Raw genomic sequence first — 54,082 nt, 5'->3', positions numbered from 1 at the left:
GCACGAACCGCGCCTCGGGAAAAAGCCGGTGGATCGCCGCCGCCTGATTGGTATGGAGCGGCTGCTTGTCGACGATGACCATGCCCGGCGTCAGCCTGGTATGCGCGGCAACGCGTTCGAAGTAGCGCGCGCGCGCCGCCGCCAGTACCGCGGCGTCCGCCTGCGCCATACCGGCAAGCCCGCCCAGTTCCTGCTCGATTTCCACAATGAAGGGCTGCTCTTCCAGCACCACTGTCGTGGGGTCGGTCATCAGCATCGTATCAAGCAGCGTGGTGCCGGAACGCGGGAATCCGCCAAGGAAGATCGGCGCGGGATAATCACCGGGCTCGGGATCGAACGGCGTCCAGGTGCGGACCCAATCCGCCGTCACGATCGCCGTGTTGGCGGCAACGCCGCCGCGGTATTTCGCCGCACGGCCGGTGGGATCGCTGGGATCGTCGCGCCAGAAGGCGTTCATTGCCTCGAACGCCTCGAACGCCTCGTCATAACGGCCCAGGCGGTCCAGCATCAGCCCGCGCAAATGCTCGCGCCAGGCACCGGAAACGACATCGCCGGCGCGCTCCAGCGCAACCAGCGCATCGTCGTTGCGGCCCGCGCGCTTCAGGCGCAGCGCGTCGATGAAATCGATGGGCGGACCGTCGATCCCCACCGCGATCGCGCGCGCGCGTAGCGGTTCCAGATCGGCCTCGCGATTGACGCGCTCGTATACCGAGGCAAGCCCTACATAAGCCGGGGCGTGTCCGTTATCGATCGCTATGGACGTTTCGTAGGCGCGTTCCGCATCCTCGTAGCGATTGATCCGGGCGGCCTCCAGCCCGAATTCGCTTTGCAGCGCCGCATCCTGCGGCGCACGACCGGCGGCATCGCGCAAGGCCTCGAACGCGGCGGTGTCATATCCGGCGCGCCGATAGAGGCCGTGCAGCGCCAGCAGCGGCGCGGGATCCTCAGGCACCGCCAGCGCGGCATCCCGCAACAGGGTTTCAGCCTCGTTGACCTCGCCCACCTCCATCAACGAATTGCCCAGGTTTACCCGTATCGGCTGGGAATCCGGCGCAAGAGCCAGCGCCTTTTTCAACGCCGCCGTCGCCGCGTGATGATCACCGACGTCGGACAGCGCATTGCCGAGGTTGTTCCAGGTGCTCCAGTCTTCGGGCTGTTCGGCGACGACGATCCTGTACAGCTCGATCGCGCGCGGCGCATCGCCGGCTTCCTGGGCAAGCGCGCCACCCAGACGCGCAAGCCGCAGCGAGCGATCGGCCCGCGCGGATTGAGCATCGCACAACTGCAGCGTTTCCGCGGTCCGGCCGGTACGGAAAAGGCATTCCGCAAGGTTTGCGCGTGCCGCGATATCATCCGGCCGCGCGCGCAACGCCGCGGTCAGATAGTCCGCCGCCCGTGCATATTGGCCACGGTGCATTTCGACGGCGCCGGCCAATCCCGCCAGAACCGGGTCTCCCGCATGGGCAACCCACGCGGATGCCGCCAGCGTAGCCGCGGCATCGAGGCGCCCCGCCCGCGCGTGCGCCGCGATCTGCTGCAATGTCTGGGGCGAAGCGGAAACTGCCATCAATCAAATCCTGCCGTCTTCAGGACACGCTGTCCATAAACGTAAAAAAGGTGGCGGCTTCCCGATGGAAGCCGCCACCCTCATCATTCGGATCGGAAACCGATCAGAAGTCCAGCGTGATGCCGGTGTAGATGTAGCGTCCGAGCGAGTCGTACACGCCCGGATAGGTGTTGCCGTTGCAGTACGTACCGCTGCAGGCGCTGGCGCCGAACGCACCCGAGCCCGAGGTAACCAGCGGCGGCTCCTTGTCGAACAGGTTCGTCGCACCCAGGCGCCACGTGTAGTGGTTGCCGATACGGGCGGTGAGCGACAGATCGAAGTAGCTCTGCGAACCGATATGCGAGTTGAAGTTGTAGTAGTTGCTGTTCAACGACGCGCTCGGGTTCTTGTACTCGACGTCGACGCCGCCGTAGAAGCGCCACTGGCCCGACAGCGTGATGCCGTTCGGCATCGCCCAGGTGAGGCGCGCCTTGTGGCGCCACTTGGGCTGCGGCACGCCGCAGGTCGGTCCATAGTAGCCCGCGCAATCATACAGCGCGGTGAGCCCGTTATCGACCTTGTAGCTCGTCAGCGCGGTGCCCACGAGGCTGGCCGAAACGCGACCCATCTTGCCCACTTCAAGCGCGTAGTTGAAGTTGAAGTCCCAGCCCTTGGTCTGAACGCCACCGATGTTGGTCGGCAGGTTCTGGACGAAGCCGTCCGAGGTCAGCCACAGCGAACCCGCGGCGTTGCGGTGGATAAGGCCGCAAGCAAACGCGTTCACGTCGTTGACGCACGAAGCCAGGATGGCGTCCGAACCGAAGCCCTGGATCGCGTCCTTCACCTTGATGTCATAGTAATCGACGCTCAGCGAAAGGTTGCGCACCCAGTGCGGCTGAATGACCACACCGGCCGTCTTCGTGGTGGCGATTTCCGGACGCAGGTTCGGGTTGCCGCCGATGAAGCCGTTGTACTGCGCCGCCGGGTTGGCGGTGACGCGCTGGCCAACGCGCAGGCCCTGCAGAAGGCAACCCACGTCGGCAGCGGTCAGCACCTTGCCCGCGCAAGGATCGGTCACGCCGTCAAGCGCCACGATCTGCGGACCGAACAGCTCCTGGATGTTCGGAGCGCGAACCGCGCGGTTGTAGGCGCCACGGAAGCGAATGTCCGAAATCGGTGCGAAGTCGACACCAAACTTGTAGGTGTTGGTGTTGTACTTGTTCCCGTTCGACACCGAGTAGTGCGAATAACGGTAACCGGCGCTCAGGCTCAAGTTGTAGAAGAAGCTGTCCTGAACCAGCGGAACTTCCGCTTCGGTGAAGAACTCGGACACCTTGTAGGAACCCGAAACCGGCAGCGTCGGCGCGCCCTGACCGGTGAGATCGCCGGTGCTGAAGGCGTTGTCGGTCTTCAGATCCAACGATTCCTTGCGGTATTCGGCACCGAGAACGATGCTCACACCCTGCGAAGCCCACGGCGCCTTGATGTTGTACTTGCCAAGATCGCCCGAGATATAGCCGCTGGCAACCTGTTCGGACGTGTAGCCCGACTGGAAGCCGGTGGAGCTGACGTAGTTGATCGACGCGGCCGACGGCGTGCCCGAGAACACGTTGTAGGGGACGCAGTTCGGATCGGCGCCAGTCTGCGCCGCACGGCAGACCGCCGTACCGCCAGGCCCGGCAACCGCGTCAAGTGCGCTGACGAGACGCGAGGTCGAGAACTCGTTGCTGTAGACCTGCGTATAGTTGGTGCGACCGTACTGGTAGTACACGTCATAGGACCACGCTTCGCCAAGATCACCCTTGGTGCCGATGACGCCACGGAACGACGTGTGGGTCAGGTCGTTGATGCGCGGACCGCCTTCGACGTTACGACGCAGAAGCTGGAAGAATCCCTTGTTGTAGGTCGCGCCCGTGGTCGGATCGATATAGTTGACCGCTCCGGGAGGCGTGGTGCCGTACACCGACTGATAGCTGGTCGCGGTCAGCGGATAGGTGCCGACGTTGCCAACGATCAGGTTGTCCTGCGCGCAGATGACAGAACGCTGCTGCGCGCTCATCAGCGGGTTGTCGCAGTTGATCGTCAGGGTGTTGCCGAAATCGCCCGACGGCGCGATCTGCGCCACGGTGCGGTCGTTCATGAACATGAATTCCATGTACGGATGAATCGACTGGTTGATTTCGTAGTCGGCGAAGACGCCGGCCGTGTAACGCTCGTCAGGGCGCTGGAAGTAGTTCAGCGGCGCGAAGTTGTACCGGTTGGCAGCGCCCGGCGTGACCGTGCCGTTGCCCAGCGACGCCAGGGTCGAGGTCAGGCCGCTGCCCGTGTCGGCGAAAAGAATCGCGTTGTTCGAGGTTGCCGAACCGCCGCACTGCAGGGGCGCAGCTGGATTCAGACGCGTCGGGTTGGTCAGGCGCGCACCGGTGTTCTGAATGGTGCACGCGCTGTAGTCGCGGTTGGCCTGGAGAACGGGGTTGACCTTGCGGTAGCCGAAGTAGGCCGTCATGTGGCCCTGATCGTCACCGAACTTGGTGCCGAAGGAAACCGTCGCGTCGAATTGCTGGCCATCGGCCGCATTGCCCTTGGGATCAGGGAAGTTGCGGGCGCCCAGCAGCGGCGAGATCAGCTGGTTGCCGTTGCTGTGCTGGTAGAGGCCGTAGTTCGTGTCGACGCGGAAGCCTTCGAAATCCGTATCGATGATGAAGTTGACGACGCCCGAAACAGCATCGGCACCGTAGGTGGACGAAGCACCGCCGGTCAGCACGTCGACGCGCTTCACCAGCGACGACGGAATGTTGTTAAGGTCGGCGGCCGAGCTGCGCGCGTTCGGATCGCCCGGCATGAGGCGGCGGCCGTTCACCAGCACCAGGGTGCGCGACGGCCCGAGGCCGCGAAGGTCGACCGTGGCGGTGCCGGTGGCGCCGTTCGAGAGAGTCGACGACTGCGAAGCGAACACCTGCGGCAGCGAGTTCAGCAGGTCTTCGGTCTTGGTCGTGCCGAGCGCCTTGAATTCATCCTGCGAAACCGCCGTGATCGGCGCGACGGAGGTGAGGTTGGGCGAAGCAATGCGCGAACCGGTGACGACGATCGGCTGGGCAGCCGCCGTATCATCCGCTCCGGCTTGCGGAGTGCCAGCTGCGACGTCCTGCGCCAGCGCCGGCGCGGCCACAAGCGCAAGGCTCAAGGCGGTCGGCGCAACGCCGGCCTTCAGCATCGAAAATGTTTTCATTCGGTTCAGCCCCTTAAACAAGGTTGACGGAACGTCGATCACGTCCGTCGCGTTTCAAAGCCGGTACCCCGAGCGTATCCCCACAGTGATCGCCCAAATTCACGGCCAGATGGTGCATGCGTGGCGCAACAGGCATGGCGAAGTAAAGCCAAGTGGCCGTTCAGTGTTTCAAATCTGTACCCGATGTAACCATTCTGCAACACCCCCTCACAGCATATATTGTTATATATCAGTATCTTATGATAATATGATTGCACAACGCAGCCGTGCGCTTCACGGTGGGCGCTCCACGGATCGGGGTTTGCAATCCATGCCGCTTTCATCAAGGCTCGCCCTGGCAGCGGCCACGGTCGCGCTTTTCGCTTGTCCGATTTCGCCCGTCACGGCCCGCGACGGAAAGCCCTCCGAAAGTGCGAAACCGGCAGCTTTCCAGCAATTGATGGACTGCCGCACGATAGAGGACAGCGCGAACAGGCTCGCCTGCTTTGACCGGCAGGTCGCGATTCTGCAGCAGGCGGAACAGACCAAGGAAATCGTGGTCGCCGACAAGAACGCGATCCAGGAGGCCAAGCGAGGCCTTTTCGGTTTCACGGCGCCGGTGGGGCGGTTGTTCGGACTTGGTGGCAGCGCTGATTCGCCTGAAGACGAACTCAAGCGCATCGATACGGAAGTCTCTTCGGTCAGCTATGGGCGCGGTGGCGTTCTCAGAATCGCCTTCGTCGAAGGCGGGGCCTGGGAACAGACCGACACCCGCAACTTCGCCATTTCCCCCCGTGCCGGTCAGAAAGCCTACATTCTGAAAGGTGCGCTCGGCAGCTTCTTTGTCAGCGTGAATGGCCAGCCGGGTATCCGGATGCGCCGGGTCCAGTAGTCCCCGAGGATCAGCGCGCGCCGCCCCCCGCCACGAACAGCAGCGGATCGAGCCGGCGGTCCTTCCACTTGATGCTCCAGTGAAGGTGCGGCCCCGTGGCGCGGCCGGTCATGCCGACGAGGCCTAGCACCTGTCCCTGACGCACCACGTCGCCCTGTTTCACCAGCAGACGGGCGCTGTGGAGGAAGGCGCTGTTGAGGCCCATGCCGTGATCGATCATCAGCAGGTTGCCTTCCAGCGTGAACGGCGCCTGCGCCGCGAGAATCACCACGCCATCGGCCGGGGCGACAAAGGGCACGCCGCCGCCCGGCGCGATGTCCAATCCGGAATGGTAGGCGCCCGGTTCTCCGCGATAGATGCGCTGCGAGCCGAACCGCCCGGAAATCCGCCCGCGCACCGGCCAGATGAAATCCTGCGTCCACCCTTGCGCGCCCGTGTCCATCGCGCGCGCGGTGTTGATCTGCGCCAGCTCCAGCGGCCGACGACGCTCGAACTCGGCGCTGGGCGCGGCGCCGGGCCGCTTGCCCACCGCGACATGCTCGATCTGCCAGGCGCGCGGCGCGATTGCCAGAGGCGCGGAAACCTGCCGGCCATCCGCCAGCGTCGCCGAAAGAACAGCGGATGCGCCGGCATCGCGATCGAACGCCGCCAGAAAGCGGCCGTCCGGCGAGAAGGCCAGCGGCTGCCCGTCCAGCGTGAGCGCGCGCGTTCCACGTGGAACGCTGCCCCGCAGCCAGCCGCCCTGCGTCAGTTCGCCGGCCAGCGTGAAGCCGTTGAGCATGAGACTGTTCGCGGCGGACCTGGCCGGTCCGACCGAAGCCGGAGGAGGAACGGCGGAAGTCGCGGGGAGGAGGGATGCGCGATCCTGCGCGTCGGCACCCCCGCAGACCGCAAGCGCACCAAGCGTACCCACGCCAGCCAGCGCGCGCAGCCGCGCGATTGCCCGCGCCATTACCCGCAAACGCCGCATTGGATGCGCCGTCTCAGCCCTCGCCCAGCAAGCGGCGCGTGGCGATTTCGGGCGTGGCATAGGCTTCCTGGCGCTCGACGCTCCAGTAGCGCAGCACGTCGAGCGGGATCTGTTCGCCGCTGACGGCGCAGACCACATGATCGCCAGCCGAAAGCTGGCGGAAACCGTTGGGCAGGAAGTGCAGGCGCGCGGCGCGTCCGGAAGGTGACATCAGCATGGCCATGATCCTACCCCCATGCCGCCGTCAAAGCAATTTGGGCTGGTTGCCCGTGTCGGTGGCCGGGCGCGCCCGTGCGGCAGCCCGTCCGGCGGGAGGGGACTGCGGCGCCGGAGACGGCGGAGCGGCAGGCCCGTCGCCCGTCGCCACATCCAGCACGCCGTCCACGAATTGCAAGCGCAGCACGGGCTCGCCCGCCGCCGCCGCGCGCGTCTTGACGAGGTGGCCGGCCGCGTCCGTCACCAGCACATAGCCACGGCGCAGCGGCGCTTTCGGGTCCAGCTGGAGCCGCAGCCGCTCCAGCGCGTCGACGCGGCCGCTCGCCACCTCGATCCGATGCAGCAGGCGTTCCGGCGCGAAGCGGAGCACGGCCAGCCGTTCGCGCTCGCGATCGAGCCGGCGGGTGAGCAACGCGGGGCGCAAGGCCCCGGCGTGACGGGCAAGCGCGGCCCCCGCCAGTTCGGTGCGGTGCCCCAGCGCGCGGCGCAGGCGCTCGCCCAGATCGTCGAGCCGCTGCGCCTGCCCCTGCAACAGCCCCTGCGGCGGCGGCAGGCGCCCGCCGCGCTGTTCCAGCCGTTCGCGCGCATGGGCGAGCAGGCGCACCGTGGCGCGCCGCCGCCGCGCGTCGAGATCGGCGATGAGCGCGGCCAGCTCGCCATGCACCGGCACCGCCAGCTCGGCGGCGGCGGTGGGCGTGGGCGCGCGCAGGTCGGCCGCAAAATCGGCCAGCGTGGTATCCGTCTCGTGCCCCACCGCGCTGATGACGGGGATGGTCGAGCCGGCGATGGCGCGCACCACCTCTTCCTCGTTGAAGCTCCACAGATCCTCGATCGAGCCGCCCCCGCGCGCGACGATCACCAGATCGGGGCGCGGCACCGGCCCGCCCGGCTCCAGCGCCGAAAAGCCGCGCACCGCCGCCGCGACCTGCTGCGCCGCGCCCTGCCCCTGCACCAGCACCGGCCAGACCACGACGCGGCTGGGGAAACGATCGCGCAGGCGGTGGAGGATGTCGCGGATCACCGCGCCGGTGGGCGAGGTCACCACGCCGATCACACGCGGCAGATAGGGCAGGGGCCGCTTGCGGCGCGGATCGAACAGCCCTTCCGCTTCCAGCCGCGCCTTGAGCTTCGCCAGCAGCGCCAGCAACGCGCCTTCGCCGGCAATCTCCATCCGGTCGATCACGATCTGGTAGTTCGACCGGCCCGGATAGGTCGTCAGCTTGCCGGTGGCGATCACTTCCACGCCGTCTTCGGGCAGGAACGACAGCCGCTGCGCGTTGCCGCGCCACATCACGCCGTCGAGCCGCGCGTTCTCGTCCTTCAGGGCACAATAGAGGTGGCCCGATGCCGCGCGCTTCACCCCCGAAAGCTCGCCGCGCACGCGCACGAAGCCGAAGCGGTCCTCCACCGTGCGCTTCAATTGCGCGGAAATCTCGGACACCGAAAGCGCGGCGGCGTTGTCGCCCGGCGTTTCCCTCGCTAACAGCCCGCCGGACGGATCGGCGTCATGAGGCGAAGAAGGGAAAGCCATGAATATCCTGCTGCTGGGTGGGGGTGGTCGCGAACATGCGCTCGCGTGGAAACTGGCCCAATCGCCGCGTCTGGGCAAGCTCTATGCGGCGCCGGGCAATCCCGGCATCGCCGAATACGCCGAACTGGCCGCGCTCGACCTGACCGATCACGCGGCCGTGATCGCCTTTTGCGAGGCGCGGGACATCGGCCTGGTCGTGGTCGGCCCCGAAGCGCCGCTGGTCGATGGCCTGGCCGACAGCCTGCGCGGCGCCGGCTTCTCCGTCTTCGGCCCGAGCAAGGCGGCGGCGCAGCTCGAAGGATCGAAGGGCTTCACCAAGGATCTCTGCACGCGCGCCAACATCCCCACGGCGGGATACGTCCGCGCCGGATCGCGCGAGGATGCGCTGGCGGCGCTGGCCCGTTTCTCCGTGCCGGTGGTGATCAAGGCCGATGGCCTGGCCGCCGGCAAGGGCGTGGTCATTGCCGAATCCGTGGCGGATGCCGAAGCGGCGATCGCCGACATGTTCGACGGCGGCTTCGGCGAGGCCGGCGCCGAAGTGGTGATCGAGGAATTCCTGGAGGGCGAGGAGGCCAGCTTCTTCGCGCTGACCGACGGCGCCACGATCGTTCCCTTCGGCTCGGCGCAGGACCACAAGCGCGTGGGCGATGGCGATACCGGCCCCAACACCGGCGGCATGGGCGCTTACAGCCCGGCGCGGGTGCTGACCCCGGCGCTGGAAGCGCAGGCGCTGACCGAGATCATCGCGCCCACGGTCAAGGCCATGGCGGACGAGGGCATGCCCTATTCGGGCGTGCTCTACGCCGGGCTGATGCTGACCAAGCAGGGGCCGAAGCTGATCGAATACAACTGCCGCTTCGGCGATCCGGAATGCCAGGTGCTGATGATGCGGCTGGAAACCGATCTGGTCGATCTGCTGTCCGCCTGCGCCGACAGCCGGCTGGCCGCGCTGGAACCGCCGCGCTTTTCCGCCGACGTGGCGATGACGGTGGTGATGGCCGCCGCGGGCTATCCGGGCACGCCGAAGAAGGGCGGTACGATCGACGGGCTGGCGCAAGCCGAGGCCGATGGCGCGCGCGTGTTCCATGCCGGCACCGCGTTGAACCCCGATGGCGCGCTGGTGGCGAATGGCGGGCGCGTGCTCAACGTCACCGCGCGGGGGCCTTCGGTGCGCGCGGCGCGCGATGCGGCCTACGCGGCAGTGGATCGCGTGGTCTTTCCCGACGGCTTCTGCCGTCGCGATATCGGCGGCAAGGAAATCGCGCGCGAGATTGAACGCCAGAGCGGGGAGGGGAATGCGCAAGGCTGACGCGCTTCTCGCAGCGCTGATCCTGCCGGTATCGACGCTGGCGGCTGGCGCGCACGCCGCCACGGCCGATGCCGCGTTTGTCGGGCACTACTACCTGTCTGGCGTCATGGAGACAGGTTCGGAGCTGCTGCTGCGGCCCGATGGCACGTTTGCGTGGTACATATCCTATGGCGCGGTGGATCAGAGCGCAGAGGGCACCTGGCTTCGCGATGGCGATGCCGTGGTGCTGACCGCCAGCCAGCCGGACCGGTCCGCCCCGCTGTTCGCGCTCGCCGGCGTGGACGCCTGGGATGCCGACGCGGAAAGCCGCCTGCTTGGCCGCCAGCACGACGATGCCACGGCCGCGTGGGAGGAACGGTGCGGCAGCGCGGCGGAGGCGGTGACGGCGGTGGTGGCCCCGCTTGTCGATGACGCCCCCGCTACCGCCCCGGTCGAAGCGTCTCCGCCCATGGCCGATCCGACGCCCGCCCCCACCCGCTTGCCCGGCTGCGCACCATCAGACGCGCCGGCCGAACCCGCCGATGCGACCACCCTGCCGCCCGATCGCTGGCAGGGCGGCATCGGCATCGCGGTCTTTGCCGAGCAGAACGGCGAGCGCATGGGCGTGAGCAGGGTAACGGCCACGCTGACTTACGCGGACGGCGCCGTGGCGAAGGCCGCAACACGCCGGGGATGGGCCTTTCTGCCGCGCAAGGCGGGGTCGCGCGCGATCCGGCTGGACCTTTCCGCCGGGTTTGCCGAGGGCCGCGCCGCGAGCCTGCCCCTGCCCCCGACCGAACAGGGCGTGATCCGCATCGCGCTCGACGCGCGCCAGGTGATCCCGCCCGCTTTCACCACGCTGCGCCTGCGAATCGACGGGAAGGCGCTGCTTCCCGAAGCCTTCGGGCGCGGCCGCTATACCCGGCCGAGCGAATAGCCCGGCTATTCAGCCCATCCGCGCCGCGACCAGTGCCTTGAGGTCCGCTTCGGGCCGCGCACCGTAGTGCGAGATCACTTCGGCGGCGCAGATCGCGCCCAGCCGCAGGCAATCCTCCAGCGAGCGCCCGCGCACGTGGCCGAACAGGAAGCCGGCGGCGAACAGGTCGCCCGCGCCGGTAGTGTCCACGACCTGCTCGATCGGTTCGGCGGGAACATGGGCCTGCTCGCCACCACTCACCGCGTGCGCGCCCTGTTCGCTGCGCGTGACCACCACGGTCGGCACCTTCGCCGCGAGCGAAGCGATGCCTTCGTGGAAATCCGCGATGCCGGTCAGCGCCGCCAGCTCGTGTTCGTTGGCGAAGAGGATGTCGATCTGGCCCGCTTCGATCAGCGCGCGGAAATCGTCGCCATGGCGCGCGATCACGAACGCGTCGGACAGCGTGAAGGCCACCTTGCGCCCGGCCGTGCGCGCGGCGGCGATGGCGCGGCGCATGGCCTTGCGCGGCTCTTCCGGGTCCCACAGATAGCCTTCGAGATAGAGCACCGCGGCATCGGCGATCACCGTTTCGTCCAGCGCTTCGGCGGGCAGGAACTGCGACGCGCCAAGGAACGTGTTCATCGTGCGCTGGCCATCGGGCGTCACGAAGATCAGGCAGCGCGCGGTCGGCGGCTCGCTTTCGCGCGCGGGCGTGGCGAAGGCGATCCCGCCGGCGCGGATGTCGTGCGCGAACACCTCGCCCAGCTGGTCCTGCGCCACCTGGCCGATGAAGCCGCACGTCGCGCCCAGCGCCGCCAGCCCGGCCAGCGTGTTCGCCGCCGAACCGCCCGAAATCTCGCGCGCCGGCCCCATCGCGTCATAGAGTTCGCGCGCGCGATCGGCATCGACCAGCGTCATCCCGCCCTTGGCGAGGCCCAGCCGCGCGATATCCGCATCCTGCGCGGGGGCCATGACATCGACGATGGCATTGCCGATGGCGATAACGTCGGTAGCGGGAGCGGTCATCCGCAAGCTCCATGAATGAGGGGCCGATCGGGGAACGGCAGGCGGCGCGGCCCTAGCGGGCTGTTTGCCGCGCCGCAAGTGCGCTGACCCGGCGACCACGGCGGACGAGCGGTTCCGTCTCCCGGTTGACAGCCGCGCGCCGCCGGGCGATCCGGCATCCATGCTTTCCGCTTTGGGGCTTTCCTTGGGCCAGCTTGCCGACCGGCGCATCCTGCGGGTGCTGGGGAAAAGCGCGCTTGTCACGCTCGCCCTGTTCGTGGTGCTGGGCGCGCTGGGCTGGTGGGGCCTCGACACGGCGTTCATCGCATCGGGCCTGCGCGACGATCTGGCCAGCGGCGCGCAGACCCTGCGCGTGCTGATCGCGGGCGTGATCGTGCTGATCGGCGTCTGGCTGCTGTTCCGGCTGGTGGCGATCGCGGTGGTCCAGTTCTTCGCGGACGAGGTCGTCGCCGCCGTGGAAGCGCGCCATTACCCCGCGTTCGCCGCCACGGCGCGGCCGCTGGGCTGGCGTGCCGAGGCGCGGCAGGCGCTGCGCGGGCTGGTGCGGTCGGTGCTGTGGAACCTGGCCGCGCTGCCGGTGGCCGTGGTGCTGCTGGTCACCGGCCTTGGCCCGGCGCTGGTGTTCTTTCTGGTAAATGCCGTGCTGCTGGGGCGGGAGCTGACCGAGATGGTCCGGCTGCGCCACCGCGACGCCGCGGGAACGCCAGCCGCCGCGCCGCCCGCGTGGCAGCGGCTGCTGCTGGGCGGGACGGTGGCCGGATTGCTGGCCGTGCCTTTCATCAACCTTGTCGCGCCGGTGATCGGCGCGGCGACGGCGACACATCTGGTGCTGCGCCGCCATGCCGAAGTTTCCAATGTTGGCGGAGTTTCCGATGCGCCGTAATCAGGCCGTGCTTGTGATGACCCTGCTGCTCGCGGCCTGCGGCGGCGGAACCGGCGTGCAGACCAGCGGGGCCGGCAAGGCCGCGACCATCCGCAGCGTCGGCCACCCGCCGCCGCGCCCCGCCGCGCAGATCCAGACCGCGCCCGGCCTCGAATCGGTGATCGGCGCCGACGCGCAGCAGCTATCGCGCCTGTTCGGGCCGCCCCGGCTCGACATTCGCGAGGAAGACGCGCGCAAACTGCAATGGTCGGGATCGGCCTGCATTCTCGACGTCTTCCTCTATCCCCCCGCGCAAGGCGGGCGGCAGACCGCGACCTATGTTGACGCGCGGCGCGGCGATGGCCGCGATGTCGACCGCGCCGCCTGCATTGCCGCGCTGAAGAAGCCCTGAAAGCAGGCCCCTGGCCGCAAGCCTCTAACCACAGGGGCGCGCGGCAGGCTCCGCCACGCTCCAAGGCGCGAAAGCCGGAGCGCCCGGGCGGGCGATGTCCGCCAGCGAATAGCGGTCGAGCACCGCGAGGAAGGCCTCCAGCGCTTCGGCCAGAACGCCGCTCAGCGTGCAATCGGCGCGCAGCGCGCAGCGGGCGCAATCGGCCAGCTTCATGCCCCGTTCCAGCGCGCGCACCACCGCGCCCACGTTGATCCCGTCCGCCGGGCGCGCCAGCGCGATGCCGCCGCCGCGCCCGCGCAGGCTGCGGGCAAAGCCTTCGTGGACCAGCGCCTGCGCGACCTTGGCGACATGGTGGGGCGAAAGCCCCTGTTCGGCGGCAAAGGCCGGAACCGAAACGGCTTCGCCTTCTCGCCGGGCAAGCACGATCAGCAGGCGCAGGCCGAAATCCGTATGCTGGGTCAGTTGCATCGTTCGATCATGTCGGATTTTCGCTTGCCCGAATCAAGCATTTCCAATACCGGTATTTGTAATACTTGTTTTAAGGAGATCCCGCCATGCGCACCGCTTCCGAACAGGCCAAGGCCATCGTCAAGGCCACGGCCCCCGTCATCGAAAAGCACGGCCTTGCCATCACCACCGCGATGTACGCGCGGCTGTTCCGCAATGCGGAAGTCGCCGCGATGTTCGACCAGGCCGCGCAGGACAGCGGCGAACAGCCGCGCCGGCTGGCCGGGGCGATCCTTGCCTATGCCCGGAACATCGACAAGCTGGGCAACCTTGGCCCGGCCGTGCAGCGCATGGTGGCCAGGCACGTCGAAACCGGCGTCAAGGCGGAACACTATCCGCTGGTGGCCGAAGCCCTGCTGCCGGCGATCCGCGACGTGGTGGGCGCGGATGTGGCCACCGACGAAGTCCTGGCCGCCTGGGGCGAAGCCTACTGGATGCTGGCCGACATCCTGATCGCGGCCGAAGCCCAGGCCTACGAGGAAGCCTCCGCCGCATGACGCGGCGCGAGAGCCCGCCGTCCGCGATCCCCCTCAACAGCGGACGGCGGGCTTGATCGCCAGTATCGTTCAGTCCTCCACCGCGAAGGCGATCTCGGCGTGCGCGCGCAACCGCGCCACCAGTGCTTCGCCCAGCAGCGCGCCCGGCGTGGCGATCCCGCCTTCCGCCGCGCAGGACAGCAGCGCGATACCGGTTTCGGCCAGCATCCGGCTGGTGGAGCCATAACCCGGATCGTAGCGCCCCTTGACTCCATAACGGATCGTCCGCCCGTCGGGCATCTCGCCCACGAACAGCACGTCGTAGAAGCCGTTTTCGCGTTCTTCCTGCGACGGACCTTCGCCCGGCTGCGGATCATCGGGCCGGCCGATCATCGGCGTGGTGGCGATGTGCTCGGCCACGGCCTTCCCCTGGTCGCCGGGGCCGGTCAGGATCATTTCGTCATAGACGAAGTCCTGGCCATAGGGGTGCCCGAGTAACCGGTTGGTGCGGTGGACGTTCTTGGTGTTGATCGTCGCCATGATGAATGGCGCTTCCCACGATCCCAGCGTCTTATCGTATTGCGGCTTGTCGCCAGCGGGCTGCGGCGGCCCTTCGAAACCCGGCGTCAGGCCGAAGGCGCTGGTCATCCAGGGAATCAGTTCGGGATGCTGGCCCAGCGTGGCGAGCGTGGCCTTGAGGCTGGCCGCGGTTCCGCCCGAAGCGCCGCCCTTCATCCCCCGGACCCGGCCTTTCACGCGCGGCGCGGGCGCCCCGAAGCGGGCCACGGCCTCCTTTTGCAGCATCAGCACGCCCAGATCGAACGGGATCGAATCGAAGCCCGAGGAGAAGCTCACCCGCGCGCCGGTGCGCTTCGCTTCCGCGTCGTACTTGTCCACCATCTGGCGCATCCACACCGGCTCGCCGCACAAGTCGGCATAGTCGGTTCCCGCCGCGATGCAGGCGGACAGCACCGGTTCGCCATAGAGCTGGTAGGGGCCGACCGTCGTCACCACCACGCGCGTCTGTTCCGCCATGGCCGTGAGGCTGGCGGGATCGCCGGCATCGGCCACGATCAGCGGCGTGTTGATCGGCGCGTCGATCGCATCGCGCACCTCGGCCAGCTTGCTGGCACTGCGCCCGGCCATCGCCCAGCGCGGCCCTTCCTGTCCATAGGCCCGCGCGAGGTACTGCGCCACGAGCCGCCCGGTAAACCCGGTCGCGCCATAGACCACGATGTCGAACGGCCGATCCGCCCTGGCACCCATCATCCCATCCCCTTTTTGGTTCGTTATGGGCGGGATGGTGATCGGCCCCGTTCCGGAAAGCAACAGGGCAGTTGCAGCAGCGATTGCAAGTGCGGAGATTACAGCCGGGGCAGGGTCACCCCGCGCTGGCCCATGTATTTGCCGGCGCGGTCGGCATAGCTCACCTCACACGGTTCGTTGCCCTGCAGGAACAGGAACTGGCACGCGCCCTCGTTGGCGTAGATTTTGGCGGGGAGCGGCGTGGTGTTGGAGAATTCCAGCGTGACGTGGCCTTCCCAGCCTGGCTCCAGCGGAGTCACGTTCACGATGATGCCGCAGCGGGCATAAGTCGATTTGCCCAGGCAGATCACCAGCACATCGCGCGGCACGCGGAAATATTCGACCGTGCGGGCCAGCGCGAAGCTGTTGGGCGGGATCACGCAGACGTCGGTCTTGCGGTCCACGAAGGAATTGGACGCAAAGTCCTTGGGGTCCACCACCGCCGAATCGACGTTGGTAAAGATCTTGAATTCATCCGCCACGCGCGCGTCGTAGCCATAGGAGGACAGGCCATAGCTGATGCAGCCTTCCCGCCGCTGGCTTTCCACGAACGGCTCGATCATGCCCTCGCGCTGCGCCTTGTCGCGAATCCACTTGTCGGAAAGAATGGCCACGTTGTTTCCCCGATAATCCTGTTCAGGCCAAACTGCCTTTATACCAAACTGGCCGGACCGAAAGCATGCGGCAAGAGCGCCGAGAGCCGCACCTCGATCACCTCGCGCGTGCCCACGCACAGCACCAGCGGATCGGTGCCGCCCAGCGCGGCCAGTTCGTTGAGCACCTGCCGGCAGCGCCCGCACGGCGTGATCGCCGCGTCGATCGCCCCGCCGGCGCCGCCCATGACCGCCACGGCGACCAGCCCACCGCGCCGCCCGGCATGGCTGGCGATCGCGCAGGCGACCGTCTCGGCGCAGAGCGAGAGGCCGTAGCTGGCGTTCTCCACGTTCGCGCCGGTCACGATCGCGCCATCCTCGAACAGCAGCGCCGCGCCGACGTGAAAGCCCGAATAGGGCGCATAGGCGGTGTCTACCGCCGTGCGCGCAGCCGCGATCAACGCCTCGCGCGCATCGGGACCAAGATCGGGCAGCGAAATATTCGTCATGGCTGCACCGCCACCCAGCGCAGCGGCCCCGGCGCGGCGTCGGTGCGCAGCCGGCTCGTGGCCGTCCACATCACCCACGGCCGTTTGGCATAGCCCGGCACGAGGAAATCCTGGCGGACCCAGATGTTGCGATCGATCATGGCGGCAAGGTGATAGCGGCTTTCGAACCCGCGCGACAGCATCAGGATCGCCGGCTTGCCCGCGTGCATTTCCATCTGGTTGAGGAACGTCGTCAGTTCGCTCTGCAGGGCCGCTTCACCCGGCGCATCGGGGCAGCTGCGCGAATCGATGTCGAGCACGACCGCCGGCGGCAGCAGCTTGGCGTCGCGCGGCACGGTGGTGACGAAATTGGCCGCCTGGGCATCGGCCGGGGCGCACAGGTCGTAGACATGCACCGCGCCCACCTGCATCCCCTGCGCGCGCGCCGCGTCCAGCCCCGAAGCGAACGCGGCATCGCGGCGGCCGGGGCCTTCGCTGGCGGTGAGATAGACGAAGTCGGCTCCGCGGGCGTGGAGAATGCGCCAGTCGACCGGTGCGTCATGCTCGTCGATCCAGGCGCCTTGTACCGGATAGTGCGCGCGATCGGGCATCCAGGTGCGCGCCTTCCACCAGCCCAGGCCGATGGCGATCATCACCGCCAGCAGCAATGCCGCCAGCCAGCGCCGCAGCGCCGTTTTCCTCGCCTTCGCCATGAACCTGCGCCCAATCCCGTATTCCGCGACCCTAGCCCCTGATATGGAGGACGCAGATCAAGGTAAAGAGCCGGCGGGCCGTGGCGAAGTCCGTCTCCACCTTGCCGTCGAGCCGTTCCAGCAGCATTTCGGCCGCATCGTTGTGAACGCCGCGCCGGGCCATGTCGATCGTCTCGATCTCCTGCGCGGTCGCCCGGCGGATGGCTTGATAATAGGAATCGCAGATCGCGAAATAGTCGCGGATCGGACGGCGGAAACGGCCGAGACCGAGGATGATCGTTTCGAGCAGGTTTTCCCGTTCGTCGGCGATGACCAGCGCCAGCCGCCCGTCCTCCACCGACAGGCGCAGGCGATAGGGACCGGTATGCCCCGCCTCGAACGCGCGGATCGGACGGAAGGTGTTTTCCTCGATCAGGTCGAAGATCGCGATCCGGCGTTCCTGCTCGATATCGGCATTGCGCCAGAGGATCGTCGCCTCGTCGAGCTCGATATGCGAGATGCGCGGGTCCGCCATGGGGCAGGCTATTTCGCAGACGCCGCAAGGCGCGGCAAGAGATTTGCGCAGTCCACAGCCTGTGGGTAAATTCAGGCGGCAATCGGGCCACACCGCGTCTTGCGGCGACCGGTCCCCCTGCGCCATTGGTGTGTCATGTCGGCAAGCGAAGCGATCCTCCTGCGCGAACCTGAAGAGATTCGCACTCTCCCCTCCAACGTCGAGGCGGAAGCCGCGTTTCTGGGCGCGGTGCTGATCGACAACCGGATTCTGGAGGAACTCCCCACCCCGCTGAAGCCCGAGCATTTCTTCGCGCCGGTCCACGGCCGCGTCTATGAACGCATCCTGGCGCTGGTCGATCGCAAGGCGGTGGTCACGCCGGTCACGCTCAAGCCCTATTTCGAAAGCGACGAAGGGCTGAAGGAACTGGGCGGCACCGCCTATCTCGCCCGGCTGACGGCGGACGGGCAGGGCCTGCTCGCCCCGCGCGAACTGGCCGAGCAGGTCTATGACCTGGCGCTGCTGCGCGAACTGATGGCGGTGGGCCGCAACCTGGTGGAAGGCGCGCGCGACACCAGCAATTCGGTCGCCCCGCTCGAACAGATCGAACGCGCCGAAGCCGCGCTCTATGCCGTGGCCGAAGGGGCGCAGACCGGCAACGAGGCGCAGAGCTTCGGCATGGCCACGCGCACCTCGCTGGAAATGATCGAGAAGGCGCTGCTTTCCGGCGGCCACATCTCGGGCAAGACCACCGGCCTGACCTCGGTGAACGAGAAGATCGGCGGGTTGCACGATTCGGACCTTATCATCCTTGCCGGCCGCCCGGGCATGGGCAAGACTTCGCTTGTCACCAACATCGCCTTCAATTCGGCCGACCGGCTGCGGCGCGACCAGGCCGATGGCATCGCCACCAAGGATTCGGTCGGCGCGGCGGTCGCCTTCTTCAGCCTGGAAATGAGCGCGGACCAGCTCGCCACGCGTATCCTGGCCGAACAATCGGGCATCAGTTCCGAAGCGCTGCGCATGGGCCGCATCAGCCGCGAGGATTTCCAGCAGCTTTCGTTCGCCAGCCAGCGCCTGGCCGAACTGCCGCTCTATATCGACGATACCCCGGCGCTGACCATCGGCAGCCTGCGCGCGCGGGCACGGCGATTGAAGCGCCGGCACGATGTCGGCCTGATCATCGTCGATTACCTCCAGCTCCTGCAGGGATCGGGCCGCAGCGACAACCGCGTCAACGAAATCTCGGAAATCAGCCGCGGCCTGAAGACGCTGGCCAAGGAGCTCTCGGTGCCGGTGATCGCGCTGTCGCAGCTCAGCCGCGCGGTCGAACAGCGCGACGACAAGCGGCCGATGCTGTCGGACCTGCGCGAATCGGGCTCGATCGAGCAGGACGCGGACATGGTCTGGTTCGTGTTCCGCGAGGATTACTACGTCGCCGCGCGCGAACCCAAGGTGCCGCAGGGCAGCGACGACATGAAGATCCAGGAAGCCCACGCCGCCTGGCAGGCGGAAATGGAGCGCGTCTATGGCCTGGCCGAACTGATCGTGGCCAAGCAGCGCCACGGCTCGACCGGCAAGGTACGCCTGCGCTTCGAATCGCGCATCACCAAGTTCAGCGATCTCGCCCCCGACGCGCTGGCCGGCCACAGCTACAACGATGAATGACAGGGACGCGTGACGGGCCGCCCGACCTCGCTGCCCCGATTTCCCGCTGTCCCGATTTCCTTGACTTTTCCACACCCCGCGCCTAGCTGCGGCTCTTTCCGTCCTTTCCAATATTCCGGAGTGCCCGAATGGCGCGCGTTACCGTCGAAGATTGCGTCGACAAGGTTCCCAACCGTTTCGATCTCGTTCTGCTGGCCGCCGAGCGCGCCCGCGCGATCTCGGGCGGCGCCGAGCTGACCGTTGACCGCGACCGCGACAAGAACCCCGTGGTTGCCCTGCGCGAAATCGCGGACGAGACCGTCCGCCCGACGGTGCTCAAGGAAAACGTGATCCAGTCGCTCCAGCGCGTGCTGCCCGATGATGATGACGAGGTCGATGAAATCGGCTCGCTGTCGCAGTCGGCCGAAGCGCTGCGCATCACCGCCGCCGCGCCCGTGCGGAATACGTCGCTGGGCGCCGACTACGACGGCTAAGGCCTAATTCGTTTGCGCGGCACCGGCCCGCTCCCCCGGCCCAACCACCCACATGGTACACTGAATGGGTGGTTGGGCCGGGGGAGCGGGCCGGTGCCGTAAGGAAAGCCCGGATGGGCTTTCCGCACCCGACAAACAGCGGGGATAAATTCCCGGCGCCTTCTTGCGTGGGGTGATGGCCGCCGCCACATTCCCTGCATGGCCAGTCCCCTGCCAGGAAGACGACACGGGACAGCCGGGGAAGGTGTGGTCAAAGCGGTGCTTGGCCCGACCAACACCGGCAAGACCCATCTCGCAATCGAGCGGCTGTGCGCGCATTCCAGCGGCGCGATCGGCTTTCCGCTGCGCCTGCTGGCGCGCGAGGTGTATGACCGGGTCTGTGCGATCAAGGGCGCGGACCGCGTCGCGCTGATCACCGGCGAGGAGCGGATCGAGCCGAAGAACGCCCGCTGGCTGCTCTGCACCGCCGAAGCGATGCCATCGCGCCCCGATCTCGCCTTCGTCGCGCTCGACGAAGCGCAGCTTTCCGCCGATCCGGAGCGCGGGCACGTGTTCACCGACCGGCTGCTGCACACGCGCGGCCGCGAGGAAACGATGCTACTGGGCTCGGCCACGCTGCAACCAATGGTCCGCGCGCTCGTGCCCGAAGCCGAAGTCATCGGCCGCCCGCGCTTTTCCACGCTGAGCCATGTCGGCGCGAAGAAGCTCTCGCGCATCCCCCCGCGCAGCGCGATCGTCGCCTTCTCGGCCGAACAGGTCTATGCCATGGCGGAAATGCTCCGCCGCTTCCGGGGCGGCGCGGCGGTGGTCATGGGCGCGCTCAGCCCGCAGACGCGCAACGCCCAGGTGGCGATGTACCAGGCGGGCGAGGTCGATTACCTCGTCGCCACCGACGCGATCGGCATGGGCCTGAACCTCGATGTCCACCACGTCGCCTTCGCCGGCCTGTCCAAGTTCGACGGCCATCGCCAGCGGCGCCTGACCACAGCGGAAATGGCACAGATCGCGGGCCGCGCCGGCCGCCACCAGCGCGATGGCACCTTCGGCACGCTGGCGGGTACGGGCGGAAACGATCCCGAATTCACCCCCGAGGAAGTCTTCGCGATCGAGGAACACCGGTTCCCGCCGCTGACGCGCCTGTTCTGGCGCGAAGCGGAGCCGCGCTTCGATTCACTGGCCACGCTGATCGCGGATCTGGAAAGCCCGCCGCCACGGCCCGAACTGGCTACGCCACCGCAGGCGATCGACCTGGCCGTGCTGAAACGGCTGGCGGAGGAGCCGGATACCGCCGCCACGGTGCGCGGGCGCGGTTCGGTCCAGCGCTTCTGGGCGGCCTGTTCGCTGCCCGATTTCCGTCAGCAGGGCACCGAAACCCATGCCCGCTTCGTCGCCCGGCTGTGGCAGGATCTGCGCCACGGCTATCTGGGCGCGGACTATGTGGCGCAGGCGATCGCCGCGCTCGATAACCCCTCCGGCGACATCGACACGCTGCAGGGTCGCATCGCGGCGATCCGCAGCTGGTCCTACATCGCGCAGCGGCCCGACTGGGTGCTGGCGCGCGACGAGATGGCGGCGCGCGCCCGCGCCGTGGAAACGCGGCTGTCCGATGCGCTGCACGCGCGCCTGACCGAACGCTTCGTCAACCGCCGCACCACGCTGCTGATGCGCAAGACCGGCGCCGACGCCGCGCTTCTGCCCGTCCGGCTGGACGATTCGGGCGCCGTTCTGGTGGATGACGAGGCGATCGGTCACCTCGACGGCTTCCGCTTCGTGGTCGATCCGCTGGCCCGCGCGGCGGATCGCAAGTTGCTGCTGGCGGCGGCGGAGCGCCATTTGCCGGGCCTACTGGCCACCCGCGCGCAAGCGCTGGTCCGCGATGCCGGAACGGCAGAGGGAATCACCCTCGCCGATGGCGCGCTGTGCTGGAACGGCACCACCGTCGCGCGGCTGGAGAAAGGCCGGGCGCTGCTGGAACCGCGTATCCGCATCGATGCCGCGCTCGACCGGCTGCCCCCGCCGGTGCGGCAGGCGGTGGAAACCGCGCTCGACGCCTGGCTGGCGCGCCACGGTGAAAAGCCGCTGGAACCCTTGCGCAAACTGGCCGAAGCCGGGCGCGATCCCGCGTCCGGACCGGCGCTGCGCGCGCTGCTGCTGCATCTGGTGGAAGGCGGCGGGGTGCTGGCGCGCGCAGACGCCGGGCTGGAGCGGCTCGACGACCGCCAGCGTGCCACCCTGCGCGGGCTGGGCATCCGCGTGGGCGCGCTGGACCTGTTCGTCCCGGGCGCGCTCCGGCCCGCTGCCATGGCCTTGTGGAGCGCGCTGGCGCGAATCTGGGGGCTGGATCACGCATCGCCGCCCGACACCATGCGCCCCGCCATCCCGGCCGGTAAGCAGATACCGGTGGGCTACCGCGCCGCCGGACCGCAGGCGATTCGCGTCGATCTGGCCGAAAAGCTGCTTCAGGCCGCCCACCGCGTGCGTGCAGCGGGGGGCGCGGCCGGAGGCAGGCCGCGCCGCTTCGCGCTTGATCCGGCGCTGGCGCGGTCGATGGGGCTCACCACCGCCAGCTACGCGGCACTGCTGCGCGCGGCGGGATTCCGCGCGTGGCCCCCGCGCCCGCTGGCCGAAGGCGCCGCGGGTCCGCCCGCGCCGCCGCTGTGGGACTGGCGCGCCCCGCGCCCGCGCGACGAACGCCGGCCCGAAGCCGCCCGCCCCCGGCCCGACAGCGCCTTTGCCGTGCTGGCGGAATGGTTGGCGGCTGAACCGGTGGGGCGCTGATGGCCGCGGGGCTGCGGATCGACAAGCTCCTGTGGTTCCTGCGCCTCGCCAGGACGCGCGCGCTGGCGCAGGATTGGGCGCAGGCGGGGCATATCCGGCTCAACGGGCGGCGCGTGGAGCGCGCGCACCAAGGCGTTTCCACCGGCGATATCCTCGTCATTCCGCTGGGTTCGGCGGTGCGCGTGATCGAGATTCTGGCACTTCCGGAGCGGCGCGGCCCCGCTCCCGAAGCACAAGCATGCTATCGGGTGCTTGACGATACGCCCCCCTCGCCTCTAGCACGGCCCGAAACGCGTACCTGAGGGATAATCACGCCATGACTTATGTTGTGACCGACGCCTGCATCCGCTGCAAATTCATGGACTGCGTCGAGGTCTGCCCGGTGGACTGCTTCTACGAGGGCGAGAACATGCTCGTGATCAACCCCAGCGAGTGCATCGACTGCGGCGTGTGCGAGCCGGAATGCCCCGCCGAAGCGATTCTGCCCGATACCGAAAGCGGCCTGGAACAGTGGCTTGAGCTGAACGCCAAGTATTCGGCGGAATGGCCGAACATCACCGCCAAGAAGGACGCTCCGGCGGACGCCGACGAGCACAAGGGCGAAGAGGGCAAGTTCGACAAGTACTTCTCGGCGGAACCTGGCGAAGGTGACTGATCGGGGCGATTGATCCGGGGCGATTGATCCGCCCCCGGAACCGCCCCAGATCGGGACTAGTCCAAAACAGACTGAAATTCCCGCGCCAGCGCGCGCGGGAAACACTACGATCCTTCCCCGAAAAGGATAAAACTGACGGGGTCGGAACAGGTGCCTGAAATCGCAGTATATGCGGGAATCGCTTTCCTGTCGGCGACGATCGGCTTCTTCGCCGGCGCGCTGATGGCGACGTCCAAGATCGCCTATCTGGAAAACCGCATTTCGCTGAACGAGCGGGAAGTGGAAAGACTCGCCGCGCGGGCCGAAGCCCTGCTGGTGGCGATGGGCCAGATCGCCACCTTGAGCGACGAACGGATGGGCTCCGCCCCGTCCGGCACCACGGCCGCGGGAATCGCCAGAACAACCTTGCACGCGCTTCGCTGACGTAGCGTCAAGCCGGACGGCCGCCCGCGAAAACAAGGAACCGTGGAGATTCTCCGCCGGGACTGGAAATTTTCCACAAAAACGTTATATACTCGCGCGTGCGGCATGGTCCCGGCCATGCGTCGCATTTCACGAAGATAAGGCAGGACACAAAGGCAGCACAAAAAAGGGGTCGCAGACCGCTTGTTGAGGGCCGCCCGCGAAGCAATGCGGGCATCGGGCGCAATACGCGCACCGGGGCCTCTTCCGCCGCCACATCCTAGCCCGTGTCGAAAGGGTAACCAATGGCAGCCAAGGCTCTTGCCTTCGATGTTGGGGATTACGTCGTCTATCCGAAGCACGGCGTCGGCCGGGTGGTCGAATTGCAGAACGAAGAAATCGCCGGAATGACGCTGGAGCTTTACGTGCTCCGTTTCGAGAAGGAACGCATGACGCTGCGCGTTCCTGTGAACAAGGTCGAAGCCATCGGCATGCGCAAGCTGTCTTCGGACAAGACGCTGCGCGAAGCGCTGGATACGCTGAAGGGCAAGCCCAAGGTCAAGCGCACCATGTGGTCGCGCCGCGCGCAGGAATACGAAGCCAAGATCAATTCGGGCGACCTCGTTTCGATCGCGGAAGTCACGCGCGACCTGTTCCGCGCCGACGACCAGCCGGAACAGAGCTATTCCGAACGCCAGATCTTCGAAGCGGCCTCTTCACGCCTCGCCCGCGAACTGGCGGCGATGGAAAAGACCGACGAACCGGCCGCGCTCAAGAAGATCCTCGCGATCCTGAACGAATACGCGCCGAAGTACTACGAAACCGCCTGACGCCAAGGCCGGGCCAGACGGTCCGGCCGGGTTTCACGCCCGTTTCCACAAAAGGGGTCGCCGGGAAGCCGGCGGCCCCTTTTGCGTTGCCGCGCTCGCGTCGTCCAGATGCCGATGCGCGCCGACGAGCGACATGGCCCTGGGCGGCGAAGCTGTAGTATAAGGGCAATACACATTCCCTCCCGGTGGAGACCATCGCATGTTCGCCAATCTTGCCCGTGCCCTGGCGGGCGTAGCCGCCGTCGGTCTCGGCGCCGCGCTGGCCGGCTGTTCGTCCGACGCGCACGTCACCATCGACGGTGTCAGCGGCGTGCCGCTGGCGCAGCTGGATACCTCGGGCAAGGCGCCGGACACGATCACCCTGCTCGGCCCCGATACCGTCCATGTTACCGGCGGGGACCGGCTGGCGATTACCGTCGATGGCGATCCGGCGATCAAGGACCAGCTCCGCTTCACCCTGAAGGACGGTAACCTCGGCATCGCGCGCGAAAAGCACGGGTTCGGCCAAGGCGGCACCGTGACCATCAACGTGGTCGTTCCGCCGTTGCAGGGGATCGTGCTGATGGGCTCGGGCACTGTCCACAGCGACGCCTTGCATGGAGAAGACGCCAGGGTGGTGATCGCCGGCTCCGGAAGCGTGGATAGCACCCGCGTCGATGTCGGCACGCTCAAGGTCGACGTACTGGGTCCGGGAACCGTGCGGGCCGCCGGCCATGCCAGGAACCTAGCGCTGACCATCGGCGGATCGGGCAATGCCGATCTTTCCGGCCTCTCGGTCGATGCGGCGAAGGCCGACGTTGCCGGGTCGGGCAGCGGCCGGTTCGCATCGGACGGTACCGTGGATGCCTCGATCCTGGGCAGCGGCGACATCCACGTGCTCGGGCGCGCGACCTGCACGGTCAAGACGCTGGGCTCGGGCAAGCTGGTTTGCCAACCCGCCTGAAACTGGCCCGCCTAAAGCCGTTCAGGCGGCGGCGCGGCGCAACCTGTCGTTGATGGCGACGCCGATGCCCCGGTCCGGGATCGGCGCCACGGCGATCCGGGGCCGCGCATCGTCCGCCGCCAGATGCAGGCAGGCGTAGAGCCGGGCCGCCGCTTCCGCGAGATCGCCCGTGCGCGACAGCGAGACATCGCCGGCAACCGCGCCGAAGCCGATCAGGAATTCGTCCGGCTCCGCGTCCGGCGCGTCGAGGCGGACGGGCTTGCCCGGCGCATAGTGGCTGGCCAATTGCCCCGGCGCCTCGATCCCGCCGCGATCCTGCGCCCGGCCGGCATGGGCTTCCCCCAGCACCGCGGCGATCGACGCCTCCTCGATCGGACCCGGCCGCAGGATCGCCCACGATCCATCCGCGCGCAGGCCGACGATGGTCGATTCGATCCCCTGCGCCGTCTCTCCCCCATCGAGAATCAGGCCGACCCTGTCGCCCAGCGAGGCGCGCACGTGCGCGGCGCTGGTGGGGCTGATCGCGCCGCTGCGATTCGCCGAGGGCGCGGCCAACGGCAGCCCGCTTTCGCGCAGCAGCGCCTGCATCACCGGATGCGCGGGGCAGCGCAGCGCCACCGTGGGCAGGCCCGCGCTGACCGCCATGGCAAGCGGCGCACCGGGCAGACGCGGCAACACCATCGTCAGCGCGCCCGGCCAGAACGCGGCGGCCAGCGCCTCGGCCCGGTCGTCGAACGCGGCGAGTGCCCTTGCCGCTACGGCATCGGGAACATGGACGATCAGCGGATTGAAATCGGGGCGGCCCTTGGCGCGGTAGATGCCCGCCACCGCGGCATCGTCGTCGGCTCGGGCAGCAAGGCCATAGACGGTTTCGGTGGGCACGGCGACCGTCCCCCCCGCGGCCAGCAGCCGCGCCGCCGCGGCAATGCCGGCGGCATCGGCGGCGCGCAGGTTGCCCGGTCCGCCGTGGGAAATCTTTGTACCGTCCATGCCTTGCCGCTATAGCGCGCGCCACGCTCTGCCAAGGAAAACCAAGCGAGGGGAACTGCGATGGATTTCACGCCACCAACCACCGACCAGGTGCTTGCCCTGCGCGTCAGCGCCGGGATCGACGAACTGGCGGCGCACGAACGCTTCGAGGCTGCCAGCCCCGATCTGGTGGAAGCCATCGTGGAAGGCATCGGCGCGCTGGCCGCCGGCGAATGGGCGCCGCTCAACCGGCTGGGCGATACCGAGGGCGCGAAATGGAACGATGGCACGGTAACGCTGCCCGCCGGCTTCGCCGACGCCTACCGCGCGTTCGTCGAGCAGGGCTGGAACGCGATCGCCGGGCCGGTCGATCACGGCGGACAGGGTCTGCCCTTCGCGCTGGCGACTTGCGTGCTCGAGACGCTGGGCGCGGCCAACATGGGCTTCGCCCTGCTGCCGATGCTCACCGTCGGCGCGATCGAGGCGCTGGATCACCACGGCAGCGAAGCCCAGAAGGCGCTCTATCTTCCCAAGCTGGTCAGCGGCGAATGGTCGGGCACGATGAACCTGACCGAGCCGCAGGCCGGGTCCGACGTGGGCGCGCTGCGCAGCACCGCCGTGCCGATCACCGAAGGCCCGCACGCCGGCAAGTACCGCATCGCCGGCACCAAGATCTTCATCACCTTCGGCGAGCACGACCTGGCCGAGAACATCATCCACCTGGTTCTCGCCCGCACTCCCGGCGCCCCGGCCGGCACGCGCGGCATCTCGCTGTTCATCGTGCCCAAGTTCCACGTCAACGCGGACGGCACCCCCGGCGCACGCAACGACGTGCGCTGCGTCTCGATCGAGCACAAGCTGGGCATCCACGCCTCGCCCACCTGCGTCATGTCCTATGGCGACCACGGCGAATGCATCGGCGAACTGGTAGGCCACGAGAACGAGGGCCTGAAGGCCATGTTCACGATGATGAACTCCGCCCGCATCAACGTGGGCAGCCAGGGCGTGCAGATCGCCGAACGCGCCTATCAGCAGGCGCGGGCCTATGCGCGCGATCGCGTCCAGTCCGCGCGGGCCGGCGCGGCGGACAAGACGCCGGTGGCGATCATCGAACACCCCGACGTGCGCCGGATGCTGCTGCGGATGCGCGCGCTGACCGAAGGCGCGCGGGCGCTGCTCTATTACACCGCCGGCCAGATCGATCGCGGGACGCTGGGCGACGCGGCCGCGCAGAAGCGGGCGGAAGTGCTGGTGCCCATGCTCAAGGCCTGGGGCACCGATGTCGGCTGCGAGGTGACCAGTCTGGGCGTGCAGGTCCACGGCGGCATGGGCTTCATCGAGGAAACCGGCGCCGCGCAGCACTATCGCGACGCGCGCATCGCGCCGATCTACGAAGGCACCAACGGCATCCAGGCCGCCGACCTCGTCACCCGCAAGCTGGGTTACGACAACGGCGGCGTGCTGCAGGCGCTGATGGCCGACATCATCGCGGAAATGGAAGACGTACCCGAAGTCGCCGCGCTGGCGAGAGACGTGGCCGCGATCGCCACCTGGATGACCACCAGCGCCACGCTGGACGACCGGCTGGCCGGCAGCGTGCCGTTCACCACGATGTGCGCGGCGGCCGTGGCCGGCTGGCAGCTTGCCCGCCAGGCGCGAGCCACGGGCGATGACGCCAAGACGGCGGTGACGATGTTCTTCAACCGCACCATCGTGCCCGAAATGCGCGGCCTTGGCTCGGCGGCCATGGCGGGCGCGGCGCTGGTCTATCAGCTGGATACCGACGCGCTGCTGGCATGAGTGACCATACCCCCTTGCTGACCCGTATCGCCGAGGCGCTGGAACGGCTTGCGCCGCCCCCGCCGCCGCCCGTCGACTGGCTGGCGCACCCCGCCTACGTCTGGCTGGGGCGTACGGCCCGGCCGGTCGCCCGGCTGGAAGCGCCCGCGCTGGACCTGATGCACGGCATCGACTTCCAGAAGGGTGCGGTGGTCGAAAACGTGGCGCGCCTGGCGCAAGGCGCGGCCGCACACGACATGCTGCTGTGGGGTTCGCGCGGGATGGGCAAGTCAGCGCTGCTGCGCGCCGCCACGCTGGCCGCGCAGACAGAATGGCCGGGCAGCATCGCGCTGGTGCAGGCCACGCCCGAGGCCGGCCTGGCCGACCTGTTCGCGCTGCTGCGGGGGATCGAGCGCCGCTTCCTGGTGTTCCTCGACGATCTCGGCTTCGACGCGGGCGACGCCGATGGCGCGCGCCGGCTGCGCAGCTGGCTGGAAGGCGGCGTGGAAGCGCGCCCCGCCAACGTGCGCCTTGCCGTCACCTCCAACCGCCGCGCCATCGTGGAACGCCATCTCAGCGAACAGGACGATCCGATCAACCCGCGCGACGTGGTCGACGACCGGCTGGCGCTGGCCGACCGGTTCGGGCTTTCGCTGGGCTTCCACAATTGCTCGCAGGACGATTTCCTGGCGATCATCGGCGGCTATGCCGCGCATTACGGGCTGGAATGGGAGCCGGCCGACGCGCTGGAGTGGTCACGCCGGCGCGGTGGCCGCTCCGGGCGCGTGGCCTGGCAATATGTCAACGAACTGGCCGGGCGGACCGGGCGCGCGCTGTAAGCCACGCGCCCGGGTGCTTTTCCCGCGCCTTACGGCTGCGGCTTGAGCAGGTCCGAATCTTCGTTCGGCTTGGCGATGAACTTGGCATCCGCCGGCGGCGGGGGCGGCATCGGCGTGGCCTTGATCGGCACGATTTCCGCCGCCGGCTTCGCGCCAGGGGCCACCACGCGCCAGATCACGCCGCCCACGTCGTCGCTGACCAGCAGCGCGCCGTCCTTCGCGAAGGCGACCCAGGTCGGTCGGCCATGCGCGCGGCCATCGGCCGTGAGGAACCCGCTGAGAATCGGGGTCGGCGGGGTGGGCTTCACGTTGCCGCGATCGTCGAAGCCGACAAAGACAACGTCATAGCCCGACAGCGGGCGGCGGTTCCACGAACCGTGGCGCGCGATGAACGCGCCCTGCGCGAAGCGTTCGCCCAGCACGTTGCCGCCGCGCGCGAAGGCAAGGCCCAGCGGGGCGACGTGCGAACCCAGTGCGTATTCCGGCTTGCGCGTATATTCGAGCATGTATTCGGGCATCGGCGCCTTCACGCGCCAGTCGATGTTCTTTTTCCAGTAGGCCCACGGCCAGCCGTACTGGGCCCCCAGCGGCACGTTGGTGAGGTAATCGGGCACGAGATCGGACCCGAGCATGTCGCGCTCGTTGACCACGGTCCACAGCTCGCCGCTGTGCGGGTTCCAGTCGAGCCCGTTGGGATTGCGCAGGCCGCCGGCGAATTCGCGGCTGCTGCGCTTGGCGAAATCGTACTCGTGGATCGCGGCGCGGCCCTTTTCCTGGTCGATGCCGTTCTCCGCGATGTTCGACGAGGAGCCGACGGTCACGTAGAGCTTGCCGCCATCGGCGCTGAGCAGCAGGTTGCGCGCCCAGTGGTTGCCGCCGCCGGGCAGGTCCATCAGCTTCTCGGGCTTGCCGGCAAGGTTCGTCTGGCCCAGCGCATAGGGGTACGACAGCACCGCGTTATGGTTGGCGATGATCAGGCGGCCGTCGCGGAACACCATGCCGAACGGCGAATCGAGCGCGGGATTGTCCATCACGAACTTCTGGTCGGCCTTGCCATCGCCATTGGTATCGCGCAGCAGCACGATCTTGTTGGGCGAAGGCCCGCCGGCGCCGACCTTGCGGAACAGCCAGTTCATCACCAGGCCCGTGATCCCTCCGGGGCCGCGGCCGGGAGGCGCGTTGGTTTCCGCCACCAGCACATCGCCATTGGATAGCACGGTCACCGCACGGGGATGATCCAGCCCGTCGGCGAAGCGGCCGACCGCCAGCCCCTGCGCCGCCACGGGCGCCTCGTTAGCTTTCCAACCCACGGGTTCCGCCACCACGACCGTGGGTATGGTCTGCGCGCTGGGCTCGGCCAGCTTGGGCTTCGGCCCGGAAAGCTGGTCCAGCGTGTACTGTGCGGGATCACCCCGCATGGCCCAGGCGATGAAAAGGCCGCCCGCGACGACAACGACGAGCAGGCCGATGAGGATCTTGCGCAAAAGAGTCATGCGCACGAATCTAGGCGGCAAACGCCGTCCTGTCACCTGACAGCTTGCCCTCATTCCATTCCGCCCCGGCCGCCCTATATCAGGGGTATGTACGCCTTTGCCCCCAACGCCGGCGCTTCGACCGCCGAGATCCACGCCGAGCTGCGCGAAGCGGCGGTGGCCATCACCGATAACGAGCCCGACGGCATCGCCAACATGGCCAATGTCGCCGCGCTGCTGGCGGAATTCCTGCCCGATCTCAACTGGGCCGGCTTCTACCGCATGGTGGAAGGCGAATTGGTGCTCGGCCCGTTCATCGGCAAGCCCGCCTGCATCCGCATCCCGCTGGATCGCGGCGTCTGCGGCGCGGCCGCGCGCACCGCGACGACGCAGCGGGTGGAGGACGTCCACGCCTTTCCCGGCCATATCGCCTGTGATGCGGCCAGCCGGTCCGAACTGGTCGTTCCCGTGATTCGCGGTGGCGCGGTCATCGCCGTGATCGACCTCGACAGCCCGCTGCCCGGACGGTTCAGCGCAGAGGACGCCGCCGGCATAGAAGCGCTGGCAGAGGCGATCGCGGAACGGATCTGAGAGAAAGAACCACCCGCCAATCTATCCCGTTTCGGCACAGCGCCGGGAGCGGCCTTGGTGCCCCCTGCCCGGCGATGATACGGTTCCTGAAACGTCCGGAATCCGGCCAGTCGCGCCGGCGCGCCGCAACAGGGGATCACGATGGCCCGAATCTACCAAGCACTTGCCGTTTCGCTCGCACTGGCAGGCGCCATGCCGGCCGTGGCCCACGAAGCGCCGCCCCCGCCGCCGCCCGCACCGCCCGGCGGCTGGTATGCTCCGGCGCCTTACGGCGCCGCGCCCGCCTGGCAGGGCGGCTATCCGGCAACGCAGATGCCTGCTCCGCCGCCGGTGGACCCGGAATACCAGCGGATGCTGGATCGCTGCCGCGTCAACAATCCGGATAAGCACGTCGGCGGCACGCTGATCGGCGGCGCGGTGGGCGGATTGATCGGCAACCGTGTGGCCTCGGGCGATCGCGTGCTCGGCACCGTGGCCGGCGCGGCGGTTGGCGCGGTGGCCGGCAACGTGATCGACAAGGCCGAGGACAAGGGGCGGGACCGCGAATGCGAGGAATTCTTCCGTCGCTACGGCCCACCGCAAGCCGCAGGCTATCCGGGCGGCTATGGCGCGGGATACCCCGGCTACGGCGGCGCCTATCCGGGATACGCGCCCTACGGCTACGTCATGGTGCCAGTGGTGATCCAGAACCAGCAGAAGCCCTGCGTCGAGACCACGACCGTGACCGAGGAATGGGTCAACGTTCCGGTCCGCCGCCGCGCGGTGCACCACCGCCCGGTCGTGCGCGACAAGCGCGTCAAGGAAAAGCGGGTCTACACCGGCAGCTAAGCGCCCAGTGCCATCGTCCCAGCGAAAGCTGGGACCTCAGGCCGTTGCAGCGCATTTCCGGCAGGACCGGCCCCGCCCCACGAGATCCCAGCTTTTGCTGGGATGACGGGCGGCGTGGGCCGTGTTCCACGTGGAACGTGCTAGGGTCCTGACCCTACAGCTTGCGGCCGATCAGTTCCTTCATGATCTCGTTGGTGCCGCCGAAAATCCGCGTCACACGCGCGCTGCGCCAGGCGCGGGCAATCGCGTACTCGTTCATGTAGCCCGCGCCGCCGTGGAGCTGCAGGCACTTGTCCATCACTTCCCACTGCAGCTCGGTATGCCACAGCTTGGCCGCCGCGCCCTCTTCCGGGGTCAGTTCGCGCTTCAGGTGGCGCGCCAGCGCCCAGTCGAGGTGCGCCCAGCCTACCTGCAGCTTGGCCTTGATGTCGGCCAGGGTGAAGCGGGTGTTCTGGAAATCGAGGATTGGCTTGCCGAACGCCTTGCGATCGCGGGTGAATTCCACGGTATCATCGAAGGCGCGCTGGGCCGACGCCTGCGCGCTGACCGCGATCGACAGGCGCTCCTGCGGCAATTCGCTCATCAGGTAGATGAAGCCCTTGCCTTCCTCGCCCAGGCAGTTGGTGATCGGCACGCGCACGTCGTTGAAGAACAGTTCCGAGGTGTCGGCTTCGTCCTGCCCGATCTTGTCGAGGTTGCGGCCGCGTTCGAATCCTTCGCGATCGGCTTCGACCAGCACGATCGACACGCCCTTCCACGCCGGCTGGACCTCGGTATCGGTCTTGCAGCAGACTAGGATAAGGTCGGCGTTCTGGCCGTTGGTGATGTAGGTCTTCGATCCGTTGATGACGTAGTGGTTGCCGTCCTTCTTGGCCGTGGTGCGCATGCCCTGAAGGTCGGACCCGGTGCCGGGTTCGGTCATCGCGATCGCCGTGATCGTCTCGCCCGAGACCATGCGCGGCAGCCACTTCTTCTTCTGCTCTTCCGAACCGTAGGAGATGAGATAGTTGGCGACGATATCAGACTGGAGCGAAAAGCCCGTGGTCACGCGGCCATAGTAGGCGCTTTCCTCGTCGACGATGGCGTTGTAGCCGAAATCGAGGCCCAGCCCACCGTATTCCTCGGGCACGGTGGGGCACAGCATGCCCAGTTCGCCGGCCTTGGGCCAGACTTCCTTGGGCACGATGCCCGCCTCCGCCCATTCGGCGGCGTGTGGCGCGATCTCGTCCTCCAGAAACCGGCGGACGGTCTGGCGGAAGGCTTCGTGATCCTCGTTGTACGCGGTGCGTGAAAGCGCATCGAGCGACATGGCATCTCTCCGGTTAGTCGTGGCCTTTCCCACAGGGATAGGCGCCGCCGCCAAGCCGGGTCAATCGCTATTTAATCGATCAGTTAAACTTTATGCGCTGCCCTCTCGGGCAAGTCCGCGTCAGATGCCGCCGCCGGTAAGCCGCTGGCAGATCAGGTCGAGCTGGTCGAGCGTCTTGTAGCGGATCGTCACCGAACCCGAGCTGGGGTCGGCATCGGCGTTGATCATGACCCTGAGGCCCAGGAACTCCTCCAGATGCGCCTGCACCGCCGCAATATCGGCGCTTTGCGACGGATCGCGCACCGCGCGCGCCTTGCGCTGCGCGCTTTCCGGGCGCCCGGCGCGCTTGGCCATGCGTTCCGCATCGCGCACCGAAAGCCCCTTCGCCACCACTTCGCGCGCGATGGGCAGCGGATCGGGAAGGGTTGCCAGCGCGCGCGCATGGCCCATCGAGATTTCGTCGCGCTGGACCATGTCCAGCACTTCCTCGGGCAAGCTGAGCAGGCGCATGAGATTGGCGACATGGCTGCGCGACTTGTCGACGAAGGTCGCGATTTCCTGCTGCGTCAGACCATCCTGCTCGGACAGGCGCTGATAGGCGCGCGCCTCTTCCACCGGATTGAGATCCTCGCGCTGCAGATTCTCGATCAGCGCCAGCGCGACGACTTCGCGTTCATCGAGCTTGCGCACGATCGCCGGAATCTCGTGGACGCGCGCGCGCTGCGCCGCGCGCCAGCGGCGCTCACCAGCCACGAGCTGGTAGCGGCCCGCGCTCACAGGCCGCACGATCACCGGCTGGATCACACCCCGTTGCGCGATCGAGCGGGCCAGTTCCTCCAGCGCGTCTTCGTCGAAATGGCGACGCGGCTGATTGGGATCGGGTTCGATGTCCGACACGGAAAGCAACGAAACTCCGCCTTCGCGCGGCAGTGCGGCCCCTTCCGGCGCGCCCGCCGAAACGCGGATCAGCGATTCCTCGCGCCGGGTTTCGCCGAGCAGCGCGCCCAGCCCCCGCCCCAGCGCTGCGCGCCGCACCGGCGCCGCTTTCACGCCATCACCGGTCATGCCGTCTTCGCTGCTCATGCAGCCTTCCTCCGTTCGGGCAGCCGGCCGATCAGTTCGCGCGCCAGCTTCATGTAAGCCTGCGATCCGGGGCAGGCATGATCGTAGATCAGCGCGGGCAAGCCATGGCTCGGCGCCTCGGACAAACGGACGTTGCGCGGAATCACCGCTTCGAACACCAGATCGTGCAGGCAGGATCGCACGTCGTCCGCCACCTGATCGGTCAGGCGATTGCGTCGATCGAACATGGTGAGGACCACGCCCAGGATGCCGAGATCGGCGTTGAAGCGCTCCTGGACGCGCTCGACCGTCTGCAGCAGCTGACTCAGCCCTTCGAGCGCGAAGAATTCGCACTGGAGCGGCACCAGCAGCGTATCCGCCGCGGTGAGCGCATTGAGCGTGAGCAGGCCGAGCGACGGCGGGCAATCGATCAGGCAGATATCATGCCCCGCCCCGCCCTGGGAAAGTGCGCCGCGCAACTTTCCGGTCCGGTCCTCGACGCTGACCAGCTCCACTTCCGCGCCCGAAAGATCGACCGTGGCGGGCACCAGATCGAGCCCCGGAATGCGCGTAGGCATCAGGCATTCGGCAACGGTCGCCTGATCGATCAGCAGATCATACGACGAACGTTCGCGCTCGTGCGAAGCGACGCCGATCCCGGTCGAGGCATTGCCCTGCGGATCGAGATCGACCAGCAGCACTTTCCAGCCGGTGGCGGCCAGCGCGGTGGCGATGTTGATCGCGGTGGTGGTCTTGCCCACTCCGCCCTTCTGGTTGGCGACAGCGATGGTAATCATCGGCGAGTTTCCTTCCGGCGTTTGGCCTTTTGGACAACCGGGGGCTGGCCACCAAGCAGGCGACCAGCGATGACGCCCGCGTCGGGGTCTGTCAGCGATTGTTCCACGTGGAACATATGGCGCCAGGATTTCGGGAGCATGTCCAATTCATGCTTCGCCTTGGCCCCTTTGGGCAACAGCCAAAGCGTGTCTGGTGTGGAAAAGCGCGCAGAAAGAAGCAGCAGCTTGTCCAGCGGCGCAAACGCGCGGGCTGAAATCACGCTGGCGATCCGTGCCGGCACATCTTCCACCCGCGCCAGAATGACTTCCACATTGGCCAGATCAAGCGCCGCCGCCGCGCGATCGAGCCATTCGGTGCGCAGGCGCCGGGAATCGACCAGCGTGACGTGCCGTTCAGGCTGCAACGCCGCCACGACCAGCCCTGGAAAGCCAGCTCCGGTCCCCAGATCGAGCCACGGCCCGGCCGGCAATGTTTCACGTGGAACATCGAGCAGCTGCGCGCTGTCGACGATGTGCCGCTGCCAGACGTGCGCCAGCGTGCCGCGGGCGACCAGATTCTGCCGTTCGTTCTCGGCGACGAGCAGGTCCGCCAGCCGGGTCAGCCGGGCCATGCCGGCGGCATCGACACCCAGCCGGTCGCGCAGCCAGGCTTGCGCATCCGCTTCGCTGGTGATCGTCATGCCGCGCGCCGCCGCGCGTGGACCAGCAGGCTGGCAAGCGCGGCCGGGGTGATCCCCGCGATCCGGCCCGCCGCCGCCAGCGTATCCGGCCGGGCACGCTGCAACCGTTCCACCATCTCGTTCGAAAGGCCGGGTACCTCGGCGAAGGGGAAATCATCGCCGAGCGCGACCGCGTCGCTCGACCGCAATTCGCGCAGTTCCGCGTCCTGCCGCGCGAGATAGGGCGCATAGGCCGCGTCCTCCTCCACTTCCTCCACCAGCAGCGGATCGAACGCCCCGTCCCCCATCCATGGCTGCAACGCCGCGAGCGTGACTTCAGGGAAACGCAGCCACTCCATCAGGGATCGCCGGGTGCCATCAGCCCGCACCGCCATCCCCGCGCGCACCAGCTCCGTCGGGGTGACATCGGCGGCCAGCGCGCGCTCCAGCCGTTCCCGCTGTTTACTGCGCGCTTCGAACCAGACCGCGCGTTCGTTCCCCACACACCCGGCAGCAAGAGCCAGCGGGGTCAGCCGGGTGGAGGCGTTGTTGGCGCGCAAACGCAGGCGATACTCAGCCCGCGCGGTCAACATGCGATAGGGCTCGCTGACGCCATGAAGCGTGAGGTCGTCGATCATCACGGCCATGTAGCTCGATGCCCGGTCCAGCGCCGCCGGCGCGCGGCCCAGCACGGCCGCCGCCGCGTGCATCCCCGCCACCAGCCCCTGCGCCGCCGCCTCCTCGTATCCGGTCGTCCCGTTGATCTGCCCGGCGCAATAGAGCCCCGGGATGGCTTTCACTTCCAGGCTGCGCCGCAGCGCGCGCGGATCGATGTGGTCGTATTCCACCGCATAGCCGGGCACGGTGATCTCCACCCGCTCCAGCCCTTCGATGCTGCGCATCATCGCCACCTGCACATCCGTCGGCAGCGAGGTGCTGACCCCGTTCGGGTAAACCGTGCGGTCGTCCAGCCCCTCCGGTTCGAGAAAGACCTGGTGCCCGTCGCGATCGCCGAAGCGGTGGATCTTGTCCTCGATCGACGGGCAATAGCGCGGCCCCTGCGCGCCGATCGCGCCCGTGAACAGCGGCGAACGGTCCAGTCCGCTGCGGATGATATCGTGCGTGCGCGCATTGGTGCGCGCGATCGCGCAGAACACCTGTGGCACCGTGCGCGCCGGCGTCAAAGGAGACATCGTCCACGGCTCGGCGTCGCTGGGCTGCTCCGGCAACCGCGCCCAGTCGATCGTGCGGCCGTCCAGCCGGGGCGGTGTGCCCGTCTTCAGCCGCGCCATCGGCAGGTCGGCATCGCGCAGCTGCGTGGCCAGCCGGTGCGCCGCGCTTTCGCCGATGCGGCCACCATCCATCCGCTCCTCGCCACGAAACAGCCGCCCTCCGAGGAAGGTGCCCGTACACAGCACGACCACATCGGCCGCAAGCGCATCGCCGTTGCCCAGATCGACGCCTACCACACGGCCGCCCTGCATCCGCAAGGCCGCCGCTTCGCCCGCAACCACGGTGAGGTTCGGTTGAGCCGCAATCATGCGCTGGATCGCGGCGCGGAACAGCTTGCGGTCCGCCTGGACACGCGGCCCCTGCACCGCGCTGCCCTTGGAACGGTTGAGCATCCGGTAGTGAATCGCCGCCACATCGGCCGCGCGCGCGATCAATCCGTCAAAGGCATCGACCTCGCGCACGAGATGGCCCTTGCCCAGTCCGCCAATCGCCGGGTTGCAGCTCATCGCGCCGATCGTCTCCGGATCGAAACTCACCAGCGCCGTGCGCGCGCCCATCCGCGCCGAAACGGCGGCCGCCTCGACGCCGGCATGACCGCCGCCGACCACGATCACATCGAATTGCTGCATGGGATGCCCGTTACAGGAGAGCGGGACTCACGTCAAAGTGCATCGATGTTCCACGTGGAACATTGCGCTTCATTTGCCGATGCAGAACCGGCCAAACAGCGCGTCCAGCATGTCCTCGGTGCCGACACGCCCCACGAGCCGGTCGAGCGCCTGCCGGGCGAGGCGAAGCTCTTCCGCTGCCAGCAAGGGGTCCGGCATGGCCGCCGCCGCACCGAGAGTGGTCATCACCTCCCCCAGCAACCCCGCCTGACGCGCATTCAGCGCCGCTTCGCCCGGAGCCGGCAACGCCGCGCGGGCATGATCCACCAACCCGGCGCGAAACGCCGACAGGCCCTCCCCCGTCCGCGCCGAAAGCGCGAACCGCGCGCCGTGCTTGATCGCCCGGTCCGGACGGTCGATCCGTGTTTCGATTTCCCACAGCGAACGACCGGCAGGCCCGGCGCCCTCCGGGCCCAGCCACAACACCAGATCCGCGCGCTCGGCTTCCGCCAGCGCACGGGCGATGCCGATCCGTTCGATCTCGCCGGCGCCGTCTTCGCGCAGGCCGGCCGTATCGATGAACGTGAAGGGCACGCCATCGATCGCCACCGCGCGGACCAGAACATCGCGCGTGGTCCCCGGCTCCGCCGCGGTGATCGCTGCCTCGTCGTCGACCAATGCATTGAACAGCGTGGATTTTCCCGCGTTTGGCGGGCCGGCGAGGACAACCCGGAAGCCCTCGCGCAACGGCTCCGCGCGCGGCCGGGCGAGCCACGCCGCGAGATCGTCGGCCAGGGCAGCCGCGTCCGCCGCGAAGCCGGCCGGAAGATCGGCTCCGACATCGTCCTCGTCCGAAAAATCGAGCGCGGCTTCCAGACGGGCCGAGAGCGCCAGCACCTTGTCGCGCCATCCAACGACCAGACGCGACAACGCACCGTCCGCCATGGCCAGCGCGGCCCGCCGCTGCAACTCGGTCTCGGCGGTCAACAGATCGGCAAGCCCTTCCGCCTCGGCCAGATCGATACGCCCGTTGGCGAAGGCGCGGCGGGTGAATTCGCCGGGCAACGCCTGGCGTAATCCAGGCAGTGCCGCCAGCGCGGCCAGAACGGCGGCGACCACCGCGCGGCCGCCGTGGAGATGAAGCTCCGCACTGTCCTCGCCCGTCGCCGTGCGGGGACCGGGCAGCCACAGCACCATGGTATGATCGAGTTCGTTACCGTCGCGCGGATCGATCAGCCGCACCAGCGCGGCGCGGCGCGGTGCCGGGAGTTTGCCGGCAAGCGCCCGCAAGCATTCCCCGGCGTGCGGTCCACTGATCCGGACAACCGCGATGCCGGCGGGCGGTTGACCGGAAGACAGGGCGAAGATCGTGTCGGACATGCCGGCGTCTCTAAACACCCACGCGCGCGCTGTCGAACACCGCAATGTTCCACGTGGAACATTCGGCACGCGCAGGATCAGTCGTCCTGCTTCTTACCCCCGGAAACCCCGGCCTTGAACCCGGCCATCGCCGCGCCGGCGCCCTGCTCCACGAACTGCTGGAACAGCTTCAGCCCGATCTCGCCCATCGGCGCGATCTGCTTGGCATAGCCCTGGAGCTGATCGAGATTCGACACGCCCTGCATCGCCTTGGCGATGGCATCGATATAGACGTCGTTCGCCTTGGAGACATCGGGCAACCCCAGAAAGCGGCGCGCTTCTTCCGGCGTGCAGTCGATCTCGACCTGAACTTTCATGGAACTCTCCCGATCAACAAGGCTTCAGAGTGTCACCGGAGCTTGGCAAAGTCCACTCGCGGGGCCAAGCTCGGTATCGACCAACGCATGATATCCGCATGACAAACCAGTGAACAGGACGAACCACCATGGGTGAGATGACGAGAATTCCAGCTTATGACGGACAGGACGCGATCCCCGTCTATGTCGCCACGCCCGCGACCGGGGCGAAGGCCGCCATCGTCGTTATTCCGGAAATCTTCGGTATCAACGCCGGCATCCGCAAGAAGTGCGATGACTGGGCCGCGCTCGGCTATGTCGCACTGGCGCCGGACATCTTCTGGCGTTTCGCGCCCGGCGTCGAACTCGATCCCGATGTTCCGGAACAGCTGCAGGAAGCCTTCGGCTATTTCGGCCAGTACGATGCCGATCTGGGCGTGCAGGACATCGAAGCGGCGATCCGCTGGCTGCGCAAGGAGCGCGGCGTGGCCAAGGTGGGGCTGGTCGGGTTCTGCCTGGGTGGCCGCATGGCTTATATGGCCGCCGCGCGCACCGATATCGACGCTTCGGTCGGCTATTACGGCGTGATGATCGACCAGATGCTTGGCGAAGCCCATGCCATCGTCAATCCGCTGCTGCTGCACATCCCCACGGCGGATCACCTCGTCTCGCCCGAAGTGCAGGCAACGATCCACGCCGGGCTCGATCCACATCCCAAAGTGACGCTCTACGACTACGAGGGGCTCGATCACGGTTTTGCCGCCGAAATGGGCAACCGCCGCGACGAGGAGGGTGCGCAACTGGCCGATGGCCGCACCCGCGCGTTCTTGGCGGAACACCTCGCCTAACCGCACTTCGCACCGGTTGCGCTCCATCAATGCGAGCGCAACCGGAAAGGGCAAAACCGGATCGGCAACCAAAGGGGAGACGACGCCAATGCAACTGGGACTGGCCGCCTGGCACCGCTACATGCTGGACAGCGATCCGGCGCTGCTGGAAGAGCTGATCGCGCCCGACGCGGTATTTCATTCCCCCGTGGTCCACACGCCGCAGGAAGGGCGCGAGAAAGTGCTGATGTACCTGACGGCGGCGGCCGGGGTCTTCGGCAACGGGACGTTCGCCTATGTCCGCGAACTGGTGGACGGGCCGGAAGCCTGCCTTGAATTCACCGCCGAGATCGACGGGATCAAGGTCAACGGCATCGACCTGATCCGCTTCGATCTTGAAGGCCGGATCATCGATTTCAAGGTCATGGTCCGCCCGCTCAAGGCGATCAACGCCGTGTGGCAGAAGATGGCCGAGCAGCTCGAGAACACGTGATACGAAAGAGGGGGCTGCGCCCGATGGCGAAGCCCCCTTCGTTTCCTGTCCGCGTTGCGAACCGTTTTACTGGTTCATCGTCGCGAAGAAGTCCTCGTTGGTCTTGGAATCCTTCATCTTGTCGAGGAGGAATTCCATCGCGTCGACCGTGCCCATCTGCATGAGGATGCGGCGCAGCACCCACATCTTGGTGAGCTGATCCTTCGCCACCAGCAGCTCTTCCTTGCGCGTGCCGGATTTGCCGACATCCAGCGCCGGGAAGATGCGCTTGTCCGCCACCTTGCGGTCGAGCACGATTTCCGAGTTGCCGGTGCCCTTGAATTCCTCGAAGATCACTTCGTCCATGCGGCTGCCGGTATCGATCAGCGCGGTGGCGATGATCGACAGCGAGCCGCCTTCCTCGATGTTGCGCGCGGCACCGAAGAAGCGCTTCGGCCGCTGCAGCGCGTTGGCGTCGACACCGCCGGTCAGCACCTTGCCCGAGCTGGGGACAACGGTGTTGTAGGCGCGGCCAAGGCGCGTGATCGAATCCAGCAGGATCACCACGTCACGCTTGTGTTCGACCAGGCGCTTGGCCTTCTCGATCACCATTTCGGCCACCTGGACGTGGCGGCTGGCGGGTTCGTCGAAGGTCGAGGAAATGACCTCGCCGTTCACCGAACGCTGCATGTCGGTCACTTCCTCGGGCCGTTCGTCGACGAGCAGCACGATCAGGAAGACTTCCGGATGGTTGTCGGTGATGGCCTTGGCCATGTTCTGCAGCAGCACGGTCTTGCCGGTGCGCGGCGGCGCCACGATCAGCGCGCGCTGGCCCTTGCCCTGCGGGCTGACGAGATCGATCACGCGGGCCGACTTGTCCTTGACCGTGGGATCAAGCGTATCGAGCTTCAGGCGCTCGTTGGGATAGAGCGGCGTCAGGTTGTCGAAGTTGACGCGATGGCGGACGGCTTCGGGATCGTCGAAGTTGACCTTGATCAGCCGGGTGATTGCGAAATAGCGCTCGCCGTCCTTGGGCGCGCGGACTTCGCCTTCCACAGTATCGCCCGTGCGCAGGCCCCATTTGCGGACCTGGTTGGGCGAAACATAGATGTCGTCGGGGCCGGCTAGGTAGTTCGCTTCGGGCGAACGGAGAAAGCCGAAGCCATCGGGCAGGACCTCGATCGTGCCGATGCCGAGGATTTCCTCGCCGTCTTCCGCCATCTCCTTGAGGATGGCGAACATCAGGTCCTGGCGGCGCATGGTCGATGCGCCTTCGACGCCAAGCTCTTCGGCCATTTCGACCAGCTCGGCGGGGGTTTTCTTCTTGAGTTCCTTGAGATGCATATTCTTGGGTTCCGGATGGAATGCTGGGAATGGCCGGCGGACCTTGGGGCTTGGAGAAAGCGGGTCCGGTCGCTGCCATGGTGGCGCGACCTCCGATGCCGGACGCTCAGCGCGATATGCCTTGCCTCGCGGCAAGTCAATCAGGACCGCAATGCGCCAAGGCTTAGAACGGCTTGAGAATCACCAGAATCACGATCAGCGCAGCGGTCACGCCCGGCACTTCGTTGATCATTCGCAGGCGCTTGCCCGAAAGCCGCCGTTCGCCCGCCGCCAGCGCGCGGGCATATCCCGCCAACCAGAAATGGTAAGCCGTCAGCGCCAGCACAAGGGCCAGCTTGGCGTGGAACCAGCCCTGCTGGAACGCTCCGGTCGTCATCGCCAGCGCCAGACCAAGCACCCACACGACGACAAGCGACGGCCACAGGATGATTTTCAGCAGCTTGCGCTCGCGATCAATCCACACCGCGTTCTCGGGCGATCCGGGGGCCGCTTCCTGATGATAGACGAAGTAACGCGGCAGCATGAACAGCCCTGCCATCCAGAATATCACGAAGATGATGTGACCGGCCTTGAGCCAGAGATAGATCATCGCAAGCGCCTGTACCATGCGATCAAGGATAGCGCGTCGGCGCGCATCCCGGAACGAGAGAATTGATCGGACTTGTCTTTTGCCGGTGGCCGCCGGCAATGCAAGCCCCCGTATCCACCCTGTCAGGCCCGATGCGGCCCGAACAGAATGACCGCGGCGCCAGCCAGGCACAGCACAGCACCGCCCAGATCCCAGCGATCGGGCCGCACGCCTTCGACGATCCACAGCCACAGCAAGGCGGAGGTGATATAGATCCCGCCATAGGCCGCATAGGCGCGCCCCGCGGCGTCGCTGTCCACCAGCGTCAACAACCACGCGAACAGGACCAGCGACGCGCAGCCGGGCACCAGCCACCACGCCGGCTTGCCCAGCCTGAGCCACGCCCAGAACGCGAAGCATCCCGCGATTTCGGCCAACGCCGCGCCCAGGAAAACAAGCGGTGCCGGCATGACGCGAGCGCCATTACCGCGCCATTACCGTGACTGCCCCCGCCGCCAGCCGCGTACCACGGTCAGCAGATGCTCGACATGCTCGATCGGCGTGAACTGGCCGATGCCGTGGCCCAGGTTGAACACGTGGGGCCGGTCGGCGAATGCCTCGAGAATGCGGAACGTCTGCCGTTCCAGCTCGACACCGCCCGCCAGCAGCAGCAGAGGATCGAGATTGCCCTGCACCGGCAGGTTTGCCGGCAGGTTCTTCGCCGCCCACAGCGGATCGATCGTCTCGTCGATGCCGATAGCGTCGACTTTCGTGCCCTGCGCGTAGGCCACGAGCTTTTCGCCCGCCCCCTTGGGAAAGCCGATCAGCGGCACGTGCCGGTAGCGTTTGCGGATCGCGGCGGCAATGCGGGCATTGGGTTCGATCACCCAGCGTTCGAACTGCGCCGGGGAAAGGCTGCCCGCCCAGCTGTCGAACAGCTGGAGCCCTTCTGCGCCCGCTTCGACCTGTCCGGCGAGATATTCCACGGTCACGTCCACAATCGCGTCTATGATCGCCTGGAAGGCCACAGGATCGCGATAGGCATAGGCGCGGGTGTCGTGCTGGTCGCGGCTGCCCTCGCCCGCCACCATGTACGTGGCGATCGTCCAGGGCGATCCGGCAAAGCCCAGCAAGGTCTTGTCGCCCGAAAGCTGGCTGCGCACCCGGCGCACCGTGTCGTAGATCGGCGTCAGGCGCTCAGGGACGGCCCGCAGCGTGGCAAGCTGGGCATCGAGCAGGCGCGGCGACAGGCGCGGCCCCTCGCCCGCCAGAAACTCCAGGTTCTGCCCCATAGCGTAAGGCACGATCAGGATGTCCGAGAACAGGATCGCGCCATCGAAACCGAAGCGCCGGATCGGCTGGAGCGTGATTTCCGCCGCCGCCTCGGGATCGTACACCAGCTCGAGGAATCCCCCCTTGGCAGCCCGCAAGGCCCGGTATTCGGGCAGGTAGCGGCCGGCCTGGCGCATCAGCCAGACCGGACGGGAATCAAGGTTCTCGCCGGAGAGCGAGCGGAGCAGCGGGCCGGGCATCGGTTCGGTCCAATCCTAAAAAATAGATTCTTTTAAAAAGGATGATGGAATCTGTTGTGCTGTGGATAGCGGGGATGAGCGCGCTCTGCCCGATTTGTGCCGGAGCCTCCACAAAAAAGCGTGGACCGACTCTGCGGGGCCGGCGGTCAAGGCGAAGTTATCCCCGCAGTCCCCAGCCTGTGGGGAAGGCTTTCCACCTGTCGGCAAACCGCTTGTGGATCGGCCGGTTGCGGGGGTGAAATGGCAGGCCGAACTTGTCGTCGCACTCCTCCCGTGGTTTATCCTAGCGCTGTCCACAGCCTCATCCCGGGGCGCTGGAAAAGACGGGGAAACGGGCCACGATGACGCGGCTGCATCTGCACCTCCTGTCGGATTCCACCGGCGAAACGCTCGAGATGATCGCCAAGGCGGCGCTCGCGCAGTTCGACGATGCCGATATCGTCCGCCACTTCTGGCCGATGGTCCGCTCGCAGCAGCATCTCGACCGCATCATGGGGGAAATCGCCGCCAATCCGGGGCTGGTCCTGTTCACGCTGGTCAACGCGGAAACGCGCGAGCGGCTGGAGCAGCGCTGCGCCGCGCTCGGCCTGCCCAGCGTGGCCGCGCTCGATGCGGTGACCGACGCGCTGGAGGAGCAGCTTGGCCAGGAAGCGAAGGCACGGCCGGGCCGTCAGCACATGATGGACGAAGCCTATTTCGCCCGTGTCGATGCCATTCAGTTCACGATCGCGCATGATGACGGGGTGGGCTGGGAAAACTGGGAACAGGCCGACATCCTTCTGGCCGGCGTTTCGCGCTCGTCCAAGACGCCGACGTCAATTTACCTCGCCAACCGGGGATACAAGGTGGCGAACATTCCGATTGTCGTGGAAAGTCCGCCCCCTTCTTCGCTGTTCAATCTGCGCCGGCCGCTGGTGGTGGGGCTGACGACATCGCCCGAACGGCTGATCCAGGTCCGGCGCAACCGGCTCCTGTCGCTCAACCAGTCGCCTGAAACGGCCTATGTGAACAGCGATCAGGTCGCGCGTGAAGTCCAGTACGCCCGGCGGATGTTCGCGGACAACGGCTGGCCGGTGATTGACGTTTCGCGCCGCTCGATCGAGGAGACGGCGGCGGCGGTGATCAACCTCTACAACGAACGCCAGGCCGCCGGCGGTTCGGAAACGCCCGGATCCAAGCCGATCTGACCGGGAATTGCACGCGGATCCCGCCGATCCGCACGGGAGAAGCCTGCCATGATAGTCCTCGCCTCGCAAAGCGCCTCGCGCAAGGCCATGCTCGATGCCGCCGGTATCGCTTACGAGGCGCGATCGTCCGATGTCGACGAAGGCGCGATCAAGCGTGAGTTGATCGGAGTACCGGGCGGCGATGTCGCGACGATCCTGGCCGAAGCCAAGGCCCTGCCCGTTTCCGTCGGCGTACCCGGCAAGCTCGTGCTCGGCGGCGATTCGCTGGTCGAAGTGGGTGGTCGGCAGTTCGACAAGCCGGTGAGCCGCGAGCAGGCGGCCGAACACCTGCGGTTCTTTTCCGGCCAGCGGATGAACCTGCACAGCGCCGCCGTGCTGGTGCGCGACGGGATGACGGTGTGGCGTCACTGCGAGACCGCCCGGCTTGATGTTCGACAGCTTTCGGACAGCTTTATCGACAGCTATCTCAACAGGGAATGGCCCGCCGTTTCGGGCTGTGTCGGCGTGTTCCGGATCGAGGCGCTGGGCGTGCAGCTGTTCGAACGGATCGAAGGAAGCCACTTCACCGTGCTGGGAATGCCGCTATTGGCCGTTCTGGCTGCGTTGCGCGCGCAGGGAGAGCTGGAAGCCTGAGAAAGGGCCGTAACGTGGCGATCAGACCCTATGCAGAGGTAATTGGCGATCCCATAACGCAATCGAAGTCGCCCGTTATTCACAATTTCTGGCTGAAGCAGCTGAAAATCGACGCTGTGTATAACGCCTGTCACGTAACGGAGGGCGATTTGGCGGCCTATTTGGCTGATCGCCGTAACGACGAGGCCTGGCGCGGCTGTAACGTTACGATGCCGCACAAGCAAACGGTGATTCCGTTACTCGATCGGCTCGATTCCGGGGCCAAAAGGATCGGCGCGGTCAACACGATCGTGCGTGAACGTAACGGGATTCTGGTTGGCCGTAACACCGATGCGCCCGGATTCCTCGAACCGTTACGCCCGTTACTGGACAAAACGCACCTTTTCCGGATGGCGCGCGTGCTGGGTACCGGCGGAGCGGCGCGGGCGATCGTTACGGCATTGGCGGACGAACACATGGTAATCGTGCTGGCCGGCAGAAATCCGGCAAAAGCGCGGGCGTTACTCGATGAACTGGACCCCGGCGGCGAACACCACGCGGTCGATATCGCGCACTTCGAATCTGTAACGGATTTTGCCTTCGACGACCGTGCCGGGTGCCTCGATCTGGTGGTCAACGCCTCTTCGCTGGGGATGAGCGGCCAACCACCCCTGCTTTTCGACATGAGCCACGCACCGCCGGGCAGCGTGTTCTACGATATCGTTACGTCACCGCTCGAAACGGACTTTCTCAAGGCGGCAAGCGCCGCCGGCTTTCGCACGGTGGACGGCCTGTCGATGCTGATCGGGCAGGCGGACCATGCCTTCGCCCATTTTTTCGGCACGCGGCCGCCGCGTGATGGCGATGCTCTGTTGCGCCGGGAGATTGCAGGATGAGCCGGCCTTTCATTCTCGGCCTGACCGGCTCGATCGGGATGGGCAAGTCGGCCGTGGCGCTGATGTTGCGCGAACTGGGCGTGCCGGTGTTCGATGCGGACGCGGCGGTTCATGCGCTGCAAGGGCCGGGCGGTGCGCTCGTCCCGGCGATCGAGGCGGCCTTCCCCGGCACCACCGGTCCCGAGGGGGTGTTGCGGCAGGAACTGGGCGCGCGTGTGTTCGGCAATCCCGGGGCGCTCGCCCGGCTGGAAGCGATCGTCCACCCCGCCGTGGGCCGGATGCGCGAAGCGTTCCTGATCGAACATGCCGGGCAGCCGATCGTGGTGTTCGACATTCCGTTGCTGTTCGAAAAGGGGCATGGTGCCGGGCTCGACGCGGTGATGGTCGTGTCGGCTCCCGCCGCGGCGCAACGCGCGCGCGTGCTGGCGCGACCGGGCATGACGCCAGACAAGTTCGCCCATATTCTCGACCTGCAAGTACCGGATGCGGAAAAGCGCGCCCGCGCTGATTTCATCGTCGATACCGGCGTGACGCTGGAGGAAACGCGCGCGCAGGTTGCCGCGCTGATCGAGCGCATCCGCAGCGGCGCGTGGCAAAAAAACCCGCGTTGAAGCCTTGCCAGTGCCCTGCGACGGGTCAATATACCTAGTGATGCGTGAGATCGTCTTCGACACGGAAACGACCGGTCTCGATCCCCGGAGCGGTGATCGGCTGGTGGAGATCGGCTGCATCGAAATGGTCAACCGGGTGCCTACCGGGGCCGTGTTTCATGCCTATTTCAATCCCGAGCGCGGCATGCCGGCCGAGGCGGAAGCCGTCCACGGCCTGTCCGAGGCGTTCCTGTCCGACAAGCCGAAGTTCGCGGAACGGGCGGAGGAACTGATCGCCTTCCTGGGCGACAGTCCTCTGGTGGCGCACAACGCGGGTTTCGATTTCGGCTTCCTCAATCACGAACTGGCGGCCTGCGGGCTGGACGCGGTGGATCGCGATCGCATGGTCGATACGGTCGCCATAGCCCGGCGCAAGCATCCCGGCGCTAAGCTTTCACTGGATGCGCTGTGCACGCGCTATGGCATCGACCGGAGCCATCGCACCAAGCACGGCGCCTTGCTGGACGCGGAACTGCTGGCGCAGCTCTACGTCGAACTCATGGGTGGGCGGCAGATCGGCCTGGAACTGGCCGCAGAGGCGGCCGCTTCCGTGCAGACGGAAGAACTGGCCATCGCCGCTGTCACCCGCGTCTTCCGCACGCCCCGGCCCCATGCCGCGAGCGAGGCGGAACTGGCCCGCCATGCCGAATTCATGGCGGGTTTTAGCGATCCCCTCTGGTCGCGCTAGCGGCCGGCGCGGGATCGCCTCAAGCGAGGAGAAGGTTTTTATGGATATTCGCGTTTCGGGCCATCAGGTCGAGACCGGCGCCGCGCTCCAGGCTCATGCCGAGGAGCGGCTGACGGGCGTCGTCGGCAAGTACTTTTCCCGCGCGCTTTCCTCGCAAGTCACGCTTGGCAAGGGGCCGCACGGTGGTTTCCGCTGCGATATCGTGACGCATGTGACGCAGGGACTGATCCTGAAGGGCAGCGCGATCGCCCAGGATGCCCACGCGGCGGTCGATCAGTCGGCCGAAAAGATCGACAAGCAGCTGCGCCGCTACAAGCGGCGGATCAACGCCCGGCAGGACCAGGCCGACCACGCCCGTCGCGCGGAAGAAGCGGCCTACACCGTGTTCGTGGTCGAAGAGACCGAGGAAGAGCCCGAAGTCGCCGATGCGCCGCTGGTGATCGCCGAAACGCGCGTTGACGTGCCCACCGCAACCGTTTCCGACGCGGTGATGATGCTCGATCTGCGCAATACCAACGCGCTGCTGTTCAAGAACGCGGGCACCGGCGTTCACAACATGGTCTATCGCCGTGGCGATGGGTCGATCGGCTGGGTCGAACCCGCCAAGTAGAGGCTATCGGTCATGGCTTCCCGCCATTTTAGGCGGGAAGCCATGATTCGGCACTTGCATGCCGGGGCTTTCCGGCGCATGGCCCGCCCGATTGATCGTGCCCCTGAGGCATGCTGACGGCATTTCCAGTCCATGACGGCTCTTTTTACCATTGATCCCCTGGCGGTCCGTATTGTCCGCGCCGAAACCAAGCAGCAGATTCTGAGCGAACTCGCCGATTGCTTCGCCACGGTCTATGCGCTGGATCGTGCCTCCGTGCTCGAACGGGTGGAAGAGCGCGAACGGCTGGGCAGCACCGGCTTCGGCCGTGGCGTTGCCATTCCGCATGCTCGGCTGGACAATTTGCCGCGGCCCGTGGCCACGTTCTTCCGCCTGGAAAATCCGGTCGAATTCGAAGCGGCCGACGGCATGCCGGTGGATTGCGTATTCGGCCTGCTTTCGCCCGAACAGGCCGGGGCCACGCATTTGCAGGCGCTGGCGGCGATCTCGAGGCTGATGCGGGACGAGCGGATGCATGAACGCTTGCTCGCCGCGCCCGATGCCGACGCGATCTACGCCCTGCTCGTCAACGTCATCGACCGCGATGCCGCCTGAAGACGGCGCGGCCGGCGCGGCCAGCGAAGGCGCCCGGCTGCACTGGCGCGCGCTGGAAGGTCTCTATACCTCGGCGCCGGTCAACCATCTGTTCTCGTCGCGCCTGGAAATCGTGGGCGAAGGCCGCTCGCGTATCGTTTTCGATGTCGACCCGAGCTGCTTTCACGCAGCGGGCGCGGCGCATGGCACGATCTATTTCAAGATGCTGGATGATGCCGCGTTCTATGCCGCGAATACGCTGGTGACGGATCGCTTTCTGCTGACGACCTCGTTCAACCTGTTCTTCAGCCGGCCCATCCATGGTGGCCGGGTCATCGCCGAAGGGCGCTGGGTTTCCGGCCGGCGCCGCGTGCTGGTGGCGGAATCGCGGCTGGTGGACGAGGAAGGCGAGGAAGTGGGCCGGGGCACCGGCACGTTTCAGCGGTCGCGCATCGCGCTGGGCAGCCTGGAAGGCTATAATGCCGGCTTGCGCGGCACGGCCGCCTGAGCGGATCGGCCGCCGGGCTCATGGCAACGCGCCTTCCCGCCCATCTCGAAGTCAGCGGACTGATCCGCCGCGCGCAGGCGCAGGGCGGCTTCGCGATGGTGCTGCACAAGGGCGAGCCGGACTCCGGCACCATCCTGATTGTTATGGTGGATAATCAGGGACTTGGAACGCTCTATGAGCGGATGCCGCAGCGCGACGGCACGCGGGATTGGGCCAAGTCAAAGGTTCAAGATACTGATAATAAACAGGAATTTGAGGATTACCTGACCCGCCGCCAGCGCCAGGACCCGGACTTGTGGATTATCGAACTGACTGTCGCAGACGGGGAACGCCTGATCCGGGGATGACCTGTGCGGGGTTGACTCTGCCGCTTCGCCAAATAAAGGCACCCTACCGCAATGCGAAGGCGGCGTGGTTCTGCGGGAGGCAGAACGCGCTAGCACGCAGACGGGGGGCAACCGTCATGGCTCTCCGGAGCAGGCCCGCGAGATGAAAGTCTCGGATGGGGCTTGCTTCCGCCATGCCCGGGTGCTCACCGCCGAATGACGATGATGGATGAGTAAGCAGTTAAAGTTTGCCAGCGCGATCAGCATCTGCCTGACACTGGCAACAACGATCTTTACCGCCGCCGGTTCCCGCGCGGCCGTGCAGGACCCGCAGGTTCCTGTGATCGAGGCCCAAGGCGCCTCTCCCGTGATTTTCCCTAGCCGGTCCGCCGCGTCTGTCCAGCAGACTGCTGCGCAACAGGCCGCCGCGCATTCCGCGTCGAGCATCGCTGATGCCCCGGAATCGGACGCCGCGGAATCGCTGGCCGAGCTGGTCGATGAAACCGCCGTCCCCACCGAGCTGTCGAGCGAGTTGAACTGCCTTGCCGGCGCGATCTATTTCGAAGCCAAGAGCGAAACGTTGGACGGCCAGCTTGCCGTGGGCCGTGTGGTGGTTCAGCGTTCGAAGTCGGGCCGGTTCCCGGCGAGCTATTGTGGTGTGGTCTACCAGCCCTCGCAGTTCTCGTTCGTGCGCGGTCATGCCATGCCGCCGATCAACAAGGGCAGCCGCGACTGGGCGGAAGCCGTCAAGATCGCGCAGATCGCCGACAAGGGCGCGTGGAAGAGCCCGGCCGAAGGCGCGATGTATTTCCATGCCGCGCGCGTTTCGCCGCGCTGGGGCAAGGTTCGCCTCGCCCGCGTGGACAATCATATCTTCTACCGCTGACGCGCCAGCGGCTTCCGGGCCGCGCGGAATAGCGAAAGGGCCGCCCGTGGGATGCCACGGGCGGCCCTTTCCGTATCGGGTTCAGCTTTTCCGCGAAAGGCTCATGGCGCTGACGGAAATCGTGCCCAGCGGGCCTGCCGGATCGTGCAGCGCGCACTGGCCGACCGCGATTCCGTGCTGCGAGAGGTGCCCGGTCAGTTCATAGCCCAGCCATTCGCCCACCGGCAGGCGGTGCAGATGCACGGTGAAGTCGGTATTGACGAAATCGATGCCGTGTTCGCTGCTATGCGCCAGCGGGCTGGCGAAGTCCGCCGTCAGCGCGACATGGCCGAACGGTGTGAGCGGATGGCCGGCAACGATCTCGACCCCGGCCCGCAACCACGCCTGGCGTGCCGGCGGCGGCCCCATCGTGCCGAGCACGGTGGGATTGCCCTGCTCCGGGGTACCGCGCTCCTGGTCGATCCCGTTGGTTTCGCGCCGGAAGCGGGGGTGCGTGGCCGCGGGGACGGGGCGCACCTCCCAGTTGCCGAAACGGCGCAGCGGCTCCAACCCTTCCGGCGGTGGCGCGGGCCACGGCGGGCTTTGCCAGACGGGATTGTCCGGCTGCCGCGATTGCCGGGCCAGCTGGCAGGTGGCGCGGGCGCAAAGCTTGCCGTTGGCCGAAAGGCTGGCTTCCACCAGCTTCAGCCGGCCGCCGTCGTGCAGCACGCGCAAGTCCACGCCGAGCGGCTGCGCCGGCGCCATGCGCAGCATGTCGACGCCGAAGCGCACGGGGATTAGCCCCGGCTCCATGACGTCGCGTTCGATGACGAAGCCCAGCAGCGATGCCATTGCGGCGCCGCTCAGCGTGCCCGGCTGCCAGTAGCCCCGGCCGAGCCTGGTCGGCACGAACAGATCGCCATCGGTTTCGAAAACGCTTTCCGGCACGGCTTTCGTGCTCTCCCCCTCCATTGAAGGGGTTTAATTGCACGATTAAATGGCGAAGGGAAGACGCCCCCTCCCTTCGCGCGCCGGGCTGGGAGGGATCAGTGGCGGAAGTGGCGCATTCCGGTGAAGATCATGGCGAGGCCGGCTTCGTCGGCCGCCTTGATCACGTCCTCGTCGCGGATCGATCCGCCCGGCTGGATCACCGCCGTGGCGCCGGCTTCCACCGCCGCCAGCAAGCCGTCGGCAAACGGGAAGAACGCGTCGGACGCGACCGCGGAGCCGACCGTGCGCGGCTCGTCCCAGCCGTGCGTTTCGGCGGCTTCCCTGGCCTTGGCGGCGGCAATGCGCGAGGAATCACGCCGGTTCATCTGGCCCGCGCCGATGCCGGCGGTCACGCCCTTGCTGGCATAGACGATGGCGTTCGACTTGACGTGCTTCGCCACGGTCCACGCGAACAGGCAGTCCTTCAGTTCTTGTTCGGTCGGCTGGCGCTTGGTCACCACCTTCAGCGCGTCGTCGCCCAGCGCGCCGTTGTCGCGATCCTGCACCAGCAGGCCGCCGGCGATCGGCACCAGCGTCAGGCCGGCACGATGCGCGTCGGGAAGGTCGTTCACCAGCAGCAGGCGCAGGTTCTTCTTGCGCGCGAAGGCCTCCTTCGCGGCCTCGTCGGCGCCAGGAGCCACGACCACTTCGGTGAAAATCTCGCAGATCGCGTTGGCGGTGGGGCCATCGAGCGGCTGGTTGACCGCGACGATGCCGCCGAACGCCGATACGGAATCGCAGGCCAGCGCCTGGTGCCAGGCTTCCAGCAGCGTATCGGCGGTGGCGACGCCGCAGGGGTTGGCGTGCTTGACGATCACCACGGTCGGCTTGTCCGCCGCGAATTCGGCCACCAGTTCCAGCGCGGCGTTGGCATCGTTGTAGTTGTTGTAGGACAGTTCCTTGCCCTGCACCTGCTGCGCCTGGGGCAGGCCGGTGGTGGCGGGCCGGTTCGGCACGTAGAGCGCCGCGTTCTGGTGCGGGTTCTCGCCATAGCGCAGCGTCGTGACCAGCTTGCTCGAAAGATTGAGCGTGTCGGGAAAGCGCTGCCCCTGGTCGGCGAAGGCGAACCAGCTCGAGATCGCGGCGTCATAGGCGGCGGTCGCGGCGAAGGCCTTGGCCGCCATCGCCCGGCGGAACGCCAGCGTGGTGGCCCCGCCGGACTGTTCCAGTTCGCCCAGCAGCGTGGCGTAATCGGCCGGGTCGGTCACGATGGTGACGAAAGCGTGGTTCTTCGCCGCCGAACGGACCATCGAAGGGCCGCCGATGTCGATGTTCTCGATCACTTCGTCGCGGTCGGCGCCCTTGGCCACGGTCGCTTCGAACGGATAGAGATTGACCACGACAAGGTCGATCGCGCCGATGGCGTGCGCTTCCATCGCGGCGGCGTGTTCGGGGTTGTCGCGCACCGCCAGCAGGCCGCCGTGGACCATCGGGTGCAGTGTCTTGACGCGGCCGTCCATCATTTCGGGAAAGCCGGTCAGGTCCGACACGTCGCGCACGGTCAGCCCGGCGTCGCGCAGCGCCTTGGCGGTGCCGCCGGTGGAGACCAGTTCCACGCCGCGTGCCGCCAGCGCCTTGCCCAGATCCGCCAAACCGGATTTGTCGGACACCGAAAGCAGCGCCCGCTTGATCGTCACCTCACTCACAGGAATTTCCTATCTCATCTTCTTGAGCAGCCAGGAGAATGTCTCTCCGCTGCGGGGAATCTTGGCCTGGATGACCAGCTGGCGCGTGCCGATGGGGCGCCCCTGCCCGTCTGCCCACAGGCTTTCCTCGACCGACACGGGATCGCGGCCGGAGCGGAATTGCCACAGGCTGCCGTCGGGCAGAGCCAGAGTCACCCCCAGACCGTCCTCGCCGGCGGCCAGCTCGATATTCGGACCGAGATGGAAGCGCAAGGCGACGCCGATGGTGCCGCGCTTGCCCTTGCGGCCCGCCGGCACCAGCAGGTCTTCACCGCGCAGCTCGGTGCCGTCGTCGCGCAGGATCAGGATGCGCTGGTGCGACAGGCCATAGCGCGTGACATAGCCATTGTGGCTCGCCTCGATCCGGGTTGCGCCGCCACCCTTGTCGCCGCGCAAGGTGCGTCGGTCGATCTCGACCTCGGACACGCCCGAGCCGAGCTTGCCGTTGATGAGCACGGCGGTAGAGTTGAAATCGTCGATCGTCAGCGTGGAATGCGCCGCCGTGGCGCGCAGCCCCTGCGCCAGCCGCAGCGGGATGAGGCCGCCGGCAAAGGCTGCGCCGCCGCAGTTGACGATGATCCGTTCCGCGCCATGGCTCAGTTCGAACGCCAGCGTGGAGGCGCAGCCATCGCGGGTGTGGCGGGCCACGGGCGGGGGCGCCGCATCGACCTGAAGCACGGTCTTGCCGGCATTCACC

General features: G+C 67.1%; 58 protein-coding genes (2 of these 58 cut by a window edge). 30 read left to right on the top strand and 28 right to left on the bottom strand.

Annotated elements, in window-relative coordinates; genetic code table 11:
• Positions 1–1,567, bottom strand: partial view of a tetratricopeptide repeat-containing sulfotransferase family protein gene (locus NMD1_RS07630; RefSeq protein WP_125954281.1) — the 5' portion only. 485 nt of this gene lie to the left of the window's left edge; the window shows 1,567 of its 2,052 coding nt (coding positions 1–1,567); the start codon lies at positions 1,565–1,567; its stop codon lies beyond the left edge, outside the window.
• Between the two features lie 103 nt (positions 1,568–1,670).
• A complete protein-coding gene (locus NMD1_RS07625) occupies positions 1,671–4,775 on the bottom strand; it encodes a TonB-dependent receptor domain-containing protein (protein ID WP_125954280.1) in 3,105 nt (1,034 codons plus the stop codon).
• A gap of 310 nt (positions 4,776–5,085) precedes the next feature.
• Between NMD1_RS07625 and NMD1_RS07620 the strand changes: the two genes are divergently transcribed.
• Complete coding sequence (locus NMD1_RS07620; protein ID WP_125954279.1) at positions 5,086–5,646, top strand: hypothetical protein; 561 nt, start codon at positions 5,086–5,088, stop codon at positions 5,644–5,646.
• A 10-nt stretch (positions 5,647–5,656) separates the two neighbouring features.
• On the opposite strand, the gene NMD1_RS07615 is transcribed toward NMD1_RS07620, so the two are convergent.
• From NMD1_RS07615 to xseA, 3 genes are read right to left on the bottom strand one after another with little or no spacing between them, the layout of a single operon-like run.
• Positions 5,657–6,598 (bottom strand): M23 family metallopeptidase, encoded by a 942-nt coding sequence (locus NMD1_RS07615; RefSeq protein ID WP_125954278.1) that lies wholly within the window; start codon positions 6,596–6,598, stop codon positions 5,657–5,659.
• Between the two features lie 31 nt (positions 6,599–6,629).
• Positions 6,630–6,833 carry a DUF2093 domain-containing protein gene (locus NMD1_RS07610; protein WP_124810069.1) on the bottom strand — a complete coding sequence of 68 codons (204 nt, stop codon included), beginning with the start codon at positions 6,831–6,833 and terminating at the stop codon, positions 6,630–6,632.
• Between the two features lie 27 nt (positions 6,834–6,860).
• Positions 6,861–8,363, bottom strand: a complete 1,503-nt coding sequence (gene xseA, locus NMD1_RS07605) for an exodeoxyribonuclease VII large subunit (protein WP_125954277.1) — start codon at positions 8,361–8,363, stop codon at positions 6,861–6,863.
• Here xseA and purD point away from each other — a divergent pair.
• Complete coding sequence (purD, locus tag NMD1_RS07600) at positions 8,362–9,672, top strand: phosphoribosylamine--glycine ligase (protein ID WP_125954276.1); 1,311 nt, start codon at positions 8,362–8,364, stop codon at positions 9,670–9,672. The genes xseA and purD overlap by 2 nt on opposite strands.
• Positions 9,659–10,588 (top strand): hypothetical protein, encoded by a 930-nt coding sequence (locus NMD1_RS07595; RefSeq protein WP_125954275.1) that lies wholly within the window; start codon positions 9,659–9,661, stop codon positions 10,586–10,588. Before purD ends, NMD1_RS07595 begins: the two co-directional genes overlap by 14 nt.
• Before the next feature lie 9 nt (positions 10,589–10,597).
• Here the strand turns inward: NMD1_RS07595 and NMD1_RS07590 are convergent, their stop codons facing one another.
• Positions 10,598–11,593 (bottom strand): adenosine kinase, encoded by a 996-nt coding sequence (locus NMD1_RS07590; RefSeq protein WP_125954274.1) that lies wholly within the window; start codon positions 11,591–11,593, stop codon positions 10,598–10,600.
• Positions 11,594–11,777: 184 nt separating this feature from the next.
• Here NMD1_RS07590 and NMD1_RS07585 point away from each other — a divergent pair, with 184 nt between their 5' ends.
• Complete coding sequence (locus tag NMD1_RS07585) at positions 11,778–12,476, top strand: EI24 domain-containing protein (protein ID WP_233497418.1); 699 nt, start codon at positions 11,778–11,780, stop codon at positions 12,474–12,476.
• Complete coding sequence (locus tag NMD1_RS07580) at positions 12,466–12,867, top strand: hypothetical protein (protein ID WP_125954272.1); 402 nt, start codon at positions 12,466–12,468, stop codon at positions 12,865–12,867. The genes NMD1_RS07585 and NMD1_RS07580 overlap by 11 nt, the downstream gene beginning before the upstream one ends.
• Before the next feature lie 24 nt (positions 12,868–12,891).
• On the opposite strand, the gene NMD1_RS07575 is transcribed toward NMD1_RS07580, so the two are convergent.
• Complete coding sequence (locus tag NMD1_RS07575; protein WP_124811303.1) at positions 12,892–13,335, bottom strand: Rrf2 family transcriptional regulator; 444 nt, start codon at positions 13,333–13,335, stop codon at positions 12,892–12,894.
• A gap of 86 nt (positions 13,336–13,421) precedes the next feature.
• Between NMD1_RS07575 and NMD1_RS07570 the strand changes: the two genes are divergently transcribed.
• Positions 13,422–13,871 (top strand): globin domain-containing protein, encoded by a 450-nt coding sequence (locus NMD1_RS07570; RefSeq protein ID WP_124811302.1) that lies wholly within the window; start codon positions 13,422–13,424, stop codon positions 13,869–13,871.
• A 69-nt stretch (positions 13,872–13,940) separates the two neighbouring features.
• On the opposite strand, the gene NMD1_RS07565 is transcribed toward NMD1_RS07570, so the two are convergent.
• From NMD1_RS07565 to NMD1_RS07545, 5 genes are all read right to left on the bottom strand, one after another.
• On the bottom strand, positions 13,941–15,119 hold the full coding sequence (locus NMD1_RS07565) for a trans-acting enoyl reductase family protein (RefSeq protein WP_233497417.1): 1,179 nt from the start codon (positions 15,117–15,119) through the stop codon (positions 13,941–13,943).
• Between the two features lie 95 nt (positions 15,120–15,214).
• Positions 15,215–15,769 carry a dCTP deaminase gene (gene dcd / locus NMD1_RS07560; protein ID WP_124811301.1) on the bottom strand — a complete coding sequence of 185 codons (555 nt, stop codon included), beginning with the start codon at positions 15,767–15,769 and terminating at the stop codon, positions 15,215–15,217.
• A 38-nt stretch (positions 15,770–15,807) separates the two neighbouring features.
• Positions 15,808–16,257 carry a cytidine deaminase gene (locus NMD1_RS07555; RefSeq protein WP_125954271.1) on the bottom strand — a complete coding sequence of 150 codons (450 nt, stop codon included), beginning with the start codon at positions 16,255–16,257 and terminating at the stop codon, positions 15,808–15,810.
• Positions 16,254–16,949 carry a glycoside hydrolase family 25 protein gene (locus NMD1_RS07550; protein ID WP_125954270.1) on the bottom strand — a complete coding sequence of 232 codons (696 nt, stop codon included), beginning with the start codon at positions 16,947–16,949 and terminating at the stop codon, positions 16,254–16,256. The genes NMD1_RS07555 and NMD1_RS07550 overlap by 4 nt, the downstream gene beginning before the upstream one ends.
• A gap of 31 nt (positions 16,950–16,980) precedes the next feature.
• Positions 16,981–17,463 (bottom strand): UPF0262 family protein, encoded by a 483-nt coding sequence (locus NMD1_RS07545; RefSeq protein ID WP_124811298.1) that lies wholly within the window; start codon positions 17,461–17,463, stop codon positions 16,981–16,983.
• Positions 17,464–17,598: 135 nt separating this feature from the next.
• On the opposite strand from NMD1_RS07545, the gene NMD1_RS07540 reads away from it, so the two are divergent.
• From NMD1_RS07540 to NMD1_RS07505, 8 genes are all read left to right on the top strand, one after another.
• Positions 17,599–19,110, top strand: a complete 1,512-nt coding sequence (locus tag NMD1_RS07540; protein ID WP_125954269.1) for a replicative DNA helicase — start codon at positions 17,599–17,601, stop codon at positions 19,108–19,110.
• A 128-nt stretch (positions 19,111–19,238) separates the two neighbouring features.
• A complete protein-coding gene (rpoZ, locus tag NMD1_RS07535; protein WP_124811296.1) occupies positions 19,239–19,583 on the top strand; it encodes a DNA-directed RNA polymerase subunit omega in 345 nt (114 codons plus the stop codon).
• Positions 19,584–19,781: 198 nt separating this feature from the next.
• Entirely contained in the window at positions 19,782–22,361 is a 2,580-nt protein-coding gene (locus tag NMD1_RS07530) for a helicase-related protein (RefSeq protein WP_125954268.1), read from the top strand.
• On the top strand, positions 22,361–22,663 hold the full coding sequence (locus tag NMD1_RS07525; protein WP_125954267.1) for an RNA-binding S4 domain-containing protein: 303 nt from the start codon (positions 22,361–22,363) through the stop codon (positions 22,661–22,663). Before NMD1_RS07530 ends, NMD1_RS07525 begins: the two co-directional genes overlap by 1 nt.
• Before the next feature lie 14 nt (positions 22,664–22,677).
• Positions 22,678–23,016, top strand: a complete 339-nt coding sequence (fdxA, locus tag NMD1_RS07520) for a ferredoxin FdxA (RefSeq protein WP_011443786.1) — start codon at positions 22,678–22,680, stop codon at positions 23,014–23,016.
• Positions 23,017–23,166: 150 nt separating this feature from the next.
• On the top strand, positions 23,167–23,439 hold the full coding sequence (locus NMD1_RS07515) for a hypothetical protein (RefSeq protein ID WP_125954266.1): 273 nt from the start codon (positions 23,167–23,169) through the stop codon (positions 23,437–23,439).
• Between the two features lie 284 nt (positions 23,440–23,723).
• Complete coding sequence (locus tag NMD1_RS07510; RefSeq protein ID WP_124810388.1) at positions 23,724–24,248, top strand: CarD family transcriptional regulator; 525 nt, start codon at positions 23,724–23,726, stop codon at positions 24,246–24,248.
• A 199-nt stretch (positions 24,249–24,447) separates the two neighbouring features.
• On the top strand, positions 24,448–25,191 hold the full coding sequence (locus tag NMD1_RS07505) for a head GIN domain-containing protein (protein ID WP_125954265.1): 744 nt from the start codon (positions 24,448–24,450) through the stop codon (positions 25,189–25,191).
• Between the two features lie 21 nt (positions 25,192–25,212).
• On the opposite strand, the gene NMD1_RS07500 is transcribed toward NMD1_RS07505, so the two are convergent.
• On the bottom strand, positions 25,213–26,181 hold the full coding sequence (locus NMD1_RS07500) for an L-threonylcarbamoyladenylate synthase (protein WP_125954264.1): 969 nt from the start codon (positions 26,179–26,181) through the stop codon (positions 25,213–25,215).
• A gap of 60 nt (positions 26,182–26,241) precedes the next feature.
• Here NMD1_RS07500 and NMD1_RS07495 point away from each other — a divergent pair, with 60 nt between their 5' ends.
• Together NMD1_RS07495 and NMD1_RS07490 are read left to right on the top strand one after the other, a co-directional pair.
• Positions 26,242–27,960, top strand: coding sequence for an acyl-CoA dehydrogenase (locus NMD1_RS07495; protein WP_125954263.1), 1,719 nt, complete (start codon positions 26,242–26,244; stop codon positions 27,958–27,960).
• Complete coding sequence (locus NMD1_RS07490) at positions 27,957–28,778, top strand: DUF815 domain-containing protein (RefSeq protein ID WP_125954262.1); 822 nt, start codon at positions 27,957–27,959, stop codon at positions 28,776–28,778. The genes NMD1_RS07495 and NMD1_RS07490 overlap by 4 nt, the downstream gene beginning before the upstream one ends.
• A 29-nt stretch (positions 28,779–28,807) precedes the next feature.
• Here NMD1_RS07490 and NMD1_RS07485 read toward each other — a convergent pair whose 3' ends face one another.
• Complete coding sequence (locus tag NMD1_RS07485) at positions 28,808–30,271, bottom strand: sorbosone dehydrogenase family protein (protein WP_125954261.1); 1,464 nt, start codon at positions 30,269–30,271, stop codon at positions 28,808–28,810.
• Between the two features lie 87 nt (positions 30,272–30,358).
• Between NMD1_RS07485 and NMD1_RS07480 the strand changes: the two genes are divergently transcribed.
• Together NMD1_RS07480 and NMD1_RS07475 are read left to right on the top strand one after the other, a co-directional pair.
• Positions 30,359–30,841 (top strand): GAF domain-containing protein, encoded by a 483-nt coding sequence (locus tag NMD1_RS07480; protein ID WP_125954260.1) that lies wholly within the window; start codon positions 30,359–30,361, stop codon positions 30,839–30,841.
• A 141-nt stretch (positions 30,842–30,982) separates the two neighbouring features.
• Complete coding sequence (locus NMD1_RS07475; RefSeq protein WP_233497413.1) at positions 30,983–31,669, top strand: glycine zipper 2TM domain-containing protein; 687 nt, start codon at positions 30,983–30,985, stop codon at positions 31,667–31,669.
• A 154-nt stretch (positions 31,670–31,823) separates the two neighbouring features.
• Here the strand turns inward: NMD1_RS07475 and NMD1_RS07470 are convergent, their stop codons facing one another.
• The 7 genes from NMD1_RS07470 to NMD1_RS07440 form a co-directional block, all read right to left on the bottom strand.
• Positions 31,824–32,978 carry an acyl-CoA dehydrogenase family protein gene (locus NMD1_RS07470; RefSeq protein WP_124810381.1) on the bottom strand — a complete coding sequence of 385 codons (1,155 nt, stop codon included), beginning with the start codon at positions 32,976–32,978 and terminating at the stop codon, positions 31,824–31,826.
• A gap of 120 nt (positions 32,979–33,098) precedes the next feature.
• Positions 33,099–34,061 (bottom strand): ParB/RepB/Spo0J family partition protein, encoded by a 963-nt coding sequence (locus NMD1_RS07465; RefSeq protein ID WP_375600791.1) that lies wholly within the window; start codon positions 34,059–34,061, stop codon positions 33,099–33,101.
• Complete coding sequence (locus NMD1_RS07460) at positions 34,058–34,837, bottom strand: ParA family protein (RefSeq protein WP_125954259.1); 780 nt, start codon at positions 34,835–34,837, stop codon at positions 34,058–34,060. The genes NMD1_RS07465 and NMD1_RS07460 overlap by 4 nt, the downstream gene beginning before the upstream one ends.
• A complete protein-coding gene (rsmG, locus tag NMD1_RS07455; RefSeq protein WP_125954258.1) occupies positions 34,834–35,517 on the bottom strand; it encodes a 16S rRNA (guanine(527)-N(7))-methyltransferase RsmG in 684 nt (227 codons plus the stop codon). The genes NMD1_RS07460 and rsmG overlap by 4 nt, the downstream gene beginning before the upstream one ends.
• Positions 35,514–37,358 carry a tRNA uridine-5-carboxymethylaminomethyl(34) synthesis enzyme MnmG gene (gene mnmG, locus NMD1_RS07450; RefSeq protein ID WP_125954257.1) on the bottom strand — a complete coding sequence of 615 codons (1,845 nt, stop codon included), beginning with the start codon at positions 37,356–37,358 and terminating at the stop codon, positions 35,514–35,516. Before mnmG ends, rsmG begins: the two co-directional genes overlap by 4 nt.
• 69 nt (positions 37,359–37,427) lie before the next feature.
• Complete coding sequence (gene mnmE, locus NMD1_RS07445) at positions 37,428–38,717, bottom strand: tRNA uridine-5-carboxymethylaminomethyl(34) synthesis GTPase MnmE (RefSeq protein WP_125954256.1); 1,290 nt, start codon at positions 38,715–38,717, stop codon at positions 37,428–37,430.
• A 77-nt stretch (positions 38,718–38,794) separates the two neighbouring features.
• Entirely contained in the window at positions 38,795–39,073 is a 279-nt protein-coding gene (locus tag NMD1_RS07440; protein ID WP_125954255.1) for a DUF6489 family protein, read from the bottom strand.
• A 128-nt stretch (positions 39,074–39,201) separates the two neighbouring features.
• Here NMD1_RS07440 and NMD1_RS07435 point away from each other — a divergent pair, with 128 nt between their 5' ends.
• Both NMD1_RS07435 and NMD1_RS07430 read left to right on the top strand, forming a co-directional pair.
• Positions 39,202–39,900 carry a dienelactone hydrolase family protein gene (locus NMD1_RS07435; RefSeq protein ID WP_125954254.1) on the top strand — a complete coding sequence of 233 codons (699 nt, stop codon included), beginning with the start codon at positions 39,202–39,204 and terminating at the stop codon, positions 39,898–39,900.
• Positions 39,901–39,988: 88 nt separating this feature from the next.
• Entirely contained in the window at positions 39,989–40,372 is a 384-nt protein-coding gene (locus NMD1_RS07430) for a nuclear transport factor 2 family protein (RefSeq protein ID WP_124810374.1), read from the top strand.
• 66 nt (positions 40,373–40,438) lie between these two features.
• On the opposite strand, the gene rho is transcribed toward NMD1_RS07430, so the two are convergent.
• The 4 genes from rho to hemE form a co-directional block, all read right to left on the bottom strand.
• Positions 40,439–41,695, bottom strand: a complete 1,257-nt coding sequence (gene rho / locus NMD1_RS07425) for a transcription termination factor Rho (protein ID WP_124810373.1) — start codon at positions 41,693–41,695, stop codon at positions 40,439–40,441.
• A gap of 163 nt (positions 41,696–41,858) precedes the next feature.
• Complete coding sequence (locus NMD1_RS07420) at positions 41,859–42,302, bottom strand: CopD family protein (RefSeq protein ID WP_125954253.1); 444 nt, start codon at positions 42,300–42,302, stop codon at positions 41,859–41,861.
• A gap of 104 nt (positions 42,303–42,406) precedes the next feature.
• Positions 42,407–42,733 carry a YnfA family protein gene (locus tag NMD1_RS07415; protein WP_125954252.1) on the bottom strand — a complete coding sequence of 109 codons (327 nt, stop codon included), beginning with the start codon at positions 42,731–42,733 and terminating at the stop codon, positions 42,407–42,409.
• Positions 42,734–42,757: 24 nt separating this feature from the next.
• On the bottom strand, positions 42,758–43,795 hold the full coding sequence (gene hemE, locus NMD1_RS07410) for a uroporphyrinogen decarboxylase (RefSeq protein ID WP_125954251.1): 1,038 nt from the start codon (positions 43,793–43,795) through the stop codon (positions 42,758–42,760).
• 341 nt (positions 43,796–44,136) lie between these two features.
• Here hemE and NMD1_RS07405 point away from each other — a divergent pair, with 341 nt between their 5' ends.
• From NMD1_RS07405 to NMD1_RS07360, 10 genes are all read left to right on the top strand, one after another.
• Positions 44,137–44,982: a pyruvate, water dikinase regulatory protein gene (locus tag NMD1_RS07405; protein WP_124810369.1), complete on the top strand. Its 846-nt coding sequence runs from the start codon at positions 44,137–44,139 to the stop codon at positions 44,980–44,982.
• A gap of 48 nt (positions 44,983–45,030) precedes the next feature.
• The gene (locus NMD1_RS07400) at positions 45,031–45,615 is read left to right on the top strand and encodes a nucleoside triphosphate pyrophosphatase (protein ID WP_124810368.1); all 585 of its coding nucleotides are present in this window, start codon (positions 45,031–45,033) and stop codon (positions 45,613–45,615) included.
• A gap of 20 nt (positions 45,616–45,635) precedes the next feature.
• On the top strand, positions 45,636–46,490 hold the full coding sequence (gene aroE / locus NMD1_RS07395; RefSeq protein ID WP_125954296.1) for a shikimate dehydrogenase: 855 nt from the start codon (positions 45,636–45,638) through the stop codon (positions 46,488–46,490).
• Entirely contained in the window at positions 46,487–47,101 is a 615-nt protein-coding gene (coaE, locus tag NMD1_RS07390; RefSeq protein ID WP_125954250.1) for a dephospho-CoA kinase, read from the top strand. The genes aroE and coaE overlap by 4 nt, the downstream gene beginning before the upstream one ends.
• 40 nt (positions 47,102–47,141) lie before the next feature.
• Complete coding sequence (gene dnaQ / locus NMD1_RS07385; RefSeq protein ID WP_125954249.1) at positions 47,142–47,828, top strand: DNA polymerase III subunit epsilon; 687 nt, start codon at positions 47,142–47,144, stop codon at positions 47,826–47,828.
• 40 nt (positions 47,829–47,868) lie between these two features.
• Positions 47,869–48,438: a ribosome hibernation-promoting factor, HPF/YfiA family gene (gene hpf, locus NMD1_RS07380; RefSeq protein WP_124810365.1), complete on the top strand. Its 570-nt coding sequence runs from the start codon at positions 47,869–47,871 to the stop codon at positions 48,436–48,438.
• A 132-nt stretch (positions 48,439–48,570) separates the two neighbouring features.
• Positions 48,571–49,032, top strand: a complete 462-nt coding sequence (locus tag NMD1_RS07375) for a PTS sugar transporter subunit IIA (RefSeq protein WP_124810364.1) — start codon at positions 48,571–48,573, stop codon at positions 49,030–49,032.
• Positions 49,022–49,519, top strand: a complete 498-nt coding sequence (locus NMD1_RS07370; protein WP_125954248.1) for a PaaI family thioesterase — start codon at positions 49,022–49,024, stop codon at positions 49,517–49,519. The genes NMD1_RS07375 and NMD1_RS07370 overlap by 11 nt, the downstream gene beginning before the upstream one ends.
• A 20-nt stretch (positions 49,520–49,539) precedes the next feature.
• On the top strand, positions 49,540–49,866 hold the full coding sequence (locus NMD1_RS07365) for a DUF1491 family protein (protein WP_125954247.1): 327 nt from the start codon (positions 49,540–49,542) through the stop codon (positions 49,864–49,866).
• Positions 49,867–50,074: 208 nt separating this feature from the next.
• A complete protein-coding gene (locus NMD1_RS07360; protein WP_124810361.1) occupies positions 50,075–50,731 on the top strand; it encodes a cell wall hydrolase in 657 nt (218 codons plus the stop codon).
• 81 nt (positions 50,732–50,812) lie between these two features.
• On the opposite strand, the gene NMD1_RS07355 is transcribed toward NMD1_RS07360, so the two are convergent.
• The 3 genes from NMD1_RS07355 to NMD1_RS07345 form a co-directional block, all read right to left on the bottom strand.
• Positions 50,813–51,658, bottom strand: a complete 846-nt coding sequence (locus NMD1_RS07355; RefSeq protein WP_158453924.1) for an acyl-CoA thioesterase domain-containing protein — start codon at positions 51,656–51,658, stop codon at positions 50,813–50,815.
• 98 nt (positions 51,659–51,756) lie between these two features.
• Positions 51,757–53,346, bottom strand: a complete 1,590-nt coding sequence (gene purH / locus NMD1_RS07350; protein WP_125954245.1) for a bifunctional phosphoribosylaminoimidazolecarboxamide formyltransferase/IMP cyclohydrolase — start codon at positions 53,344–53,346, stop codon at positions 51,757–51,759.
• A gap of 9 nt (positions 53,347–53,355) precedes the next feature.
• A protein-coding gene (locus NMD1_RS07345) for a heparinase II/III family protein (protein WP_125954244.1) crosses the window boundary here: on the bottom strand, positions 53,356–54,082 show its final stretch. The gene runs 1,133 nt beyond the window's last position; 727 of the gene's 1,860 nt are visible here — the last part of the coding sequence; its start codon lies off the right edge, out of view; its stop codon occupies positions 53,356–53,358.

Origin of the sequence: Novosphingobium sp. MD-1 (assembly GCF_001014975.1) — a bacterium.
Taxonomy (GTDB): domain Bacteria; phylum Pseudomonadota; class Alphaproteobacteria; order Sphingomonadales; family Sphingomonadaceae; genus Novosphingobium.
Note: the sequence above shows the minus strand (reverse complement) of the source record. Positions and strands in the feature narration are given on the sequence as shown.

What these genes read in the sequence shown, in the direction of transcription:
- NMD1_RS07625 (WP_125954280.1), bottom strand. Translation starts at nt 4,775, where the DNA reads ATGAAAACATTTTCGATGCTGAAGGCCGGCGTTGCGCCGACCGCCTTG.
- NMD1_RS07620 (WP_125954279.1), top strand. Translation starts at nt 5,086, where the DNA reads ATGCCGCTTTCATCAAGGCTCGCCCTGGCAGCGGCCACGGTCGCGCTT.
- NMD1_RS07615 (WP_125954278.1), bottom strand. Translation starts at nt 6,598, where the DNA reads ATGGCGCGGGCAATCGCGCGGCTGCGCGCGCTGGCTGGCGTGGGTACG.
- NMD1_RS07610 (WP_124810069.1), bottom strand. Translation starts at nt 6,833, where the DNA reads ATGCTGATGTCACCTTCCGGACGCGCCGCGCGCCTGCACTTCCTGCCC.
- purD (WP_125954276.1), top strand. Translation starts at nt 8,362, where the DNA reads ATGAATATCCTGCTGCTGGGTGGGGGTGGTCGCGAACATGCGCTCGCG.
- xseA (WP_125954277.1), bottom strand. Translation starts at nt 8,363, where the DNA reads ATGGCTTTCCCTTCTTCGCCTCATGACGCCGATCCGTCCGGCGGGCTG.
- NMD1_RS07595 (WP_125954275.1), top strand. Translation starts at nt 9,659, where the DNA reads ATGCGCAAGGCTGACGCGCTTCTCGCAGCGCTGATCCTGCCGGTATCG.
- NMD1_RS07590 (WP_125954274.1), bottom strand. Translation starts at nt 11,593, where the DNA reads ATGACCGCTCCCGCTACCGACGTTATCGCCATCGGCAATGCCATCGTC.
- NMD1_RS07580 (WP_125954272.1), top strand. Translation starts at nt 12,466, where the DNA reads ATGCGCCGTAATCAGGCCGTGCTTGTGATGACCCTGCTGCTCGCGGCC.
- NMD1_RS07575 (WP_124811303.1), bottom strand. Translation starts at nt 13,335, where the DNA reads ATGCAACTGACCCAGCATACGGATTTCGGCCTGCGCCTGCTGATCGTG.
- NMD1_RS07570 (WP_124811302.1), top strand. Translation starts at nt 13,422, where the DNA reads ATGCGCACCGCTTCCGAACAGGCCAAGGCCATCGTCAAGGCCACGGCC.
- NMD1_RS07565 (WP_233497417.1), bottom strand. Translation starts at nt 15,119, where the DNA reads ATGATGGGTGCCAGGGCGGATCGGCCGTTCGACATCGTGGTCTATGGC.
- NMD1_RS07555 (WP_125954271.1), bottom strand. Translation starts at nt 16,257, where the DNA reads ATGACGAATATTTCGCTGCCCGATCTTGGTCCCGATGCGCGCGAGGCG.
- NMD1_RS07550 (WP_125954270.1), bottom strand. Translation starts at nt 16,949, where the DNA reads ATGGCGAAGGCGAGGAAAACGGCGCTGCGGCGCTGGCTGGCGGCATTG.
- NMD1_RS07545 (WP_124811298.1), bottom strand. Translation starts at nt 17,463, where the DNA reads ATGGCGGACCCGCGCATCTCGCATATCGAGCTCGACGAGGCGACGATC.
- NMD1_RS07540 (WP_125954269.1), top strand. Translation starts at nt 17,599, where the DNA reads ATGTCGGCAAGCGAAGCGATCCTCCTGCGCGAACCTGAAGAGATTCGC.
- rpoZ (WP_124811296.1), top strand. Translation starts at nt 19,239, where the DNA reads ATGGCGCGCGTTACCGTCGAAGATTGCGTCGACAAGGTTCCCAACCGT.
- NMD1_RS07530 (WP_125954268.1), top strand. Translation starts at nt 19,782, where the DNA reads ATGGCCAGTCCCCTGCCAGGAAGACGACACGGGACAGCCGGGGAAGGT.
- NMD1_RS07525 (WP_125954267.1), top strand. Translation starts at nt 22,361, where the DNA reads ATGGCCGCGGGGCTGCGGATCGACAAGCTCCTGTGGTTCCTGCGCCTC.
- fdxA (WP_011443786.1), top strand. Translation starts at nt 22,678, where the DNA reads ATGACTTATGTTGTGACCGACGCCTGCATCCGCTGCAAATTCATGGAC.
- NMD1_RS07510 (WP_124810388.1), top strand. Translation starts at nt 23,724, where the DNA reads ATGGCAGCCAAGGCTCTTGCCTTCGATGTTGGGGATTACGTCGTCTAT.
- NMD1_RS07505 (WP_125954265.1), top strand. Translation starts at nt 24,448, where the DNA reads ATGTTCGCCAATCTTGCCCGTGCCCTGGCGGGCGTAGCCGCCGTCGGT.
- NMD1_RS07500 (WP_125954264.1), bottom strand. Translation starts at nt 26,181, where the DNA reads ATGGACGGTACAAAGATTTCCCACGGCGGACCGGGCAACCTGCGCGCC.
- NMD1_RS07495 (WP_125954263.1), top strand. Translation starts at nt 26,242, where the DNA reads ATGGATTTCACGCCACCAACCACCGACCAGGTGCTTGCCCTGCGCGTC.
- NMD1_RS07490 (WP_125954262.1), top strand. Translation starts at nt 27,957, where the DNA reads ATGAGTGACCATACCCCCTTGCTGACCCGTATCGCCGAGGCGCTGGAA.
- NMD1_RS07485 (WP_125954261.1), bottom strand. Translation starts at nt 30,271, where the DNA reads ATGACTCTTTTGCGCAAGATCCTCATCGGCCTGCTCGTCGTTGTCGTC.
- NMD1_RS07480 (WP_125954260.1), top strand. Translation starts at nt 30,359, where the DNA reads ATGTACGCCTTTGCCCCCAACGCCGGCGCTTCGACCGCCGAGATCCAC.
- NMD1_RS07475 (WP_233497413.1), top strand. Translation starts at nt 30,983, where the DNA reads ATGGCCCGAATCTACCAAGCACTTGCCGTTTCGCTCGCACTGGCAGGC.
- NMD1_RS07470 (WP_124810381.1), bottom strand. Translation starts at nt 32,978, where the DNA reads ATGTCGCTCGATGCGCTTTCACGCACCGCGTACAACGAGGATCACGAA.
- NMD1_RS07465 (WP_375600791.1), bottom strand. Translation starts at nt 34,061, where the DNA reads ATGAGCAGCGAAGACGGCATGACCGGTGATGGCGTGAAAGCGGCGCCG.
- NMD1_RS07460 (WP_125954259.1), bottom strand. Translation starts at nt 34,837, where the DNA reads ATGATTACCATCGCTGTCGCCAACCAGAAGGGCGGAGTGGGCAAGACC.
- rsmG (WP_125954258.1), bottom strand. Translation starts at nt 35,517, where the DNA reads ATGACGATCACCAGCGAAGCGGATGCGCAAGCCTGGCTGCGCGACCGG.
- mnmG (WP_125954257.1), bottom strand. Translation starts at nt 37,358, where the DNA reads ATGCAGCAATTCGATGTGATCGTGGTCGGCGGCGGTCATGCCGGCGTC.
- mnmE (WP_125954256.1), bottom strand. Translation starts at nt 38,717, where the DNA reads ATGTCCGACACGATCTTCGCCCTGTCTTCCGGTCAACCGCCCGCCGGC.
- NMD1_RS07440 (WP_125954255.1), bottom strand. Translation starts at nt 39,073, where the DNA reads ATGAAAGTTCAGGTCGAGATCGACTGCACGCCGGAAGAAGCGCGCCGC.
- NMD1_RS07435 (WP_125954254.1), top strand. Translation starts at nt 39,202, where the DNA reads ATGGGTGAGATGACGAGAATTCCAGCTTATGACGGACAGGACGCGATC.
- NMD1_RS07430 (WP_124810374.1), top strand. Translation starts at nt 39,989, where the DNA reads ATGCAACTGGGACTGGCCGCCTGGCACCGCTACATGCTGGACAGCGAT.
- rho (WP_124810373.1), bottom strand. Translation starts at nt 41,695, where the DNA reads ATGCATCTCAAGGAACTCAAGAAGAAAACCCCCGCCGAGCTGGTCGAA.
- NMD1_RS07420 (WP_125954253.1), bottom strand. Translation starts at nt 42,302, where the DNA reads ATGGTACAGGCGCTTGCGATGATCTATCTCTGGCTCAAGGCCGGTCAC.
- NMD1_RS07415 (WP_125954252.1), bottom strand. Translation starts at nt 42,733, where the DNA reads ATGCCGGCACCGCTTGTTTTCCTGGGCGCGGCGTTGGCCGAAATCGCG.
- hemE (WP_125954251.1), bottom strand. Translation starts at nt 43,795, where the DNA reads ATGCCCGGCCCGCTGCTCCGCTCGCTCTCCGGCGAGAACCTTGATTCC.
- NMD1_RS07405 (WP_124810369.1), top strand. Translation starts at nt 44,137, where the DNA reads ATGACGCGGCTGCATCTGCACCTCCTGTCGGATTCCACCGGCGAAACG.
- NMD1_RS07400 (WP_124810368.1), top strand. Translation starts at nt 45,031, where the DNA reads ATGATAGTCCTCGCCTCGCAAAGCGCCTCGCGCAAGGCCATGCTCGAT.
- coaE (WP_125954250.1), top strand. Translation starts at nt 46,487, where the DNA reads ATGAGCCGGCCTTTCATTCTCGGCCTGACCGGCTCGATCGGGATGGGC.
- dnaQ (WP_125954249.1), top strand. Translation starts at nt 47,142, where the DNA reads ATGCGTGAGATCGTCTTCGACACGGAAACGACCGGTCTCGATCCCCGG.
- hpf (WP_124810365.1), top strand. Translation starts at nt 47,869, where the DNA reads ATGGATATTCGCGTTTCGGGCCATCAGGTCGAGACCGGCGCCGCGCTC.
- NMD1_RS07375 (WP_124810364.1), top strand. Translation starts at nt 48,571, where the DNA reads ATGACGGCTCTTTTTACCATTGATCCCCTGGCGGTCCGTATTGTCCGC.
- NMD1_RS07370 (WP_125954248.1), top strand. Translation starts at nt 49,022, where the DNA reads ATGCCGCCTGAAGACGGCGCGGCCGGCGCGGCCAGCGAAGGCGCCCGG.
- NMD1_RS07365 (WP_125954247.1), top strand. Translation starts at nt 49,540, where the DNA reads ATGGCAACGCGCCTTCCCGCCCATCTCGAAGTCAGCGGACTGATCCGC.
- NMD1_RS07360 (WP_124810361.1), top strand. Translation starts at nt 50,075, where the DNA reads ATGAGTAAGCAGTTAAAGTTTGCCAGCGCGATCAGCATCTGCCTGACA.